Here is a 53,080-nt window from a genome sequence, read left to right as displayed (position 1 = left end):
CTCACCCATGTTCGTCGGGCCACTCCAGACCCCGGAACCGCTGTAGAGCACAATTGGCAACACTGGCGGCAACTTTCGGCCCCGGCGTAAAGGCTCATGCCGGATAATGTCCTGATACAACAGGCCCATGTAAGTCATGATCCGACAGGCCATAAAGTAGTCGTCGGACGACTGAAACTCGATCAGCAGGTACAGATACAACCAATCCGGCCCCATCTTGACCCGCCAGATACTGTCATCGTGACGCTCCCGTAAATCGTCCGTGGTAAAGCTTGCCTTGAAGGGCTCCAGCGTCTGGAAATCAATCTCGTCGATCCACTCCGGCCTGACGAAGCCCTCCAGCAGATCCTGAACGATCCTGGGGTTGCTGAACAGCAGCTTGTAGCCCGCGTCGTACGGTGTGGAATCCTTGTTGTTACGCATAACGGCTCCTGAATAACTGGTTGGATAAACAGTATTTCAGGCCGGGAATATTGTCAACGCTGTACAGCGTGCCATACGCGATAGGGGGTAACGAGGAGGAAACGGAGGGCGGGAGAATTCCGGCCCCCAACGGCATGTGGCGCTACCGCTTACATGCCCTACAGAACCTATGGGCGGCTTGTAGGGCAGGTGAGCCTAAGCGCCACCTGCCCGAAAGCAGACATGCACAACACCTGCCGGCTGTGAACCACCCCACAACGCAAACAGCAGGTACAAGTCCAGCTCATCAATCCTCTCGATGCTACAATTCGCAGAAAATTGCCCGCTCAGGAGGTGCCATGAAGCCCGTATCCCTCAACGCCATTGTTGATGCATTGGAATTCCAGTCAGATGATATTTCAGCTTTTCTGAACCTCGAAACCGGGGAGGTGGTAACAGTGACGACGCAGGACGAGATGATCGCGCGTGATGAGGCAGAGAACGGGCCGGAATGGATGGCCGAAGTGGCTGAACTGCTGCGGGACGTCCAGGAGTCCGGCAATTACCTACAACTACCGGACGCATTCGAAATTCACGAATATCGTTTGATTGAAGACTTCTGTTTTGAGCTCGAAGACCCGGATGTGCGAGAAACGATGCTCAGAGCCATCAAAGGCAGTGGTGCGTTCCGTCGCTTCAAAGACAAAGCCGCCGACTTTGAAATCATCGAAAGCTGGCACTCTTATCGAACGTCCCGGCTGGAATCGATGGCCAAAGACTGGTGCAACGCCAACGACATTCCATGGACCCGATAGAGGTCAAGAGCAGTAAGAACGTGCGCGGCAACCGGCAGGTACGATTCGCTCCGAAACGTCGGACTGACCGGCCCTACGACTCAAATACCTCCGCGAGCGTCTCGACATCCAACACCCGATCACTCCAGCCCGTAGGGTGGACTCCGCCCACCGCATCGAATATGTCACCTGCCAATGGTGGGCAAAGCCCACCCTACTATCTGCGACTCATCAATTGATCAAAAAAAATACCCTCCGTCCCCTTTTTTCAGCCGCCGCAACACATGCGGCGGCTGTGCTTCTATTACTGCACCGGCAGGGTAATAGTGCCCGTGTGCACCTCGCCCGCCTTGGTCTCATAGGCGTAGTCAAAGGTAATGGTGTTGTTATTCGTATCGGTGTCATCGGACATGTACTCCGATACAGGCAACCGATACCAGAGACCATCCTGAATGTTCATGCCATTGAAAACCTGATGGTTGGAATTATTGGTGACATTCTCGTTACCCGCCGTGCTGTAAGCGAAGACCTTGCTGCTCTGGTAAGAAAAGTCACCCTCGTCCACGATCGTATAGGAGGTGTTGAAATACTCCGTGTAAGAGTCGCTTTCTACCAACGTCTTGGTTAAGACAAAGTTTTCCAGGTTAGCAATTGCCAGGGGCAGCATCACATAAACGTTGCGGTTGTAGTCGGTCGGGCTGGCCGTTTCTCCGGCGCTGTTCTCGGTTTTGATCGCCGTGCCGTTATGAGTGTAGTTATCGTTGTCCAGCTGTACATCGGCAATGTCAAAGGGCGCCGTTGATACTGCCTCAAAGCTGGCAAAATCACCATAGGGATCGGACTGGGTATCACCCAGACGATCGAGCACGGTATCCACCTCATAGCGGTAGCGGTAACCCGCCGTCAGGGAACCGGCCGGAGTAAGCGACAGCAACGTGTCGTTAAGGCCGAGCGACGATTCCACCGCTACGTCAACATTGTCGGCCGTAATCAGGGTCGAGCCGGGCACGACCAGGTCGTCAGCACTCTCATTGCCTTGTATCACAGTAATGGCGTTTTGCTGCATCAGCGCCACCGAATCGTCTAGTAGCTCAATGGGGCTGGAGTAGAACACGCTGAACCCATAGTCCGGAGCGCTCACACGGGGAGAGGTAGTAACCACGGTCAGATCTGACTGGGGTGTACCCAGCCGCGGCTGAATCACCAGGTCGAGCACCTCGGTTGAAGTGGGCACATGGTAGTAGGAGTCGGCGTTGTTCTGTGACGAGCTGATGAAAAACCGACCATCGCCGTTGTCACTGATATGAATACTGGCACTGCGGTAGTGGTTGCCGTTCCACTCAAAAGCGGGAAGCATCACCGAAATGCCATGATCCAGCTCGACGTCGAGCCGATACTGCTGTGTCTGCTCATCGTAGGTGGCGCTCACTTCGCCGTTGATCTCATCCTGGATGCTCAATGTCAGGCTCTCGCCCATGGGGTTCAGGTCGTCATCCAGCACCGAAACTCTCAGTTCCAACGAGTGCCAATCCGCGCCCGGGCGCTGCAAATACAGACTGCCCTGTGACTTGACCTCGTCGGCGGCCAGTCTCAATCGCGTCTCGTGCAGGCTGCCGGCGGATACCGGAGCCCACTCAAGCGCGCCATCATTGTTCAGGTCCAACTGTGCAGACATGGTGGTGTAGATGTGAGAGGGCAGGGTAATGCTGTATTCGCCAGTCTCTTCGTCGACGCTGGACGAGTGGCGATAGGCATCGCTATTGGAACCCTCGCCATAGTGGGACGTGGCGGAAAACTGCAGATTGGTGATCGGCTCCTGATCCTCCTGATGGAGGACAAAGAAATTCAGGGTTTCTCCCTCTGATACCCCGATGGTGCCAAAATCCTGAAAGACGGTGCCGGCGGTGGCCGCACGGGTGCTACCAAAGGCGGTACGCTCGATAAACTCATCTCCCTCACTGTGCAGCAATAACACATAGTCTGAGGCTGCCGGCAGGCCTTCGATCTCAAAGCCACCATCGCTTATCGCGGCCGGCTCGCCCCATTGAGAACCGCCGATCATGACGGTGACAGAGCCGCCGCTGACTGGCTCATCCGTACCCAGATCGACCACTTCGCCGTGAAGCGTCACCGAGGGCGATGATTGTTCCTCGAGCTGCTGGCGCAGCAGATCATTCTGCTCGATCAGAGCATTGGCGACTTCGGCGTCGCCGTCATTGTCTTCAACTTCAAGGCAGGCGCTCAGCGAGAGCGCAATGAGGCTGGCGGAGAGGATAGAGAGGATCTTGATGGCTTGTTTCATCCTTTTGTCCCTTATGTTGGTTGCGTGTAAGTCCACTTACTCCTGGGCAAGTCGGCGCGAATGGTAATAATGAGCGACTCGTATGTCCATAGAAATGCCATCAAAAAGCGGAAAGTTACGCCAAATACCGCGATAAACCCCACTCATGCCCCCAAAGCGTGGTTATATTTTGAGCGGCACTCCCATTCCCCGACGAGTCCGGCTGACGGGGGCTGCCAGCGCACGCCGTCGCCAACTACGCTGCGGGCGCCCCAATAGTTTGAACACTGTCACACTTTTCCTTATGATGCGCGAGGCCGATTCGGCGCTATGGGTTTCAGTCGCCTGTTCAATTATTGACCAGCCTCCCAGAATCAGGGTGGTATTCTTGCATTTGCCCGTATCGCCACCTATTATCCGTTCACCAATTGAACAATGCGCCCAGGAAGGGCTCTCAGACCCAAACTCTGGTTATACCGTCATGACAAGGTAGGGCGGTAGCGTATCCAGAGCCAAAGCTGTAAAATCTTTAAAGCCAATCGCCCACTACAGGGTGGTTTTGGCAAAAAAATAGACGCTAACTTGCGAGGAAAAAGCTGGAAAATCCCGCAAAATCCTGAAATCTGTCAAGCAACTCCGCTTGCTCCGCCCGTGACGAATACCCGGATAATCACTCTATGCCCACGTTCCCCCAAAACCTGAGCACCATCCTTCATATAGGTGCTGGTCATGCTGATGAACTGCCTGAATACCTGAATACCAACACCAAGCGCATTGTGCTGGTCGAGCCGAACCCCAAACTGGCCGAGAACCTGCGTCGCCAAGCGGCGGAAGACGAACGAGTTGAGGTCCTTGAAGTTGCCGTATCCGATGACCCCCAGCGCAACCTCCTGTCGGAATACAACATCCCGGAAGCGGCTAGCGTCTACAAGCCCGACGGGCTTTACAAGCTATATCCCGGGCTGAGAAGCATTGCCCAACACTCGGTAGAGGTTCGCCAACCCGCTGCGCTGGTTGCAGACGTACTCCCCGCCGGTGAGTCCAACCTGTTGGTCGTTCAGGCCCCGGGCGCCGAGCAGGGCATCATAAAGGCCCTGGCGGCCGAGAACCTGCTGGAACGTATCAGCCATCTGTTGCTTACTTCTCCAGAGGAGCCTTGCTACACCTCCGGTAGCGCCGCGCCAGAGGTGCTTGATGCCTTAAAGGAGGGCGGCTTCGAGGTGGCGAAAGAAGATCACTCAAATCCCGACTGGCCACAGTGGCACCTGACGTTCGACGCACGGGCTCATACGATCAAAGTGCTACGCACGGAAAATGAACAGCAGAAGCAACGTATTCAGTCATTGGCCGCCAGTTTGGACGACGAAAGAAAAAAAGCAGAAGCCAACACCCAAAATCTTGCAAACGAATTGAAACAAGAAAAAGAACAAGCGGCAGCACTGAAAACTGAGCTGGAAAACCGCACCAACCAGTTAAAGCAGGAAGGGCAAAAGCTGCAAGAAGCTAACGCCAAACAGGCCAAGACCCAAGACCTCGCAAACGAATTGCAACAAGAAAAAGAACAAGTGGCAGCACTGAAAACTGAGCTGGAAAACCGCACCAACCAGTTAAAGCAAGGCGAGCAAAAGCTGCAAGAAGTTAACGCCAAACAAACCGAACTCACCGAGCGCTTTCAGCAACACGAGAAAACCGTCAACACTCAAAAAGAGCAGCTCGAACGCGCCCAAACCGCCCAGGCAACCGCTGAACAGAAAGCATCAGACCTGGTCAACAGAGTTCAATCATTGGAGCAGCAGCTTAGAGCCCAGCAAGCAACTCAACAGCAGTCCGACAAATTGCTCCAGCGTATGGAATACCTGTTCGAGCAGCAAAGCCTGCAGCTGGAGCAAGCCGCTAATGCGCTCGGTCGCCACGTCAGTGCCACCGCAAAGACCACCGCCAAAGAGCTGGAAGCCGGTATACAACTCCAGCAGCAATATGGCTCCCAACTGGTCGGGCTGGAAGAGCAGGGCAAGCGCCTGCCCGCCACCGTGGCGCTTCAGTTATCCCGCCAGCTTAAGGCCCAGCCCTACGACGTCATTATCGAAATGGGCAGCGGTGTCACCACCTCGTTTCTGGCCCACACCCTGCGCAACCAGCCTCACAACTCCGGAAGCAAAGAGTCCGGTAGCACCGATGTGGCCCACTACATTGACCCCAGTGATGAAGACCTGCCCAAGCGCATCGTATGCTTCGAGCACAATCGAGCCCGGTTCCACCACCTGCAAAGCACCCTGAAACAAAGCGGGCTGGCGCCGGTGGTCAATCTTCACTTCTCACCACTGGTTCCCTACCAGCACCAGGGCAGGGAATACCTGTATTACGATTGTGCCAACCGCTTGCAGCAACTGGCCAACCTGTTTGAAAACCGCCAGGCCAGAATCTTTATCCTGCTGAACGAAAGCGCCGGAGAACAGCAGCCGGACCGCTTCGCGGCACTGCCTCAATTATTGCAATACCTGTCCGCCCACACCCTGGACATTGTCGTTAACGACGTCGAAAAGGATGATGACATGATGAGCGAATGGCAGGTATTGCTCAGCAGCCGCGGCCTGGAACATCAGTCCGCCGTCGAGTTTGGTGCACCCAGTGCGCAGCGCCTGACCGTCAACCCCTAACCCGCGAAAGGATGCAGGAGTCAAAAGATGCCATTGGATAAACCCCTAAACCTCGACTTTGAACAAACCAGTCAGAGTCGCTCCGGGCTGGCCGATCAGCGCGAGCACACCTCAAATGGAACAAACCTCGCGGGCCAGGTAAGCGAGCTGAAAAAAGAACTGCAAGCCAAAAACAGAATACTGGACGCTAAAAACCAGGAAATCAGCGAACTCAAAATCAAAAACCGTCAGTTGAATGACACCAACAACGACCTCCAGGCCCGGCAAAAAATACTGGAAGAGGAGCTCGGCAAAGCCGAAGCTCAAATTGAACTGATTCAGGAGCTGCTCCTGGACGAAGATGACAGCGAGGAAAGCAGTACCCATGAGTAAAACCATACTGGTCACCGGCGGCGCCGGCTTTATTGGCTCCGCCGTCGTACGCGAGCTGATCAACCACAGTGAGCACACCGTCATCAACCTGGACAAGCTCACCTACGCCGGCAACCTGGATTCGCTCACCAACGTGGCCGACAACCCGCGCTACCAGTTTGTGCAGGCCGACATCACCAATGCCGAACAGATGGACCGCATTCTGGCCGACACCCAGCCGGACATTGTCATGCACCTGGCCGCCGAGAGCCACGTGGACCGGTCCATCGACGGCCCAGCGGACTTTATTCAGACCAATATTGTTGGCACCTATATCCTGCTGGAAGCGGCCCGCAAATACTGGGCCGGCCTGAAAACCAGCAATGCGGCCAAAGCCGAAGGCTTCCGCTTCCATCATATCTCCACAGACGAAGTCTATGGCGACCTGGAAGGCACAGACGACCTGTTTACCGAGGCCACCCCCTACGCCCCCAGCAGCCCCTATAGTGCCAGCAAGGCCAGCTCGGACCACCTGGTCCGCGCCTGGGGCCGCACCTTTGGCCTGCCGGTCGTCATCACCAATTGCAGCAACAACTACGGGCCTTACCACTTCCCGGAAAAGCTCATCCCGCTGATGATCCTCAACGCCCTCGCGGGCAAGCCGCTGCCCGTTTATGGCGACGGCCAACAAATTCGGGATTGGCTCTATGTTGAAGACCACGCCCGTGCCCTGATCCTGGTTGCCCAAAAAGGCGAGCTGGGAGAAACCTACAACATCGGTGGCCACAACGAAAAAGCCAACCTGGAAGTGGTAGAAACCCTCTGCGACTTGCTGCAAGAGCTGGTACCAAAAGACGCGAGCTACCGGGACCTGATCACCTTCGTCACCGACCGCCCCGGCCACGACCACCGTTACGCCATCGACGCCAGCAAAATCGAGAAAGAACTGGGCTGGACGCCGGCCGAGACCTTCGAAACCGGCCTACGCAAAACCGTCCAGTGGTACCTGGACAACAAACCCTGGTGGCAAAAAGTCCAAGACGGCACCTACCGCGGCGAACGCCTAGGCATAACCACCTAACTCCCCGTAGGGCGGATAAGCCTAAGGCGCATCCGCCGTAACCGAAACCGCAGGGCACCCATACGGTGCTAATCCAAACGCGAAAATGGCCGCAAAATATATGAAAATCCTCCTCCTAGGCCAAACCGGCCAGGTCGGCTTCGAACTAAAACGCACATTCGCGCCTCTAGGTAACATCGTCGCCCCCACCCGCGACCAACTCGACCTCCTCCACGAAGAGGCGGTACAGCGCTACCTGGACGAACACCAGCCGAATCTGATCCTCAACGCGGCGGCCTACACCGCCGTCGACAAAGCCGAAAGTGAACCAGAGCTTGCCGGTAAATTGAACGGCGCTTTGCCGAAGCAACTCGCAGACTACGCCCGGGAAACCGGTGCGGTTCTGATTCATTACTCATCCGACTATGTGTACCCAGGGCAGGGCGAGCAGCCCTTTGATGAGAGCGCACCCACCGGCCCTTTGAGCGCTTACGGCAAAACCAAACTGGAAGGCGACCAGGCCATTGTTGATAGCGGCTGCAAGCACTACATCTTCCGCACCAGCTGGGTTTACAGCGCCCGTGGCCACAACTTCATGAAAACCATGATTCGCCTGGGAAAAGACAAAACCGAACTCAAGGTCGTGTCCGACCAGATCGGCGCGCCAACGCCCGCCCGGCTGATCGCCCAGGTATCCCTGCTGGCTTACGCCCGCGATATAAAGACCGGCATCTACCACCTGGCCCCCGAGGGCGAAACCAGCTGGCAGGGCTTCGCGCAAGCTATCTTTGAGCAGTGCGCAACCCGAGGTAAAGACCTAACCATTACGTCGGAGGCCGTCAAGCCCATCCCTACCAAGGACTACCCCACACCGGCCGAGCGGCCGCTAAATTCGCGCCTGAATCTACAAAAGCTAGAGCAGGCACTGGACACCACCATGCCCCGCTGGGACGATCAACTGACACAAACCCTAGAAGAATTTCTTGAGTACCAGGAGCAATAATGAAAGGTATTGTACTGGCCGGCGGTTCCGGCACGCGGTTACACCCCATCACCATGGGCGTTTCCAAACAGCTGTTGCCCATTTACGACAAACCCATGGTGTATTACCCCATCTCGGTACTGATGCTGGCCGGCATTCGGGATATTCTGATCATCAGCACTCCAGACGATATGCCCCAGTATCAGAATCTGCTGGGCACTGGTGAACAGTTTGGTGTGACCTTTACCTATAAAGTGCAGCCCAAGCCCGAAGGCTTGGCTCAGGCCTTCATTATTGGCGAGGAGTTTATTGGGGACGATAGCGTCTGCCTGGTGCTGGGCGATAACATCTTCCACGGCCAGCACTTTAGCGAGCAGCTAAAACGCGCCGCTAGTAAAGAGAAAGGCGCCACCGTTTTCGGCTACTGGGTCAAAGACCCCGAGCGCTTCGGTGTCGTGGAGTACGACGAAACCGGCAAAGCCATCAGCATCGAAGAAAAGCCCAAAGAGCCCAAATCCAGCTATGCGGTAACCGGCCTTTACTTCTACGACAACGACGTGGTCGAAATCGCCAAGTCCGTTGAGCCCTCCGAGCGCGGCGAGCTGGAAATTACGTCCATCAACAATGCTTATCTTGAGCGCGGAGATTTGAGTGTCGAACGTTTGGGGCGCGGCTTTGCGTGGTTGGACACAGGTACTCATGACAGCCTGTTAGAGGCGGCTCAATATGTGCAAACTATCGAACATAGACAGGGGCTTAAGGTCGCTTGTTTGCCAGAAATTGGTTGGCATAACGACTGGATCAATGATGAGCAGCTGAAAAAGCAAGGTAATCAGTTAAAGAAGACTCAGTACGGAAGGTACTTGCTACGTTTGTTAAGTGAAAAATCACGAATCAAGTAAGTAAATCACCAAATCACGGGTTGGACAGCCAGCCAAAGTTGGGATTGGTAATAGGAATAAACTGGTAGTATGAAGTATTTATCGGCAGGAAATAGACTCTTTCTGAATAAGAGGTTTGCTCAGGCAGTGGAACGCTATCTTGAGGCAGCCGAGCAATATCCTTTCATGGTGGACAGTCTCAAGATGAATATCAGGCTCGCCATTCGATATAGTGATGTGGAGTATGACAATAGCAGGTTAGAGAGGACGTCACTTTCAGTGCTTGAGCCAGAACTTCGCGAAGCGTTTGGCTTGCCAAAGGCGCCCCAAGAGCCGCTGATTCGTCCAGAGAAGCTGGGGCAGTACCAATTTGATAAGATCGTAGAGTCTGGATTGTTTGATCCAGCCTATTATCGGAAGCAGTGCGCTGGTGAGCTAAAGGAGGGGAGCAACCCCTTGGCACACTACCTGGACGTCGGTATGTCGAAGGGCTACAACCCATCAGTAGAATTTAATACAAACTTCTACAAAAAGCATAACCCAGACGTTGTAAAGGCCGGCATGAACCCCTTTATTCACTACGTGTGTAATGGGCAGGCTGAAGGGCGCGAAGCGGTGCCTCAGCCCTATCAATCCCGTTACGAAGTGGCTCCTGTTGAATATATCCCTCGAGTACCTAAGGGAACACCGCCACCGCCGACGCTGGTTAAGCCGATCTGTTTCTACCTGCCGCAGTTTCACGCCATCCCTGAAAATGACGAATGGTGGGGTAAAGGATTCACCGAGTGGACAAACGTTAGACCCGCAAAGCCACAGTTTGAAGGCCATTATCAGCCTCATGTGCCCCATGAGGATATTGGTTACTACAACCTACTGGATCGTGAAACTCAGGCAAAGCAAATTGAGCTGGCAAAACAATATGGTATAGGTGGTTTTTGCTATTACCTTTACTGGTTTTCTGGTACGCGGTTGCTGGAGCAGCCTATCGACAATATGCTCGCCGATCCGACTCTGGATTTTCCATTCTGCGTCTGTTGGGCAAACGAAAATTGGAGTCGACGCTGGGACGGGTTGGATCATGATCTGCTCATGGTACAAGACTACTCTGCAGAAGATGATATTGCTTTTATCACTAATATCTCCAAGTACCTCAAGGATGATCGATATATCCGCGTTGATGGAAAACCGCTGTTAGTGATCTATCGGCCGAACCTGTTTCCTGACATGAAGTCAACTGTCAGACGCTGGCGCCGTTGGTGTCGGGATAATGGCGTTGGGGAAATCTACCTGGCTTATCCGCAATCTTTTGAGAAGGTTGATCCCACCGTTTATGACTTTGATGCCGCGCTGGAGTTTCCGCCAAACAACAGCAAACCGCCCAATATCACTGACGATGTTACCCCGCGTGTGGAGGACTATCAGGCAAAGGTATATGACTGGCGAATCTTTGTAGAGCGAAGCGAAGAATACGAAGATCCGGGTTACACTTTATTCAGAAGCGCCACGCCAGCATGGGACAATACCGCTAGAAAGAAGAGCAAAGGCACAATCTTTCATAATAGCTGCCCTAAACTGTTCACAAAATGGCTGGAGAATGCCTTTTCTGAGACCTTGGCTCAGCGAAACAACCCAGACGAACGTTTGGTATTTATTAATGCATGGAATGAATGGGCAGAAGGTGCGCACCTGGAGCCCGATCAAAAATATGGTTATGCATGGTTGCAAGCCGTAAGAGATGCACATGAAACAGTGTTTCAAAAAGATAGAAGGCATCCTTCTATCTACGAAATGCGGTGGAATAAACTGAATGCCCTCTTTAACGGAGAGCTAAATAAGGAGCAGTTTGCATTTCTGGCAGACTATGAGAGCCTTTTAAGGCAAGGTAGGAGCCACGGATTGAAGTATAGTGCCAGTCAAGGCGCTCCAAGATACACCGCATTGGACGGACAGATTACTAACATTGAGACACGCGAGGCAGTCTCAAATATTAGTGACGCCATTTACGGTTCTGGAACATACTGTTTCGTGGTTTTGCAATATAATAAATCTGAGTTAACAATTGAGTGTGTGAAATCCATACTCAGACTCAAGAAAAGCGGATTTGACGTTAAGGTTGTAGTTGTTGATAACAACTCAGAAAAGGAACATGTTGAGGCGATTGATAAAGAACTTGCAATCGATCCTGATGTAGTAATTTTGCACTCTGAAGTAAATAAGGGATTCTCAGGAGGCAACAATATTGGGTATCGCTATGCGAGAAACGAGCTTAAAGCAAAGTTCTGTGTTGTTATAAATAATGATACGGCAATTCATCAAAAGAACTTCATTGAGAAGTCGCTGATTCTATTCAAAAGTTACTCTTACTCTTTACTCGGGCCGGACGTTTGTATTGATGAGTCACGCCATGAAAATCCATGGAATGACTTCATCTTTAGTTCCACTGAGTTTAAACAATTACGTGATATCCGTGTTGCGGAGCGAAAGAATTACTTAGAGAGTCAGCAGGCATCATTTAAGAAAATCGGAAAATCAACCACGTCCAGCAAACTACTGTTGAATCCAGTGCTACAAGGAGCGGCTTTCGTTGTATCCCCGATTTATATCTCAGACCATGAAGATCTGTTTGACGAACGCCTCTTTTTGTATGGCGAAGAATTTTTGTTGGCTACAGATTGTCTTGTAAATGGAGATCTTTGCGTATACAGCAGCGAGCTGACTATTGAGCACCATGAGGGCGCCTCAACTGCAGCTCTGCCAGCACACGATAAGATGATGCTTGGATATGATTCAGCAATAAATTCGATTGAGTTCTGTTTAAATCGACTCGAAAGAAAGCATGACGCATCTACTGGGAAGACTGTACCGCATGGCAATAGGAGTTTAATCAAAGAGTTGGTTGCCGCTGGAGGGAGACACGTTTTGGTTGATTTATTGTTTTGTCAGCCAGGATATCATGGGGGAGGGGAGTACGGGAAGGCTGTCTTTAAGAAGTTGGCTGACGAGTACGCTACCCAAGGTGGCTTCGAGTTGTGGGTCGCAATGAATCCTGCATTGTTCATTGATCAATGGGTTTGGGATTTATGTAAAAAGTATGGCATTAATATTGTCGCTGTAGAAGCCTACGACGATATTATTCAGTTGGTCAATGAAGACATCTTCTACTCATTCTTTACTCCTGCTGCTGTTGTGTATACGGGTTACGAATATATGAAGAGGGCGGGGTCAAGCCTGCCATTCGTGTGTGAGTATACAAGGGTGATCGGCACGTTACATGACATAAGAGACTACGAGCTTGCCTCTGATCACGAGAAAATATTGATTGCCAGGAAAAATGCAGGCTGCAAATACGAAAACTCAGTATCAACTGACGAATGGAATAAGAGTATAAAAAGCAACTTTGAAATGGCCAGTCAGCTAAAGAAAATGTACTCGAATATTATCTCTGACCCCAAGATACAGCTAATAACTATCTCGCAGTATTGTGAAAAGTCAATAAAGAAAAACATTGGTTTGCCAGCCAATCCAATGAAAGTTTGGATGTCGCCTATGAAACAAAGGCCAGCGCCTGTTAAGCCAGATATGGCAGGTTTGGGGCTTGGTAAATCAGAGTTTGCTTTGATGCTTCACGCTAGCAGGTTTGAGAAGAATGCGGCTTCTGCAGTAAAAGCATTTGATCAGCTTTTTAGCGATGAATTGGCTGATATTGATTTCAAGGTTGTGTTAACAGGCATAAATAGCATCGAACAAGCTGGAGTAGAAACTATACAGAACAAGTCTCGGTTTATTCCTGTAGGAGAGCTGAAGCCCGAAGCGTTGGAGTATTTTTTTAAAGCGGCGAATTTATTGGTGTACCCTTCCTTTAACGAAGGTTTGGGTTACCCCCCGATTGAAGCCATGAGTTATAACACTAAATGTGCTGTTTCTTCGGTAACTGCAATTCCGGAAATATGCGGGTCTGTAGTCGATTATTTTGATCCATATAGTGTTCAGTCAATCAAGGATGCGATTGCCGACTCATTGAAAAAATATCAAGATAGCAATGAAAGTGTTCTGGAGAGATATAATCTAATAAAGAAAAAGCAGGAGCAAGATTTGGATTCTTTGTTTTTGTTTGTTGTAGGGCGACAATACGGGATGAATCCTGAATTTGTATGAGCAGTGAAATTCTATCGAGAGGCGAAAGCCGACTAAAGCACTGCTTGGACAGTAAATGGATTTGTTGGCTTCTTGGTTGGTTCCAAGTATTACTTGAATTCAAAGTTGATATATTTCTACAATCTTTATTTTATATATTTGTGTTTTGTAAGGTTAAAAATGAAAATTATTTTTCTTCACGTCGGTAAGTGTGCTGGTGGAACTGTGCTCGCCCAATTTCATAAAAAGGGCATTTTATATGAGGAGCTTCACTGTGGCGATGCGCCAGCTGAGTTGAAACGCTGTTTAGATGAGGATGATGGAACCAATCATTATGTGATCTCCGTCCGGGATCCCTTAAGTCGCTTTCTTTCTGCTTTTAACTTTGATAAGTATGAAAAAATATTGAAAGGCAAAGGGGTGAATAATTTATTGTGGAACCAGATATATAACACTTTTGATTCAGCTAATCATTTGTGTGAGTCTTATGTGGGTGAAGATGAAGAATTGAGACAATTGGCTCATAAAGCCTTTTTTAGAAGCCATCTTCATATTCATTTGACGCTGTCGTGGTATCTCCCGCATACATGTTTGGTTAAGCTTCCGACTAATAGAGCGACGGTTGTTCGGACTGAGTTTGTTGAAACTGATTTGAATACTCTTTTTAGTAGGCTTGGGCTTGGGCGGGTCGAGACGCTTGGGAAGGACAAAGATGCGAAGCAGTTTCTGGCAGACCTTGGTATTGACGACCCTTTGTATCTTTCGCATGTTTCAAGAATCGTTCTTGAAGGAGTTTTCGATGCTGATTATCGATTGCTCGACTATTTTTACGAAAGTGGATTGATGGATAATCGCTATGCTTCGCCTGCTTTTTGACGTTGGCTTTATACGATCTCAGTCGGTATAAAGCGCGATGTTCGGCTTTATGAGTTTGTGGAATGATTAAGAACAGCGAAGGTAAAATAATGGGTAGTAAAAATTGTATTTTGATAACTGGAATTCTAAGAAATGCATTTTTAAACGAGAATATATTTAAAGAAATTTCAAAAAGATACGATGTTTTTGTGGTTACTTCTACTGATTCCGCCGAAGACGTGAAATACTTGGGGCGTGTTAAAAATGTCTATTATGTTGAAGATGATCCTTTGCAGCTTAAGATACAAAATGATTTATTACAGCTTCGAGAGGGTTTTAAATACCTTCAGTGGCAAAAGTTATTGTTAGGATACTTTTTAATTGACGAATGGAAGAATAAGAACCATGTTGAGTATAACAAAGTCATCAAGCTGCGCACGGATTTATCATTCGATTCAGTAGAAAATGCGCTCGAAAGACTGGTGTCGATTGTTGAGGATGATGTTTGTTTAAATAAAGAAAAGTGTATTGCCATGAATACCGATCTTTACTTTTCCTTTGATTACAAGTTTTTCGATATAGTTTCCGCATTTTTTATTGCATCTTTGTCAAACTATTACGCTAGCTTCTCTTTTCAAAGCTTTAAGGGTTGTAGATCTTTTCATGAGATGGACTTTTCTGCGGCAAAATTTCTGTGGTTAAAGTTACCTAGAGTTGTGGTTGGTAACCTCTTTAAAGAAGCAGATGTTTATAATGCCCTTCTAAAACATGATGATCAGCTGAAAGGCTTTAATGGGCAGTCTGAGGTGTCGTGTATTCGATCAAACTATAAACATATACTTTTTCCCTCCGAAGTTGCTTTTTTGCATTATTTATTGGTAAGTGGATTTGTTGTTAAAAGTTTTAAACATAGATTTTCATTAAGCTCCCTTAGAAATTTGAGCAAGAAAGATATTCAGGCCCTACAGTTTTGTAAAAACAATTTGCATGATGAGAAGGTGTTGCAATCATTCTTATCTAGCGTGGACTTTTCATTGCTGCCCGATGATCAGGCAGATTTTTTTAGAGATACATCTATTACGGCCGAGCACTCTGGTACTATTAAAGTGGCTTATTTGTTGATGAAGATTGCAAATAAAATTAGGCCTCACGGCCCCTACATATTGGAGAAATTATCAGAATATCAAAAAAGGCTAGATTGTGAAAAAGATTGTAATTGACCTTGATGGAACCTTGACCATTGATTCGGAAGGAAGTTATTCAGAGAAGCCTTTGAATTTCGATGTTCTTGTGGCTTGCAGAAAATATAAGGAAATTGGGTTTGAAATTATTATTTCAACCAGTCGTAATATGCGTACTTATGAAGGCAATGTCGGCAAAATAAACGTCCATACGTTGCCGGGAATTATTAAATGGTTAGAAAAACATGAAGTGCCTTACGATGAAATTCACGTTGGTAAACCCTGGTGTGGATTTGAAGGGTTTTATGTTGACGATAAAGCTATTAGGCCATCTGAATTTTTAAGACTCTCATATGAAGAAATACAAGACTTGCTGGCAAAAGAAAACCCATATAAAGATGGTGGTAATAGATGATACTTATTGCTTCAGCCGCTTATGTTGATCAGGATCTTTCCGCAGAAGTAGGGCTTATTCCACCTAGTTTTTTACCAATCGGTAATCAGAGACTTTATGAGCATCAAATTGCGTCTTTATCAAGTTTAAAAGAAGATATATACCTCTCACTTCCAGCCTCTTTCAGTTTAGGCGATTCTGACGTCGCGTGCATTAAAAAGCTGGGCGTAAATATATTGTTTGTTCCTGATGGTGTCTCGTTGGGCGAGTCTGTTCTGTATAGCTGGAATGCAACCGGGAAAAACTATTCTCAACTCAAAATTTTGCATGGCGATACATTATTTCTTGACGAAATGAATTTTGAAGGCGACTTTGTTTCAGTTAGTGACAACCGCGGCGCTTATTATAGAGCTTTAGTTGAGTCCGATGAGTTGAACAATCTCATTGCTTTGAAACAGCGTTGGATAAACGACGGGAGCACTGTTTTGTCAGGGTTGTTTTGTTTTACTAATCCACAGCTTTTCATGAAGTGTATTATCGAGGCGAAAAACGATTTTATCTCTTCGATAGTACAATACTCAGAGAAGTTGAGTATTAAATGCGAAAATTTTGGTGAATGGTTGGATTTTGGCCACTTGAATAGCTTTTTTGCTTCCAGGACAACCATGACCACTCAAAGGGTGTTCAATGACTTAACGATAACCAGAAGAAGTGTCACTAAGAAAAGCCAAGATCTTGTGAAGATAAAGGCAGAGTCAAGCTGGTTTGAAAAATTACCTTATAGCCTTCGTATCTACACGCCGACCTTGCTTATTCCTTATTTTGAGAAAGGTTCAAAAGCCTCTTACACAATTGAATATCTCTATCTGCTCCCGTTGAGCGATTTGTTTGTTTTTGGTCGCCACTCTGTGGGTGCTTGGAAACAAATTTTCGCTTCTGCAAAAGATGTCTTGGATGATTTTAGGGCAACTACGAGCCAAGTTGATGCAACCGTTGATATACAGTCATTTGATCAGCTTTATTTAAAAAAAACGTTATCTCGATTGAATGACAATAAGCAGAAAATGGTATTAGATATTGATGAGCTAATAGCCATGGCTCATCAATCCTCTCATTACATTTCCAATCCAAAATATGCACACTGTTCGATTGTCCATGGAGATTTTTGTTTTAGTAATCTGCTATTTGATAGTCGGACGCAGTCATTAAAGTTGATTGACCCAAGAGGGCTGGATGGTCAACGCAACTTTACCTTGCTCGGTGACCAAAGATACGATTTGGCGAAATTTTTTCATTCGGTGGTAGGCTGTTATGATCTAATTATTGCTGGCCGCTATTCTTTTCAAAATGAATCAATTCAATTTTACGATGTAGAGCGACTTGATTTGATTGAGGAAGCCTTTGATGAAGTTTTTTGTCAGAATGATGCTTTAGTTTGTAAACAAGAGCTGCTGGCGATTAATGTTCATCTGTTTTTGTCAATGTTGCCTTTACATAGTGATCGACCAGATCGGCAAAGAGCGATGGTATTAAATGCTAAGCGTTTGTTTATTAAACTAATGGATTCTTTATGATTGTCATACCGATGGCGGGGTTGTCGTCCCGATTTAAAGATGCGGGTTATGAGCTACCAAAGTATATGCTAGAAGCGAAAGGAAAGACTCTATTTGAACTTTCTGTAGATAGTTTTAGTAAATACTTTAACTCGGAAACATTTTTATTTGTTGCGTTAGATGTTTATGACACAAGCGCATTTATTAATCAGAAATGCCAAAAACTTGGTATTTGTGATTACACTATAGTAATTTTGGATGCCCCAACTCGCGGGCAAGCCGAAACAGTTTATTTGGGATTGAATGCCTTAAGTCTACGGACGGATGTGAGCATCACTATCTTCAATATTGATACCTTTAGACCAGATTTCAGATACCCAAAAGAGTTTTCAATTGAGAATGTTGATGGATACTTAGAAACATTTGTCGGTTCGGGTGCGAACTGGAGTAATGTTCTGCCTGAGATCGAACATGGTAGCCGTGTTGTGAAGACTGCTGAAAAACAGGAAATTTCTAACTATTGTTGTACTGGTATTTATTATTGGAAATCAGCCAAGAAGTTTATGGCACTATTTGAGTCGTACCAGTCTCGGGCTTTGGATGATGTTGAGGCAGGCGAGTATTACATTGCACCGATGTACAATGATCTAATAGCTGACGGCGGTGAAGTGCATTTTTCTGTTATTGATTCAAGCGAAGTGATTTTTTGTGGTGTTCCCTCTGAGTATGTCTCGTTTAAGAAAAATTAGGTAGATACAGTTAAGATGCCTTCTTCTATCATTTCTGTTTACAACAGTATCTAATTTCGAGTGCATTTCTGAAATTGGGTTTTGGGATGAATGTAGTCGATAGTCAATATTTGGAGAAGCTTAGTGAATATTTTGCGTTACGCTAGTGACACAAATTCGCCGTTGCAGTCCAATCAGCGGCATCAATTCGCCCAGTCGCATGCGCTTAGCCTATATCGTTCACGAGCGATATATTCATTTATTCCTAAAAATGCCTGCTCTACACTTCGCTACTCTCTGGCGATACATAATGGCTGCTTAGAGCGAGGCGGAGATATAAATTGGATACATGCCAATAACGGCACTTTCAGAACTGACTTGGCGGCGGCAATAACCGCAGAGTATACGTTTGTAGTGTTACGCTGCCCTTTAAGGCGATTGGCAAGTGTTTTTTTGGATAAGTTTGTTGGCAAGGACGGACCGGCTTGGTTGTTTTACGAAATGACTGGTAGAGCAGTATCTTTGGACGACGTTACTTTTCGTTACTTTGTAGAGTCACTGAGTTCAAACAACGTGCTCGGGGGGGAGATTCATTGGAAGCCCCAGGTTGACTTCCTTTTGTACAAAGAGTACACGGATGTGTTTTCCGTTGAGCGTTTCTCGGAAGCGGTAAACATTCTTAACGAAAAGCTGAACTTCGAGGTTCATGATGCCAGACCGTTGACGAGGCACGGGCTTGATCAGTATACCTCTATTACTGAGGGCACTTGGGCAGATGTCCCAATTAAAGAGCTCTATCAGCTAAAGGTAAACGGTCAAATTCCCGCACCAGAATGTATGTACAGTGCTCGTCTATACAAATCAGTCTGTTCGATATATTCTCAAGATGTCGAGCTTTACAAAAAATGGTGTAATAGCGATTGCATGTTAAAAGTATAAAGGTGTAATGCTCATGATCACGCTTTCCGGTTCCGCTAGTGCCGCACTCGAGAACGCCCGGAAAAAGAGTCAATACGAAGAGTTTGTACGATTTCTCTGTAGTTGGCCAGACGGGGGGGTCGATTTTGCCGACGCACGCTTACTGCTACTCGACGCACTGAGTATACCGGATGTAGAGGTCGCTCGCCGGTGGGCGAAGCGTTTAATTCACATGGGTCAGACACGCAGAGACGTTGCACGGTTTATTGCTAGCCAATCTGTAGAATGGAAGCATCTGGAAGATCGCTCTGCTTGCGATGGGGAAGACGTTTCCGACGATGATCTTTATAGCATGTGTGAGGCAACCCTTTACTGGAGCGGGAGGATACACTGTGGCTTCTCCGAGGAGCGCACCGTTAAAGAGCGTTACTTGGCAAACGGACGCTTGGTCTACTTACAATTCGATATTGAGGCCTTATTATCTGGTTACTCGGCATTTAGGCTGGATATTTCCAACCAACAGGGAGCGTATGCTATTGAAAAACTGTGGTTAGTTGGGAATAAAGATGAAATTCTGTGGCGCTGGTCCGATGAAGAGAGTGACCTAGAGGGTGTGGCGGATATTCAGTTCGTCTGCTCGCAAGAAGTTGGCTCTGGAAGAATAGTAGGATTATCCGCCACCGGGCATGATCCCCAGTTTCGGATGAGGATTGACGAGGGTACACTTGCCCGACTGTCGGAAGCAGGCGGGTACTGTAAAGTTGTCTTTAGAGCCATTGTATAGGTTTAATATCACCGGTATTTGTCTTCGTTTCCTCAGTGGTAGTCTTATACTTACAACAAAGAAGATAATGAAATATTACTTATTCGAGTGCAGAGGAACCATAGTTCAGAAATTCGCCATGAGTTCGGAGGCCATCTCCGAATACTTTGGTTTGAGTTGGAGTCTGTTGGTCTCAGGCAGGGTGGCTGAGACTAAGGCTCCGTTGATCTTTGCTAATAACCGACTCCATGAAATTGCGATGGTGCTTAATTTCGTTTCGGCGGGTTTGACTTTTCGTGTAGTTCAAAAGTGGACCCGGGTATGCGTAACCCAAGCGTAAAATTTGCCATTGTTTTGCATATATATTATATGGAAGTGGCGGACAGGTTGTTACGCCAGCTTTCATGGGTGTCGGGTGGACAGTTTTCGCTTTGGGTAACGGTGCCTACTGAGCTGCGAGATCAGGCAGAGGCATCGATTGACCGTTACTCCCTGGTTGCTGAGATTCGGGATTTTGATAATACCGGCATGGATGTTTTGCCGTTCCTCCGACTGGTACCCGAACTAGTTAAGAACCAATATACAGCGGTCGTGAAGCTGCACACCAAACGTGGTCAGAATTCGTACGGTCAGGTTTGGGGGCAGGCCCTTACGGAAGGTATGTGCCGTGAGGCTGTGCTGAGGTGTATTCACCGAGCCTTTAATGAGCATCCTCACTTGGATTTCGTTGGTTTGGCGCCGTTCTACCTTTCGGTCCGACGTCTGACGCTGGATAATGAACCCTTTGTTGAGCAGCTTGTCGACGAAATCCCAGAGTTAGAAGCTCCACCAGTGGACGTGGACTGGGGGTTCTTCGCAGGTACCGTCTTTGCCGCGAGGCTTGAGCCGTTATTACCACTGGCTCGATGGGCCAAAGAGTATAGCCATCGGTTTAGTTCAGGCTATAAATCTGATGGGCTGTGGGAGCATGCCCTAGAACGCGCCTTTACATTGTTGGCTCGTCACAATGGGACGGCTATTGGGTTGATACATGATGGAGCAGATACAGATGCTATTGCTTTGCAGCGGGTTCGTATAAAAGAGGGGATTAGTCAGGCCTATACACGCGATATCGCCACTCAGTTTACATCGTTGGACGAGGATTACAGTTACCTATCTCAATGCGACCTGCTGGACAAAACGGGCTATGCCCTTGACGGTGAGCTGGAAGGGGAGATTGACCTTTATCGCCATTACTTGTTGGTAGGGCAGTTCGACCATCGCCGCTCTGCCTCTAGAGCCTGGGTGCTGAAGCAGCACAACGAGCGGACACTACCCTGGAGCCGTTGGGTGGTTGAGCCAAGGGACTCGGACTTGGTTTCTGTGATCATTCCGGTATTCAACCAACCCGAGCTGACGGAGCAGTGTATTCGTTCTTTGTTCGTTGTTAGAACGGACGTTCAATTTGAAGTGGTTTGCGTCGACAATGGCAGCGAACCTGACACCGGGACCTTATTGGCCCGGTTGGCCCGAGAGTTTTCGTCGGTTCAAGTCGTGCGCAATGAAACCAACCTGAATTTTGCCCTGGGCTGTAATGTTGGTTTTGGTCACAGCCGGGGTGAGCGTGTCGTTTTCCTGAATAATGATACGGAAGTGACAGATGGCTGGCTGGATCGTCTGGTGGCGAGGCTGGACGTCGGCGACTGTTTTGCGGCTCAGCCGCAGCTTCGTTATCCGGACGGTACACTGCAGTGTATGGGTGTGGTTTTTTCGGACAAAAGTTCTCTGGGATACCCCATTTACGCCAAGATGGCTCCCAGGGAATGCGAGGCGGGTAAACCGCGTCAGTTTAAGGCGCTCACTGCGGCTTGTTTGGCGGTGAATGCCTCTGATTTTGCCGAGATGAGGGGCTTTGATGCCCTTTACATCAACGGCCAAGAGGATGTGGACCTGTGCTTACGCCTGCATGACAAGACCGGTAAGTTAGGTGCTTATGTACCCGAGAGCATTGTGGTTCATCATGAGTCCAAAAGCGAGGGACGCGGACGGTGGATTGTTCAGAACCGAAAGGTATTTGTCCATCGGTGGAAAGGCAAGATTTCGGGTGACGACTGCCTGTATTACGAACAGGATGGCTTTACAGTGAGGGAGTGGATGGGAGACAACGAGCAGGACGATATTCGTGTGTTCAGGCCAGTTCTGAAGGTGAACTCAGATCAGGTTAGCCCGTTAAGCGCATCCTTAAAATGGGGGCACCGGTGTTTTGTCCAGGGCGATTACGCAAAGGCTTTAAAGAACTTCGTATATGCCTCCCCTGCCGGGGGAGACCTTCAATGGCTGTATGATCAATGCATAACACTCGTTAAGCGGGTCATTCTACGGAAAGAGGCTGGTCAGGCTGTGATTATTTGTACGGAATCTGATTTGAACGCGGCTCATGCTGCTTTGGCGGAGTTGCCTGAAGCTCAGCCGGCTTTGGTTTTGTGTTTAATACCGCGAGAAAGGGCCGGGGTTGAAGCGTTTGCGGAAGAGCAGGGCGAGAAGATGGTTATCGTTTCAATACACGATCGCTACTCTGTAAGCGATCAGATGCTTCCGGTGGTGCTTGACCGACCAGTACATGAAGTACAACTGCTAGGACAGAACTTACTGGTTAAGGAGGTTGGCAAGCTTTATCAGTCTATATGGGGCAGTCAGGTGCGTCAGATTTAAAAATGTTCGTCAATAGTTGCTTTTTGGTGTTGAGGTCAATACCATTTGTTCAACTGATGAACGATGGTTCTGGGCGCACTCTGTTTAGAAATTGTTGAATATGGTGGAATATCGTTATTTAAGGGGCAAACATGGAATATAAAAAGCTCGAAATTGCCGATGTGGTGCTGCTGACGCCTAAGGTTTTTGGTGACGAACGTGGATTTTTTATGGAGACCTTCCGTGAGTCAGAGTTCGTTGAGCATTGCGGTGATTATCGATTCGTTCAGGACAATCACTCAAGTTCAGGTAAAGGTATTTTGCGTGGGCTTCACTATCAGCATAAGCAGCCCCAGGGCAAGTTGGTCCGCGTGACCCGTGGTGAAGTGTTCGACGTCGCAGTGGATATGCGCAAAAGCTCCCCTACCTTTGGTCAGTGGGTGGGAGCCTTTCTCAGTGAGTCGAACAAGCAGATGTTGTGGGTGCCGCCAGGCTTTGCGCATGGTTTTTATGTGACCAGTCAAATGGCTGAGTTTCAGTACAAGTGTACGGATTACTATGCGCCGGGTGATGAGTATAGTCTCCGCTGGAATGATCCAGCGGTCGCAGTTCAGTGGCCGGTACAGGATGGAGATGTGAAGCTGTCGGACAAGGATGCCAAAGGGCTGGCGTTTGCGGATTGCCCTTATTTTGACTAGTGACGGTGCGCAAAGCTGATCATGGTGAATGACGAATACCGGTACAAGGTTCTCAAAATTCTGGAAGATCAGCCGGAGATTACCCAGCGTCAGTTGGCCAAATCCCTGGGTATCAGTCTGGGCAAGGTGAACTATTGCCTGAAGGCGCTGGCGGAGAAAGGAATGATCAAGGCGGCCAATTTCAGAAACAGTCAGAATAAAAAGGCGTACACCTACCTGTTGACGCCTCGCGGCATTGAGGAAAAGGCACGAATGACCGTTGATTTTTTGCGGATCAAACTGGCCGAACATGACGCCTTGACTCGTGAAATTGCCGAGCTCAAGAAAGATGTGTCCAATCTTCAGGAAAAGTAGCATCGTTTTTAATCTTTTGGAATCAATTTAAATTTTTGGAGCAACTTCTTCATGGCCCTGGTTGTTGGAGCTTTACCCCATAGTCAATGGCAGCGTCTGTCTCCGTTATTGGAGGCAATGGGCTGGGATGGTCAATCATCGGATGCCGAAAGCTGGTACGTAAGACAGCCTTCGGCGACGCATGGTCAGGATGCCAGTTATGTGCTGCTCCACGCTCGCCCGGAGCGTTGTATCGCGCAGTCGTTGGCGAACGGGGGCGATTTGAAGTCCGCCGTGTCTTCCTGGATAACGTCGGCTGAAGCGTTGTTGGCCTTTGTCCGGAAAAATCGGTTTCGAGCGGCGCTGCTGGATGTTGACGCGGTGTGTGCTGATCCGGAAGCGGCATTAACGTGGTTGGCACAGAACCACGCCGGTTTGAAGGCGTCGGCACGTTCGGCTCAAGAGCGCTCTGTTCGCTTGGGTCTGGTTCAGAACGGACAGGATCTTGACGGGAATATTCTCTTGCTGGTGGCGATTCAGGCGGTGGACCAGAGCTCTGGCATTCAGGCCTTGCTGCCGTATTTCGAAGCCGGCTCTGTCCCTGTGAAACAGGGAGCCTATGCCCGGCCTCTGGTCGATTTGATGTCTACTGTCGCCAGTTTTGATGCTGTCAAGCGCAGTATCGAGACTGCCGAGGAGAAAGCCAAGGCAAGCGAGAAGAAGCTCAATGTCAGCGAGGATAAGGTCACATCCTTGAAAGAAGAGAGCGATCTGGTTATCAAGGAGTTGTTCAAGGTTCAGGAGGAGCTTGAACGGTATTACCTGGACAATAAACACAAGGATGCTGATCTTGAACGGCTAGAAAAGGAGTTGTTCAAGGTTCGGGAGCAGCTTGAGCGTTATTACTCGGATGTTGAAGCCAAAGATGCTGAACTTGGACGGCTAAAGTCTGATAAGAGTGCTATCAATTCGGAGTTAAACTCTTTAAAGAGTAAGTTGGAATACGCTACTACCGAAATGGAAAAATTCAGCCGCGACAAGCAGAAGGAAATTGCTGTTATTCGTCGTCATTTAAACGACAAGGAGCGATCCTTGGTTAAAAAGGATCGTCAGCTCGCTACACTGGAGCGCAAATACAACGAAATCAACCATGCTTTTCTGACGGTACAGAACAGCATGTTCTGGCGTTCGACGTTTCCTTTGCGGTGGGTTCTTTCCAAGGTCAAGAAAGTAGGAGGCCTGTTTGGTCGCCGAGCGATTAAACGGCAGGCCAAACTGGTAAAAGAGTCTGATCTGTTCGACGCCGAGTGGTATATTGCGAAGTATCCGGATGTTGCAGAATCGGGCGCCAAGCCTGAGGTGCATTATATCCGCTTCGGTGGTACTGAAGGCAGAGACCCCGGCCCCTATTTTTCCAGTAAGAATTACCTTCAGGCCAACCCGGATGTAGCGAAGGCGGGCCTTAATCCCTTGGTGCACTACATGCAGCACGGTAAGAATGAAGGACGGCCACTTACATGAAGGAGCAGAACACGCGCAAAGTCGGTATTTGTGGTTGGGAACTGTCCCACAATGCGGCCGGAAGGGCAGTGACCCTGTTGGACCTGTATAACAGGGCACCTGACTGTGAGGCGCGCCTAATCGGCTGTATTTTTCCTGCCTGGGGGAATCAGCTATGGTCTCCCTTGCGTGGGCTTGATATCGATGCCGATGCGGTTCTGGTCGATGACCAGGCGGGTTTTTTGGGGCAAGCGGAGCAGTTGGTGCGCCGGAATCCTTTGGATGTCGTGCACTTGTCCAAGCCCAAGTTGCCCAATATCATCATAGGTTTGCTATACAAGCTTATTTGGCGAGCAAAAGTTCTTGTTGATATTGATGACGAAGAACTGGCGTTCGTTGGGGCGGACGGTCCGGTGGTGGCCCCCTCCGATCTGGATGCTGTCATGGAGAACTTGACGGCCAGGCCCGCCACCCAACTGGCCGTGGGTTTGTCCCGTTACTTTGATGGCGTTACCGTTTCCGGTCCCACTCTGCAGTCTGTGTATGGCGGTGAAGTGGTTCCCCATGCACGGGACGAAGGTGAATTCAGTCCCTCGTTAGCCCGTCGGCGGCTTAATCGCGGCCTGTTTGGCATACCGGATGACCAGAAGGTGGTTTTGTTTTGCGGTACACCCCGGAAACACAAGGGCATTTTTGATACGGCGGAAGCTCTTGCCGAGCTGGGCCGTGGTGACGTGCGGTTTGTTCTGGTGGGTGATTTTCCATTTGCAGATGTCAAGGAAGAGCTGCTGCATATCAAAGGCGTCAATTTCCAGTTCGTGGCGGGCCAGTCCTATCGTGATACCGCTGATGTTGTGTCCATCGGGGATGTAGTGGTGTTGCTTCAAGATGCCTCGTCGCGCGCAAGTCAGTTTCAAGTGCCAGCTAAACTGACGGATGCGATGGCCATGGGGCTCGCCGTGCTGGCGCAAGATCTGCCTGCTGTACACGATCTTGGTGCGGCGGGCGCCTTTACGCCTGTCACAAAGGACAACCTGACTCAGACACTGGCAAATACACTGGATACGTTGGGTGATCCTGCTACTTCGCGCGCCAGAAGCGTTTTTCTGGACCGGCTATCCATGAAATGCGTTGCACCCCGCTTGCAAGACTACTTGCACAGTTGTCCAAACAAGGCGTCCCCCAGAGAGCAGTATCATGCTGATCTGGCACCGTTTCTGAAAAATATTATGAGTGATGATGGAGCTCATAGGGCGAGAATATCTGACGACTTCCTTAAATATTTATGCGGTGCTTTGGCCGAATTGCGTTAATGTGATAATTACTTAAAGGTTCTTGTATTTTGGTTAATACAGCTAGTAATAGTGTGTCGGATTACTTCGACAATGTTTATGTTGTTAATCTGAAACACGAGGTTGATAACAGGCTGAAAGTTGCCAGACACTTGAATTCTCATGGCATCAGGTATGAATTTTTTGAAGCTGTGAATGGTTACCAGGGGGATGCCTATAAAAAGTGGTTAGAATATTCTTCCCGACCCCTGGGTAGCCTGGTTCGATTTCCGGAATTTAACGAAAAGGAGATCAAACGGGGGAAGCATTATATAGAGTCCGCCGGTGCCGTTGGCTATATATTGACCTATATCAGTATCCTGAAAGACGCGAAACGACGAGGCTTCAGGCGCGTTCTTATTCTTGAGGATGATGTAATACTCGCCAGGCAGTTTCAGAAAGAGGTTAGTCAGTTTCTGCAGGTGGTGAACAATGACTGGAAGATATTGCAGTTGGGTGCCTCTCAGTATCATTGGGATGAGGTTAACCTGGAGGCAGCCAAGGGTAATGGATATTACTACCCGAGGCGGTTTGCCACCTGTGGCTCTTTCGCCATAGCCGTTGATCACAGTATCTTTGACGAGCTGATTGAGATCGAGTCAAGCTTTGAGGCCCCTTTTGACAACATTCCTTTGGGGGAAATCTATGAGAAATACTTTGGCAAGTGCTATGTTGCTTACCCGAATTTGGTGATGCCCGACGTTGGAACCAGTAGTATCCGTGGAGGGAGAAACCAATTTGAGCACGGAAAGCGTATGAAGTGGAATGTGGACAGCTTTGATTATCCCCAGCACAAAGTCAGTGTGGCGCTGGTTGCTCGAAGTGCCCGACAAGCCAGAAATTTACTGGATGATGCCAAGCGTGATCAGTTGCCTATTACGTTGGCCGTCTTTGGGTTATCTTCCGACGGTCTCAGACCGATTCACAATCCGGAGTTGACAACCGTTGATGATTGGGGGCATGAATTTCCTGAGAGCTCCATTGGGCCGCTGCCCGATTTCGACTTTTATGCCTATGCAAAGTCAGATAAGGAAGTTCAGCTGGATGATGTCATCTCCTTCGTTGAGTCGGGACTCTCTCTATCCACCCGAAAACAGACATCTCTGGCATCCTTTATTCCCGAATCTCGGGTGCTTGTTGAGGGGCGGGTGAGTACCATCATCCCCTCTTACAAGCGCCCGGATAATCTTTTGGGTGCTCTGGTTTCAGTAGCCAGTCAATCCTGGCAGGACAAAGAAGTGATTGTTGTATCGGATAACGGGAAGGGTAGCTCATTTAATGACCAGACAAAGGCGGTCGTTAACCAGATCCAGAAGAAATATCCCGATGTGTCTATTCACTATATCGAGCATAATGTGAACCGAAACGGCGCAGCGGCCCGTAACACTGGGTTGCAGCATGCGACGGGAGAGTTTATTGCTTTTCTGGACGATGATGACGAGTATTTGGGTGGTCGTCTTGAGAAGTCTGTAAAGAAGCTTCAAGCCAGGCCCACAACTGTGGGGGCTGTTTATTGTGGCTTTCTTGGGTGGAACTCCCCGGCCAATAATAAAGCCAGATACCTCAAAGGTGACCTGAAAAAACATATTTTGATGCTCGATTACAAAAAACATTACTTGCACACCAATACGGCTACCTACAGAAGGGCCTACATTGAGAAGATTAACGGATTCGACGAAAGCTACCCGCGTCATCAAGACCTTGAATTCAATCTCCGTTACATGACGTTGTCTGGTTATGACGTGGTTCCCGAATGTCTTGTGCGTCTTACACCACAGGCTTCAAATGTCAATAATAAAATTTACGGCACTCGATTTTTGGCTATCAAGAACAAGTTTCTGGAAGAGTTTCGCTGGATGATCGATAGTTTCGATGAAAATACGCGGAGCGAGATCTACCATAGACACTGGGACGAGGTTCATCGCTATGTGGCAGACGCTAAGGAGATGCTGGACACGCTAAAAAGGTCGGTGACCAATGGCGAGCTTCAGCTATATATTAGACTATTGAAAGCGAATTGAACGGCCACGCAGAAAAACAGGGATTTTCATTTATTAAAATTGATGTTCTTTGCAGGGCGATAGGTTTGGAGAAAAGGTTATGTTCGTAGGAATTGTTTGTCCGAATTTTTCAGGCAGTACGGTAGTCGGATCTTTGCTTGAAAAATTTGAAGATGTTTGGCATGTCGGAGAAATATGGAAGGTCAGGTCGCCCAATCAGGAGGAAAAAGCCTTTTGTCGGGAGTGTGGGCGCCAATCAGAGTGCTCCGTGTTCACGGAAGAGTTCAAAAATGAGTTGCGGCAGTTAAAAAATGAAGAGATTGTTTCTGCTTTAAAGAAAAGAATGGGTGTCAAGCATATCGTATCCGGTGATAAGAATCCTAGACATTACCAGAAGTTTATGGTTGTTCCTGATAAGGCTCTGGTTCTTATCAAAAATATGTTTTCCGCGTCATTGAGCTATGCGATGCGCATGAAGGGATTTTCTGACGCTCCTGATGAAAGAGAAAGACTGAATTTTTTGATGGAGGCGGCTAGAGTCTACTTTCTGGATCTTCGGAATAGAATCAAATGGTGCATCCAGGAGGTGGGGCGTGAAAATACTGTTTTTGCCAGCCCTGAAGTTTTATGTGATATGAGCTCGGACGAGTTGACGGCGTTCGCCAGCGAATTGCTCTCGGAGAGTGTTTACATTGACGATTGTTTTGACCCCGACAATATTCATTATATAGGGGGTAATCACAGAGTCTCCAGAGGTAAAGATCCTGGCTATTTCAAGGGTCAAATAAAGTCAGATCGGCGTTATGAGTCTGTATTGACGGATTCTGAAAAGGCTGAAATTTCTAACTTGTACTATAGCAAGTTTTCATTGAGAGACCTGTTGAACGACTCCGATAGTCGATTTCTTGAAGAGTGGATACTGTCTGATTCGAGTGGTTAGCCGTCAATTAATGCGTTGCATTGAGGCAATGTTGGGTGATTTTATGAGTTGTATCAGTGTTTCAATGTTAGTTGGTTTGGTAAGAGTCGGGCGTAATAGGCAGATTCAGGTATAGGATTAAGGTGCCAGTATGACAGGACAATCATTCAGTTGTTTTTTTGAGGAAAAATACTTTTACATAACAAACGATACAGACTCTACTGGTCGTTTAAATGAATTGGAAGATCAATATTTTCTATATGGGCACTGTTTTACGGACAGCGATATTCTTAAGGATCAGGCGTTAACGAGAAGCGAATTCGAGTATATTCGAGACAACCACGATGAGTTGTCTGGTCTGTTTGTCTGTGTTGGTGTTGTCGACGGGAACGTTGAGTTATTGGTTGATCCGTTAGTTCAGTATCCCGTTTTTTATGTTGAAAATGATGGTGCTTTTGCCATATCAAACAAGTTGTCAGAGTTATCCCGGGATTATTACGATAAGCCAAACATGAAGTACTTGTTTGACTCATTAATTTACAGGGCACCGCTTAGAGGGCTGACTCCTGTAAATAGCATCAAAATGATTCAGTTTGATGATTTGCAGGAGGGTAGTCATTTTAAGGGTGACTATGGAGCGTTAAAAATATACAAAACCAATCTTCTGTTCAGAAAGGGGATCTCCTACGAAGAAGCCCTATCGACTTTGGCTGACAAAATCAGAAATAGGGCATCGATTATTGCCAAGAAGTTTGATTATATTGAGTGTCAGCTGTCTGGCGGGCTGGATTGTAGAATGGTGGCCAGCGCCTTTCTGGATTATGATCACGTTAGGTATTACAGTTTTGGAACAGATAGCCAGGACAGATTGTGCTTCGAAAGTCTTAGCAAGAAGTTTAATTTGAAAAAGGCTGATAAAATCAAGTTTTACGGGTCTGGAACTCATACTGCGGCTTATCGAGTCAAGATGCTGGATGATCTCAATGGTTTGAAGCTGCACACCTATGGTGGTTACATGAATTATGGCCAACCTGTAGCCCCCAATGGTTGTCGTCTGACGGGCTACTTCGGTGAGTATATAGGCCACAAGCTTCCCTCGGCAAATATTTCCCCGGCCGATGGCTCCATCGTGGATGCGCCTCACATTGACTTCTTGCCGAAGGAAGCTATTAAGGTCGCTGAGGAATACTCTCGTCCATTCTGGAAATATTACTCAACTCCAGATCGTTGCGGGAAGTCGAGCAGAGCTATTAATCAACTATTCTACTTGAATAACCGAGGCCCATCACATTTCGGGATGAATTCTGTAGCGGATAATCTGCACGATAGTAGCTTTAACGTGTTGTATGACCCTATGGCTATTACAGTTTCAGAGCTCTCTGGCTACAGTGACTATGAGAATAAAGAGGGTGCGACATGCCTGGATCTTATTTGCAAGCTGGGAGGTGTGGAGTTCGCGTTGTTTCCATACGAAAACAGAAGAATCCCCTACTACAGAAACTTTGATTATGTTCCCGAAGTCAATTGTTTTGAAAAGAATGTTTTTGACGTTCAAGACGTAGAGGCGTTTAAAAAGGAAAGGCATGCAATGCCAAGCCTTTCCGGTTTCGATATTTTGAGGGATTCACGTAAGCCAACCAGTAGTGTGGAGATTCTGAATGACAGTTCATTCGATGACTTTTTTGACGCATATCCAAAGTTAAGTCATTTGCGGAAACCTCAGCCACATCGACCGCTACAGATCCATCAGGAGATTCTATGTAACTTCCTGTTGGCAGATCGTTTTTTCGCTCAGAAAAAAGGCTTGGAGTTGAAGTCTTCTCAAGGCGATGCCAGATAGAAAGCTGGATCTGCTGGCCCCGGTTGGAGTCAGCACATTCCTCGGATTTAATTGAGCTTGACGGCGCGTTTGATCAGCGAGTTCAGAGGCTGAGCCAGGCTGTTATTGAAACGCTTTTGGACCAAGAATGAAAAATGCTTTGATGCGTCTGAAGGCGCTTTTAGGTCGGCGCCTTTACATTCTGTTTTCAGTTCGGCCTATATTGCGTAGTGGTTTCTTTGACCGTGCCTATTATATTGAACAGTTGCAAGCGCTCGGGTACAACGATTGGAAGATAAAATTCCCACTGTGTCATTTTTTGGTTTGGGGCGGCCCTGAGGGCTTAAACCCAGGCCCGCAATTTGATTCCCAGTGGTATTTGTCGGTTTATGTTGATGTTCGCTCCGCCGGGCTTAATCCTTTAGCCCATTATGTAAGGCAGGGGTGTGTGGAAGGGCGCTTGCCTTTTTTAGATGCGAAGCCGGCCTTTTTTACCCGGCTACCGAAGCTGGAGCCCAGTAGGTTGTTGAGCGCACGGCTGTGGGGCGGCTTTTCTCATATGGCCGTACCCGAACTCGAGCGGCGGGCCAGAGTGCTCTCTGAGGGGTGGTCTGCCTGGTATCTTGCTGCCTGGTATTACGCTCAAGGTGGTTTCGGTGTGGCCGAGGACTGGTTGTCCCATGTGGACGAAAATAAAATGAGTCTACGCGGTATTGACAAGCGTTTGGGGCTGGCCAAGTGCTATTGTCTCGCTCGTACGCCATCAGCTATCCAGACACTATTGTCGAAGGCGGGCTCAAGTCAGGCATTTGGCCCGAATTGGCCGTACGTTGAAGCTAACGCCATCACTCATGATGATGCTCAAAAGCTTGGATGTATCAACCCGGTTTTTGAGCGGGCGGGACTGAAAGGTTTAGCCCGACGAGATCCGGGTTTACCCCTGGCACTGAGCAATCTGCAGGCTGAAGATGCCTTGCCTCAACGGGAAGCTGGCGACTCGCTGCCTTTGATCAGTGTGGTCGTATCCGCCTATAACGCTGCCTCTAGCCTTTCCATTGCCCTCGACGGCTTGTTGGCACAGACCTGGCCGGCACTGGAGATTATCGTTGTGGATGACGCCAGTAGCGATGGCACCCGTGATCTGATAAAAGCCTACGCGGGCAGAGATGGCCGAATTCGTTATCTTTTCAACGAGCGAAACCTCGGTGCCTATCCCTCGCGTAACCGGGGTATGCGTGAGGCTCGCGGGGATTTTGTGACGGTGCACGACAGTGATGACTGGTCTCATCCACAAAAGCTGGAGTGCCAAATGCAGCCGTTACTGGAAGACGAGCGCAAGGTTGCGAGCTATAGTCGCTGGGTGCGAGTGAATGAGTCCTTTCAGTTTCTCGGTTCCTGGCAGTTGGGGGGCGGTTATCTCGAAGTAAACCAATCATCCTGGTTGATTCGCCGGGAAGTGCTGGAGACCACAGGCTACTGGGACAGCGTTAATGTTGAGGGGGACAGCGAGTTCGCCCTTCGGATGGAGCACCACTTTGGGCACGGGGCCCTGGTGGCAGTCTTGCCAAGCGTGCCGTTGGCGTTTGCACTGACGGGGCAGGATACCCTGACGCGAACCAAGGCGACCCATGTCAGAACCATTTTCTACGGTCTTCGGCGGCTTTATCGGGAATCCTCCCGTTGGTGGCATCGCCGCAGTGGCGGCAAACCCATCATGACAGAGCGCCCCTTCCCTATACCGCTGGGCAACCTCAAATCGCCGAATACAGAGTTTGACCGTCTGGTTGCTGCCAATCTGGCTCAAGAAGGACAACCCCTGGAGGCATTGTTGGACAGGCTGCGAGACCAGTTTGCCCAGAAAGACCGGGTTTGTCTGTTGCACTGGCCGGATTACCATGCCTGGCCCGGCAACCCCATTGCCGATGAGGTTTTTGAGCTCTGTCAGCGCGAGGGCGTTCATTTTGCACACGCAGGGTTGACGTTGTCTGTTCCTCGGGTGGTTCTGCTGGAGCCGCCGCTATGGCGATGTCCGCCCACTCAAACCGTCCAGATAGAGGGTTTGCAACGGGTGGAAACTGCCACTGGGGAAGAGTGTGAGGATGAGCAAGGCCTTATCAACTATTTCGCCCAGGGTGGCGTGGACAACGGCTCACAATGAAGCGGTTTGGTTGGAATCGGCTTAAGACGGTTTATTGGCGCTGGCGCTTGCGTCACGCGCCGGTTCCGCAGGGCTTTGATCCGGAGGCTTACCGGGCTCTTTACCGCGATGTGGCGGCGTCCGGTGTGGATCCGCTGGTTCACTACCTGCGTTTTGGGCGACCGGAAGGTCGCGACCCCAATCCGGATTTCAGCGTCTCCGGCTATTGTTTGGTCTGCCCCGAGGCGAGAGAGGCACAGGATCCGGTTGGGCACTATCAAGCGATAGGACGGAAAGCGGGGTTCTTGCCAAGGCCTGAACTGGAAGGGGGGCAGACGTTCCTGGCCGACCGACCGACCTTGATGGTGGTGGGCCATCAGGCGGGCTTGCAGCTCTACGGAGCCGAGCGCAGTCTCTTGGATATTTTGGCGGCTTTTCAAACGCTGGGTGTCAATCTTGTGGTGACTTTACCCAGTGCCGCCAACCCGGATTACGTGGCTCAGGTGCGTGCCCTGGCCTGGCGGCTGGTCATACTGCCCTATGGTTGGTGGCGGCAAGGCCATCCGCCCCTGGATGCCACTCAGGCGCACTTTGAGAGCTTGTTGCAGCGTTATCGGGTGGATGGGCTCTACGCCAATACGATGGTTCTGGATGAGCCGCTCCTGGCGGCGCGGGCGCGGGGTATTCCGGTAGCGGTGCATATCCGTGAGTTACCCGCCCATGACCGGGCGCTTTGCGAAACTCTGGGGGCCGGACCCGCCGATATTGTGGCCAGGCTCAAGGCGTTGGTGACCCTGGCGTTGACCAATTCCCGGTTTACGGCAAACAGCCTGGGGCTGGATAGGGTTCTGGTGGTGCCCAACAGTATTGATCCGGCTGGCTATCAGAATCTGGGCACACCCAGCGAGCGGGGGGAACCCCTGACGGTAGGCATGGTCAGTAGCAACCTTCCCAAAAAAGGGCTTTATGACTTTGTGCTGCTGGCAGAGGGGCTGAAATCCGTGGCTCCGGGGCTTAAGTGTCGGTTGATTGGCCCGGAAAATTGCTATGTCGAGGCTCTCAGGCGAAGAAAAAACAGGGGAAGAGTTCCGGCCAATCTCGATTTCTCCGACTACACTGACAACCCTCAATCGGCTCTGGAGCAGCTGGATATTTTGCTGAATTTGTCTCATTTTGAAGAGTCGTTTGGTCGGAGTGTACTCGAAGCGATGGCGGCTGGGCGCCCGGTTGTGGCCTATGAATGGGGTGCCCTGCCGGAGTTGGTGGAACATGGCGTGTCCGGCTATCTGGCGCCTCTGGGTCAAGTGGAACAGGTGGTTGAACACGTTATGGCTTTGGTTGGGGACCGCTCTTTGCGTTTGCAAATGGGGCAAGCCGGGCAAAGAAGAGCCGAAGAGAGTTTTGGTCCAAAGGCTACTCAGGATGCTCTGCGCCAATTTTTGCACTTATTACTGAAATCCGAGAAATATTGAATGTCAGCACTTTTTTTTGTACATATCCCCAAGACAGCGGGAACCAGTTTTCGGGCAGCGGCCATAGCGGCGTGGGGTAAGCGCAATGTGGTAAGGGATTACGGACCTGACGCGCCTGAGACCAGTGATGTGGTGCATCGATACATCTATGACGGACAGGACCACTGGTCACTCTATGAACGTATGCGTGCGACCGACACCAAATTGCTATGTGGACATGTTTTGGCAAAAAAATATGTACCGGGCATGGGTGTTCACAATACCATCACATTTTTTCGCGACCCGGTGCAGCGGCTCTACTCCGAATACCAGCACTTTGTTCGTCATCGGAAATACAAAGGCACGTTTCGCGATTTTTACAGCCAGCCGAGAATCATCAATGTACAACTCAGGCATGTTCGCGACCTGCCATTGAGGGCTATGGGGGCTATTGGCATTACGGAGCGTTATCAGGAATCCCTGGAGATTGTGAATCATAGCTATCGTTTGAATTTTCAGGCTCTGGTGAAAAATAACTACCGCGAGTTGCTGGACTGTGAGCACGAGATCTCACAAGAAGACCTGGAGCAAATTCAAACCCTCCATGCCAAAGATTTGGAGCTCTATCAGCAGGCATGCGATCTGTTCAACGAGCGCTGGGCTTTATACGAGCGAGGCCAGCCATACGCGCATGTAGGCCTAACCACAGCCAGCGTTCAGAAGGTGGCTGGCTGGGCCTGGTGGGAGGGCAGTGGTTCGGAGCCGGTAGCGTTGGACATCCGGTTGAACGGACAGGTTGTGGCACAGGTCCAGGCTCAGTCTTTTTGGCCCAACATGTGCAAATATTACCCGCCCCGCGGAAGCCATATTGGGTTTAGCACGCCCATACAGGCGAAGCCCGGCGACTCTGTCGATTGCGTCGTGCGAGAGACTGGGCAGGTGATTCCCTCGACTCCTTTGGTGGTTGAAGATAAAGGGGCCGAGCCCAAGAAAAGGTAATTTACAAAGCATAATGGATTCGATACGATGCTTCGTTCAGCACTTGAACGCAAAGTGATTTTCTATTTGATTGAGACGTAATCAATGGCCCCGCTTCAATTTATCAGTTTGCTGGACCTCAAGACCCGGATGGCTTTGAAGTCTGAAGCATCCAAACTGTACCTCAGTTATCTCTGGTGGGTGCTTGAGCCTATGCTTTGGGTGCTGGCGTTCTATTTTGTATTTACCGTCGTGTTGGAAATGGGGCGGGATATTGCTTTTTTGATGTGTGGTAAGATTCCCTTTTTGTGGTTCAGCAAGTCGGTGACGACGGGTTCCAACAGTATCGTATTTGGTAAAGGTTTGCTCACTCAGGTCAATATCCCTAAGGCGTTCTTCCCTTATCAATCGCTACAGGAAGCACTATATAAGCAGTGGCTGGTTTTTCTGGTCCTGTTCGTGTTTCTGGTGATGTGGGGCTATAGCGCCTCCTGGCACTGGTTGTGGGTCGTGCCGGTTATCATTGTGAACTACTTGCTGATTCTTTTGTGCGCTCTGGCCGGGGCTTTTTTGGTGAGCTATGTGCGCGATATCCGGATGCTGATTAGCATGGGGGTTATTTTTCTCATGTTTGCCTCGGGCATTTTCTGGGATGTGAACGATATTGCTGACCCGGCCAAACGGGAGGCCTTAATGAATTGGAACCCGCTATTGTTTTTGGTTGATTCTTACCGGGCCGTCCTTATGAGAGGTGAGATGTTTGATCAGCAGCATATGCTGCTGCTCACTGCCATTCTGTTAGGGGGTATCGGCTTTATGCACCTGCTTTACCGGATTTTTAACCAGTCAATTGCGTCAAGGGTGATCAACTCATGACCACTGGCGATATTCTGCTTGAAGCCAAGAACCTGAAATATGCCTACGCCAGCCGGCTTTGGGGCTTTAAGCGGTTTAATTTTGAAGTTCTGAAAGGGTTGGACTTCAATGTCTATCGCGGCGAAACGCTCGGTATTATGGGGCGGAATGGTTGTGGCAAGAGCTCTCTGCTTCGTATATTGAACGGTGTCGTTGCTCCCACGGGGGGTGAGCTGAAGCAAACGGGGAATCCAACGAGAATATTGTTGACGCTCGGGTTAGGCTTTGATAAAGACTTGACGGGCAGGGACAATGCAATGCTGAGTGCAATGCTGCAAGGCTATTCGCGCAGCCGGGCAAGAGAGGCTCTGGATGAGGTCAAGGCGTTTTCAGAGTTGGGTGATTTTTTTGAGCGACCGGTTAAGACCTATTCCTCAGGGATGCGAAGCCGACTTGGCTTTTCTACCGCACTGAAGACAGAGGTGGACTTGCTTTTGATTGATGAGACTTTGAGCGTTGGGGACCAGCACTTCAGCCACAAGGCCGAGAAAGCGATGATGGAGAAGATTAATAGTGAGCAGACTGTGATTTTTGTGAGTCACAGTGGCGGACAAGTCAACAAGGTTTGTAGTCGAGCGATTTGGCTGGAAGATGGTGTTATTCAGGCCCAGGGTGACACCAAAGAGGTGGCGGCGGAGTACAAGGACTTTATGGATGAGATGGATCGTAGTGGCGGAAAGTCGGCTTGGCAAACATAACTGGATAGGTTGTTTTTAATTGGATCGAGCTTAACTCAAGCTTTTGGGGTGCCGTATTATAACGCCTTCGCCCCAAATAATCTGGTTTTGGTGCGAACCCACGCAAATCGTACCGCACTGGTCAAGTGCCACCACAAATGCCGGTTGTTCAACGTATGACTGGCTCGCCTTCCTCGGTGAACCATTCTGGCCGCCGGAATATAATACGCTTTCTCTCCCAACAAATGCCGTGCCCGCCAGCAGAAATCCACGTCTTCATAATATAAATAATACCGCTCATCAAAACCGCCTAACGCCTCGAAGGTGCTGGCTTTGAACGCCAGACAGGCGCCGGATGCCCAGTCGACGGGGCACGCGCGCAGGGTACAGCGGTCCACGCCAGTCCGGTTTTTCCGAAACAGGTAGGAGGTGAGCAGTTCCCACAGGTAGGGGAAGCGGCGCACCGACTCCTCATGTTCCTGGAATTCCTTGTCTTTGAAGATGTTGGGTGCACCGATTTTGGCATTTTCCGCCCGCATGTCGTTGATGAGGGTATCAATGGCTTCCCGGTCGCATTCCAGATCGGGATTCAGGATGATGAACCAGTCTTCATCGATATTCATGCCGAGGTTGTCCCGGCAGTGGCGGAAGACTTTGTTGTGGTTGGCGCCGAATCCGTGGATGTTTTCGTTGGCCAGGTAGGTCAGGTCATGCTCTCTGGCGTAGGCTTCCAGTTCTGGGGCTGGGTGGTTGTCCAGAATGACAATGCAGTGGTTCTCAGCCTTCAGTGCGTGAGGCTGAAGGTCGTGGATGATTTCCACGGTGTCTTCGTGGGAAACGACGGAGATATAGACAGTCATTGCCGTCGCGCTCCTTTGACCAGCAAAACGCTCGCCCAGAGCTTGAACGTTCTATTCAAGTCCCGGTGTAGGGGCCAGTAGCGCAGAATGAAAGCAATACGATGGAATACGTTGCTTTTCATCGCTTCCTGGTAGGTTTTGAAGAACCCCTGGTGCTCGGTTGGCAGTGCTTCGTAATATTGATCGGTGAAAGCAACGGCTTGACGCAGGATCCTGTTCGCAATGGTTAGCGTATCGGCCAGTTTGCGTTTGCGTCGGTTGGTTTTGTTCTGACTGCCCACCTGATTGGAGTCGTGCTGTCGGTACAGCAGTGTCGCTTCGGTGATGAAGTCGATATGACCAGTTCCGCTGGCGATCAGTGCGAGCCACCAGTCGTGCATGACGATATCCGGGTGTTCGGCGGTGGGCTCCATCGCCGTGATCAGTGACCGGTTGACGCAGGCCGAGGCGCCCTGCACGGTGTTGTGAAAGGCCAGCCGTCGCGGGTCTTTGGCATTGCTCGGGCGCAGTTGGTCGAGCTCCCAGAAGGAGTGTTTTTCGTCCGTGTCCGGGCGCCAGACCCAGGCGTCGGAAAAGATCAGGTGCGGCGAGTGTTCGCTGTGCATTTTTTCAGCAAACAGGGCGGCTTTGTTGTCGAGCCAGATGTCGTCCTGGTCGGACAGGAACACGTAGTCGGCGGTGGTCTGGGGCAGGGCGGTGAGCACGTTGCGGATGACGCCCCGGCCCGGGCCGTCGATGATGGTGACCGGTATAGTCGCGGATTGTGCGATCTGGTTTACAATGGCGCGGGTATCGTCGGTGGAGCCGTCGTCGCTGACCAGCACGCGCTGGGGCGCCGGTTGCTGACGAAGGATGCTCTCGAGCTGCTCGGCGATATAGTCGGCGCCGTTGTAGGTGCAGACCAGTACTTCGTAGTCGATCCCTGAGGGGGACTGTGCCGGGGTGGGCGTGTTGGGCATAGCGGTATCGGTTTTATCCATAATTTTGTGGAGTATACCTGAAAAACGGACTGAAATAATGGCGATTTGGATTCCCGGAGCGGCCGGTTTTGTCGGCCGTGCATTGATGGCGCGGTTGCAGGCGGATGGACAATCCGTTGAACCTGTTTCCCGTCGAGCCAGGACGGTATCGGGCCTTCCGGCCCGGCGCATCTCGGCGCTGGGCTCACACCTGTCGGCGGGCGATGTGGTGGTGTATTGCGCGGGCCGGGCCCATGTGCAGGAGAAACCGGGCGAGGCTTCCCGGGCGGCTTTTCACCGCGCCAATTGCGACGAGCCTCTGGCGGCGGCCCGTCTGGCCTCGGCCCGGTGCGCCCGCCGATTTGTGTTTGTGAGTAGCATCAAGGTCAACGGTGAGCGCACCACTGGCATACCGTTCAGTGAGCGGGACACGCCCCAACCGGAAGACGATTACGGGCGCTCCAAGTGGGAGGGTGAGCAGGCGCTGTGGCAGCACGCGCGGCAGACCGGGATGGAGCTGGTCATCGTGCGGCCGCCGCTGGTGTATGGCCCGGGTGTGCGGGCCAATTTTGCGGCCATGATGCGGGCCTTGAAGCGCGGCGTGCCCCTGCCGCTGGCGTCGATCCGGAACCAACGTAGCCTGGTGTATCTGGAGAATCTGGTGGATTTTCTGGCGCTGTGTTGCACGGATCCCGCGGCCGCGAACGAGACGTTTCTGGTGTCCGACGGGCGGGATCTGCCCACCCCGGAATTGTTGCGCTTGATGGGGGAGGCCCAGGGGCAGCCGGCGCGTTTGTGGCCGTTCCCGGTACCTTTGTTGAAGTTCGGCGCTGGCGTACTCGGTCGGCGGGGTATGGCGGAGCGGCTGTGTGATTCCCTGCAGGTCAGTGACGACAAGGCCCGAAACCGCCTGGTCTGGCGGCCGCCGTTTTCGGTGGAGGAGGGGTTGAGGAGGACGGCGTCACAGTTTGGTGAGTTGTGAGAAAGCGTCCATGCGTTGGTGCAGAACACCCAGAATCTCTACGGCGTCGGATCTTTCGCGGTAGTAAATAATGTGATTGCCGCAAATGTAGCTTGAGCATTGCGGGAGCAGCTCCGGGCGGGCGCGCCCTTTCCCTGGTTCCAGGGCAAGCCCCTCCATGGCTTCGAACAAGGTATAGAAATACTTGTCGGCTTGGTCCTCTCCCCAGGTTTCCGTGCCATACAGCCAGATGTCACGAAGGTCGGTTTTGGCTCGCGGGGTAACGTTAACCGCTTTTACGTTCTTTGAACTCATTTAGCATACCTTCCTTGGTCTGAGTGACGAATTGTCCCGCATCCGCTTGGCGCATACCCTCGGCCAAGTGGGCTTTTAGCGCCATGAACGAACGCTCTTCCTCCATGTGTCGCAAGGCGTCCCGGATGACTTCGCTTGCAGAGCTATACCGGCCGCTGCTGACTTCTTCGCGGATAAATGTCTCCCAATGAGTGCCCAGGCTCAGACTTGTAGTCGCCATAATGTACACTTCCTCAGTATTCAGAATGAATAATATAGAATATAGCGCACGTAGAGCCATGGGGCAAATGGGGACTACAAAGCCTTTGGTCGCTGGTGTGACACTGCAGGATCGGCGTCGCATGGGCGCCCTACGGGGAAGAGGTCGGCGTATAATGCCGACGAACTGGCAGACTGGATTGGAGAAGACGTTGACGTTGATTGTGGGTGGATTGGTGGTTCTGGCGTTGACCTGGGCTTTGACCGGGTTGTTGCGCCGCTATGCGGTGCATAAGCAGCTGATGGATATTCCCAATGCCCGGAGCTCCCACAAGGTGCCCACGCCGCGCGGCGGTGGTGTGGCGATTGTGGTGGTGGCGCTGGCGGCCTTGCCGGTGCTGGTGTGGCTTGGGGCGCTAACAGAGGCGGCGGCCTATGGCCTGGGTGGTGCCGGTGCTCTGGTGGCGCTGGTCGGATGGCTGGATGATCACGGTCATGTGGCGGCCGGCTGGCGATTGTTGGTGCATTTTACGGCGGCCGCCTGGGGGCTGTATTGGCTGGGCGGCCCGGTGGACCTGACGTTCTGGGGTTGGACGCTGCCCGGTGTGTGGCTGTGGGCGCCGTTGCTGGTGTACCTGGTGTGGTTGCTGAACCTGTACAACTTTATGGACGGCATTGATGGTATTGCCGGGGTGGAGGCGCTCACGGTCTGTGTCGGTGGGGCACTGCTGGCTTATTGGGCGGTGCCCGGCGCGAATGTGATGCTGTATGTGTTGCTGGCCGTGGGGGCGCTGGGCTTTTTGCTCTGGAATTTTCCGCCGGCAAAGATTTTTATGGGTGATGCCGGCAGTGGCTTTGTCGGGCTGTGGCTGGGGCTTCTGTCGATTTATGCAGCCCATCAGGCACCGGTGTTGTTCTGGGGCTGGGTGATTTTGCTGGCGATGTTTGTGGCGGATGCGACGGTGACGTTGTTTTTCCGTTGGTTGCGAGGGGAGAAGCTCACCGAGGCTCACCGCAGCCATGCCTATCAGCACCGGGCGGAGAATTGGGGGCATAAGGGGACGACGTTGTTCTATGGGTTTGTCACCCTGATGTGGTTGTTGCCCATGGCGCGTTGGGTGGTTTTAGGCGGGGTTGAGCCGATTGTTGGCGTGGTGTTGGCGTATGCGCCGGTGGTGTTTTTGGTGTATCAATTTGGGGCCGGGATTCGGCATGTTGAGTGGGATGAGTATTAGGATTTAGTGCAGAATTTGGGGTTGGGGCGGGAAGGCGTTTATTTTTTGGTGGGGTAGGGTGGGGTTTCCCCACCATGGGTTTTCGGTGGGCGGAGCCCACCCTACGGTTGGTGGGGCGTCAACGGTAGAGTGGGGTTGCCCCACCAAGGGTTAATTGACGATCCGCAGCTTGCCGGTATTCTGCCTCTGGCGCCAGACGGCGTCGCTGATCATCACGCTGGCGTGGTAATCGGTGGGGGCTTCGACCAGCAGCTGCTTGACCCGATCGCACTGGTAGCTGTGGCAGGCCACGTCCAGCTCGTCGAGCAGTATTTTGGTTTCTTCCCAGCTCAGGTAATCCTCTTCCGCGCGCAGGATGCCGGGGTGTTGGGTGCCGGAGACGTTGTTGCCGATCAGCAGCTCTTCGTAGAGTTTTTCCCCGGGGCGGAGCCCGGTGTATTCGATCGAGATGTCGCCGTTGGGAGACTTGTCGCTTTTGATCTCCAGGCCGGAGAGGTGGATCATGCGTTTTGCCAGATCCACAATTTTGACTGGCTCGCCCATGTCGAGCACAAAGACATCGCCGCCGGTGGCAATGGAGCCGGCCTGCAGCACAAGCTTGGCCGCTTCGGGGATGGTCATGAAGTAGCGGACCATTTCCGGGTGGGTGACGGTCACCGGGCCGCCGCTTTTGATCTGGGAGCGGAACAGCGGCACGACTGAGCCGGAAGAGCCCAGCACGTTACCGAAGCGCACCATACTGAATGTGGTGCCAGTCTGGCGTTTGGCCAGGCCCTGGAGCACCAGTTCGGCCAGCCGCTTGGAGGCGCCCATGATGTTGGTAGGGCGCACGGCCTTGTCGGTAGAGACCAGTACAAAGGACTCCACTCCGGCGCGAATGGCCGCCTCGGCGCTATACCAGGTACCGTAGACGTTGTTACGGACGCCCTCGACGATGTTGTGTTCGACCAGCGGTACGTGCTTGTAGGCGGCGGCGTGGTACACCGTCTGAACGCCGAAGCTGCGCATGATGGTCTCGACCCGGTGCTCTTTCTGGACCGAGCCGAGAATGCTGTACAGATCAATGTGGTTTTTCTTGTAGTCCGGCGTATCGCGCAGTTCGCGCTCGATGTTATACAGGCTGAACTCGTTGAGCTCAAACAGGACAATGGCGCGGGGACGATGCTGGATGATCTGCCGGCATAGTTCACTGCCGATGGAGCCCCCGGCACCGGTGACCATGACCACCTTGTCGGTGATGCAGGCGCCCATCAGCTCTGGCTGGGAGGCGACCGGGTCACGACCGAGCAGGTCCTCAATTTCCACGTCTTTAATATGCTCAATACGGGCCTTGCCGCTGAGAATATCGGGGATTGCGGGCACGGTCTGTACCGAGACGGCCAGTGACTCCAGGCGTTGGATGACCTGGGCCCGACGGGAGTTGGGCGTGCTGCCCAGGGCCAGTAGGATCTTGTTGCAGCGATGGTTTCGGATCAGCGCTTCGATGTTCCGTGGCTTGTGAACCTTGATATTGGCAACCATGGTCCCGTGCAGGGCGGGGTTGTCGTCGACAAAGGCCACCGGCTTATACTGCGAACCCTGGAGGGCCAGGGTGAGCTGGTGACCGGTATACCCGGCACCATAGACGATGACCGGCTCTTTGCTGTCCTTACCCCGGCGGTTGATCATCATGATCACGCTGCGCACCAGCAGGCGCGGGGCGCCGACCAGTAATAGTGCAATGGTGAAATAGATGAAGGGCATTGAGCGGGGTAGCATGGACTGGGTCAGGAAGCTGGCGGTGGCCAGTACCAATGCCGAGATAACCACACAGCCTACTATGGTGAGCATGGCCGGGGTGCTCATATAGCGCAGAATGGCCCGGTACATGCCCATCCGGATAAAGACCCCCAGGCTCACGACCAGCGTGATGCTGACAACGAGGATGTCTTTATCGAGAAACTGGGAGTCGAAGGTACCAAGCCGCAGGAATGCCGCTAGATAGAAGGCTGAAACAATGGCGATAGTGTCGTAAATCAGGGAGATAATGCGTTTGGTGGTCCGGGAGGACTCAAACAGGGCTTCCAGCATATACCTCAACTCCATAGTGACCGAATGTAGACCAAACTGCCGATGGCGCTCCTTGATGGGGCAATAACGGGCGCAGTATAGCCGATTATTGACAGAAATGTGACCAGAAAGTGCCACTCAGCCCTGTCGAATCGCTATCTTTACACTTTCCTAATAGCAATACAGCAATTTCGGTGCCAGATCGGTCCGGGAGGCGCTCTGAGGGGGCTATCGCTGGTTTTGCTCGGCACCCGCTCTATTCAGTTGCTTTCTTGCTTGGCTTAGGGGCACGGTGCGGCCCTCTCTCGCGTCTACCAACCCCTGCGTAACGGCTTTGACGAAACGTCGCTCTTGGTGGCTTGGCGTGGGCGGTCGAGAGTTACCGGTCTTCATGTAGTCGGCCTTCCACATATTTATGGAGGATACTGGCAACGAGCGTTTGGTAGGGAATACCTTCCGCCAAGGCTCTCTTTTGGAGCCCCCTTAGGTCCTTGGAAGACAGCCTGATGTTAATTCGGGCGTCTTTCTTGAACATGGCCTCGGCGTACTGCTGATGCCGTACTTTCCTTGCCTCGAAGTCCGGTGCTCGCTGAAGTTCAGCGGCGTCGAACGCCTCCAGAATTTCTTGCTCTTCTTTATCCAGCTTGCTCATTTTGAACCTCCCAAATAAGATTTGGTCGCTTTACGGCTTGGGATAATCGTTTTCAGAAACATTTCGTCATCCGACTCTACAAAAGGCACCAAATAAGCATACCCCTCTATTTCAATCACATGTATTTGTTGGCCCGGATACCGCTCTTGGTTCGGGTGCTCGAACGTGTCTAGAATACCTCCTGCCAAAATGTGCAAAACCACATCCTCGAAGGCGATATTCCGTTCTTCTTGGAGAAGCTTGTTCTTCTCTGGGTTCCATGTGATTGACTTCATAACGAGATGATAGCACATTGTGTGCTTTTTGTACTCAGGTGCACTCTCGTGCGGCTTTATCCTTGCCGCACCAACCAACACTGATGGATTTTCGGGTTGCGCTGGAAGTCCTTGTCGATGGTCTGGGGGGTTATGTTCTCCAGCTGGTAGCCGGCGAGGGCGTCGGTGTCCAGGCTGAAGCTGCGCAGGTTGGTGGAGAAGATCAGGGTGCCGCCCTGGGCCAGGGCTTTCATGGCGTTCTGGATCAGCTCGACGTGGTCGCGCTGGACGTCGAGGACGTCCGGCATTTTTTTGGAGTTGGAGAAGCTGGGCGGGTCGAGCAGGATCAGGTCGAATTCCTGGTCGTTGTCTTTCAGCCACTGGACGCAGTCAGCCTGCTCGAGCCGGTTGCGGGATTCGCCCAGGTCGTTCAGGGCCAGGTTGTTGCGGGCCCAGTTGAGGTAGGTGTTGGACATGTCCACGCTCAGGGTGAAGCGGGCGCCGTTCATGGCGGCGTGGATGCTGGCGCTGGCGGTGTAGCAGAAGAGGTTGAGAAAGCGCTTGTTCGCCGCCATTTCGGCGATTTTCATCCGCACGGGCCGATGATCCAGAAACAGGCCGGTGTCCAGGTATTGCCAGAGGTTGACCTGCAGGCGGGCCTTGCCCTCGATCACGGTGAGCAGTTCGCCTTGCGGGCGCTCGCTCAGTTTCTCGTACTGGCTGCCCTGGGTGTGGCTGTGGCGCCGGCGCTGTTTGTAGCTGACACGGTCCGGGCTGATGCCCAGCGCTTGGGGCACGGCGGCCTGAATTTCGGCAAAGCGCTGTTCGGCGCGGGCTTCGTCCACGGATTTGGGCGCGGCGTATTCCTGCACGTGAGCGTAGAGCTCGCCTTTTTCGGTGTGGTAGAGGTCGACCGCCGCCGAGTATTCGGGCATGTCGGCGTCATACAGCCGGTAGCAGTGAATATCCTGCTTTTTCGCCCATTTTCCCAGTTGTTTCAGGTTCTTTTGCAGGCGATTGGCCATCATCTGGGCGCCGGAGGTGAGCTCGCGCTCGGCCGGGTGACGGGTGTCCAGGGGTTTCGGGCCCGAGGTGACGAAGGCTTCGGCCTGAATCGAGAACATCAGCAGTTCAGTCGGCAGGGGGCCGTTGAACAGTTTGTACTTTTTCTCGGCGCGCAGGCCCATCTGTTTGCCCAGCTCGGGGTTGCCGGTAAAGATGGCGGCGCGCCAGCCCTGGAATTCGGCCTTCAGTCGGTCGCCCAGGTGCTGATAGAGCAGTTTGAGTGATTCCACTTCGCCCAGGCGCTCGCCGTAGGGCGGGTTGCTGATCACCAGGCCCGGTTTCAGGGTGGTGTGCGTGGGCTGCTTGAGTGCGGCCAGCTCTTTGCGGCTGACGCGGATCCACTCATCCAGGCCGATTTTGGTGATGTTGTGCTCGGCGGCGCGGATGACGTTGAGGTCGGCGTCGTAGCCACGGATTTCCGGGTGCGGGCGGTTGATGCCCGCGCGCTTGCGCTCGATGGCTTCTTCGCGCAGCTCCAGCCAGATGTCGTTGCGATGGTTGAGCCAGTGCTCAAAACCGAAGCGCGCCCGGCCCAGGCCGGGGGCGATGTCGGCGGCCATCATGGCCGCTTCTATTAATAGTGTGCCGGCGCCGCACATGGGGTCGATCAGCGCGCCGCCGCGCTCGGCGATCTCGGGCCAGCCGGCGCGAATGAGCACGGCGGCGGCCAGGTTTTCTTTCATGGGGGCGCTGCCCTGTTTGAGGCGGTAGCCCCGGCGGTGCAGGCTGTCGCCGGACAGGTCCAGGCTAATAGTGACGCGGCCTTTGTGCAGGCGGGCGTTGACGCGCAGGTCCGGGTTCTGTTTGCTCACCGAGGGGCGCTCACCGGTAATGTCGCGCAGGCGGTCGACCAGGGCGTCCTTGATTTTGAGGGCGCCGAACTGGGTGTTGCGGATGGCGCCGCTGGAGCCGATAAAGTCCACCAACAGGGTGCTCTGGGGGCCGAGGTGCTGTTCCCAGGGGATGTCGCGCGCGCCGTTGTAGAGGCTGTTCTGGTCACCGACCGGGAATTCCGCCAGAGGCAGAAGGATTTTGTTGGCCAGGCGGGACCAGAGGCAGGCGCGGTAGGCGAGGGCGATGTCGCCGCTGAAGGCGACGCCGGCGACGGTTTCTTTGGTCTCGGTGGCACCAATCTCCGCCAATTCGGCCAAAAGCAGCCCTTCCAGCCCTTTGGGGCAGGTGGCGAAGAGTTCCAGATGTTCGTTCACTTGCGGTCCTCGATATATCGGCGTTCAAATCACCGATACGGGGTCGGTGTCGGGGGCGTTCGTCCGCTCAGCCCTTTAATGATCAGGGGGGCCTGTTTGTCAAATGGCTGGCTAGAGCGATGTGCCATATTAACGGGGGTGGCTATAAAAATAAAATCGTTCACAGGGGAGGGGCTTTTTGCTGTACTGAGCACTCGCCTCCCCGATCCATCGGTGCGATCACGCCGCGCCATCCCTCAGAGGGAAGCGATGCAGTACCTCCCGGCGCCACCCGCCAAGGGCTTTCACTCGCCCAGCGCGGCGCCATCTTAACCCGGCTGGACCCGGGACACGCAAGATTAACCGCGACAAAGAGGTGCATCACATCATGAAAAGTCAAAAACGTAACCACACAGAACGCGCATTTGGTAAGGGATATCAAGCCGGTATTGCTGGCCGCTCTCGCAGCTTGTGCCCGCATGAAACAGGCCAGGCCAGACAGGAGTGGCTCGCAGGCTGGCGCGAGGCCCGCACGGATCAGTGGGACGGTTACAACGTCATGGCTCAGGTGCAGAAACTCAGTAATTTACACCCTCATCCGTGACCCTCTCGGCCCTGATCTTTGACTGAGATCATTGTTGGCCAACTTCTCCTCAACTGCCCGCCCTGTGCGGGCATTTTTTTGGTGGTGTCGGTGGGCGGAGCCCACCCTACGCGTACGGCCATTTTTTGTTCGGGTGGTATCGGTGGGCGGAGCCCACCCTACGGGCTCCGCTGTCACCCATCTCGTAGGGTGGGCTCCGCCCACCAGAATGCAGTTCGCTGTACGTCCCTGTGCTCACTGCATATGACCGCCACGGACGGCGGAAATGCCGAATATGCAGGAGCAATTTTCGGCCCGTCCGTCCTGGACATAAAAAAACGGCTTGAGCCCGGGGGCGCAAGCCGTTTTTTGGTATTTGGTAGGACTACCCAGACTCGAACTGGGGACCTCTACCATGTCAAGGTAGCGCTCTAACCAACTGAGCTATAGTCCTATTTGTTGAGGCGCGAACTTTACCAAAACCGTCTGATTTTGCAACCCTTTTTTTTGGTGGGCGGAGCCCCGTAGGGTGGGCTCCGCCCACCGAAAAGGGGACGGAGGGATTTAATTTTGATCAACCTGGTTAAAAAATAGTCCCTCCGTCCCCTTTTTGGGGCTGTGTGCTATAGTCCTTGGAAAGACATCGTCCAAAAAGAGAGGAAAACTCTATGCGTATCAATCGTTTAAGCAAAGCCTTGGCTGTTGGTCTGTGTGCGGGTCTGATTCTGCAGACCACCGCCTGCGGCACGGTGTTGCATCCTGAGCGCAAGGGCCAGACCGGAGGGCGGCTTGATCCGGCCATTGTCGCGCTGAACGCGGTCGGGTTGCTCCTTTGGGTCATCCCCGGTGTGGTCGCCTTCGCCGTGGATTTCTCCAACGGCACCATCTACCTGCCCGGTGGCAGCGCCCAGTTGACTGACGAGCAGATGGAGCGGGTGACACGCGCCGATGGCCAAGTGGACCAGGAAGCGCTGGAGAAAGTGGTCAATGAAGAGCTTGGTATGAATGTCGACCTGCAGGCCAGCAATGTGCAGGTGCGCGCTATGGAGTCCAGGGAGCAGCTGCAGGCCCTGCTGGCCAAGCAGCCGACCACCCTGGCGCAGCTGTAACCCGCTAGCCGATGGAGTTGAAGAACCCCATAACCGCGATCTGGCGCAGCAAGTCGTCCCGGGGCCTGAAGATCATCGCCTACAGCCTGTTGCTCCTCTTTGTGACAGCGCTGCCCTTCATGGGCTATGTGACCTTCGGCCCCAGCGATAGCAACCCCATGGCGCTGAGCCTGATCTTCGCCGGCGGCGCCATGTTCGCCCACGTGGGGTTCTTCGTCGGCCTCCTCCTCCTGATCTGGGATCACTATAAAAAAGGGGACGGAGGGATTTAATTTTGATCAATTTGTTTGAATTTTAACCATTCTCTCGCCCGGTTCAATGTGAGCCCTTTCACAAAATAACCGCAAGACCCTCCGCTCCACTTGCACGCCTCCTGTTCGATTAATAGACTCAAGACTCAGTTTTGAGATCTGGACAAGGACGCTGCGTACATGGACGACGCTTCACGACTCTATCTCTCCGGCATGGGTATGATTAATGCCTTGGGTGGCTCGGCTCCCATGGTGTGGGCCGCGGCTGGCGCCGGCATCAACCGCTACACCCTCTCCCGATTTGTTGACGATAACGGTGACCCCATACGTCTGGCCCCCGTGCCCGATGCCGTCTTTGATCAGCCCGGCTGGGAGATTGATGAGGGTGACCAATACAGCGAACCCCAGGATCATGCCATCAAGATGGCGCTTCATGCGCTGGCGCAGATAACGGAGCAGGGCGCTCTTCCCGCACAGGCGCCTCTGGTTTTGGCGATGAATGAGCCGGAGCTGGAAGCCGACTGCCTTCCGCTGGACAAACTGAAAGCCAATCTGGCCCTGTCCGGTCATGCCTGGTTGAACCCCGAACTTTTGCGGAGCTTGCACTCAGGGCGCGCGGCCGGTATTGAGGCGATGGAATTTGCCTATGATTATCTGGCGGACGTTTATCCGGATGGCATGGTCATCGGCGCGAGCGACTCACCGAACAATTACACCCGCCTGCGTGTGCCTGAGCAGCAGAATCGGCTGATGACCCTGGGCCCGACCGACGGCTATGTGCCAGGGGAGGGCGCCGCCTTTATTGTGCTGACGGCCGAGCCGCGTAAGGCGATGGTAGAGGACGGAAAAGTTCTGGTGGTTCATCCGCCGGGGCTGGCTCAGGAGCCCGGCGATTGGTTTTCCGATGAGCCCTATCTGGGGGAGGGACTGGATGCGGCCTTTAAAGCGGTATTGGAGCACTACGCCGGGCCGCCCATCCACAGCATCTACAGCAGCATGAACGGCGAGCGCTACTGGGCCAAGGAGTATGGGGTCGCGATGATTCGTAGCCAGAAACGGCTGGGTGACGCGCACCTGGTTCATCCCGCCGAGTACTACGGTGACCTCGGTAGTGCCACGGCCCCGTCGTTGATGGCTCTGGCCGCGTTTGATCTGCTGAATAATCCGAACGCGGACGCGCACCTGGTGTACAGCTCTTCGGACACCGGCTTGCGCGGGGCGCTGATACTGGAAAAACGCGATTTGGCCAGGGAGAGGACTGAAGGAGGAGCGATATGACTGAGATAGGAGAAGGCGTGTTTGTGCCGGAGCCACCGAAGAGTAGTGGGGAAGAGGGTGAGGGCAAGAAGAAGCTCAAGGTCAGGCTGTTGCTGTTTTTTGATGGCACGGCGAATAACCGAACCAATGTTGAGGAGCGGGAGAATAACACCGAGGTGTATCGGGATCTGGCCGATCAGTGGGTGGAACTGAAGGCTTATCAAAGCTATAACAATGCCAAGTCCAATATTGCACTGCTCGAGGAGCAGCTCGACCCTGAAAAGCCGCCGAAATCTTTCGATCACGCCTTATCGGTTTACACGGAAGGGGCCGGCACGGAGGACCGTGAACATGATCGCCGGAGAGGGTTGACGCTGGGCACGGGATCTACCGGTATTGAGGAAAAAGTCAAGAAAGGTATCAACGTTGCAGTGACGGAGCTGGACACGCTATTTCAAAGCGCGGAAGAGGATGCCGTTCTGGAAAAGCTGGCCATTGATCTCTTTGGTTTTAGCCGAGGCGCGGCGAGTGCGCGTCATTGTGTTCACCGGCTGATGGATGAGGGTGGGGAGCCTATTGCTGAACAATTGGAAGTCGAGGGGTTTCCAGCGGAGAAAATCGAGATCAATTTTGTCGGGCTGTTTGAGACTGTATCGTCTCACGGCCTGTCTTTCAGTAACGATGTGGGTGCGCTCAAGCTGGATGCCATACGCCGAGCGAAGCGCGTGGTTCAACTCGAAGCTTCGGAGGAGTATCGGGAGAACTTCTCCCTGACGACCATCAAGAGTGCTGGGGGTAAGGGACGGAGAATCTGCCTTCCCGGGGCGCACAGCGATATCGGAGGCGGCTACCGGGACGGTGAAGAAGCCCAGATTGTATTCAAGGGGGCTCAGCGGGACCGGCATGCAGATCGGGACTGGCTGTTGGGGCAGGGCTGGTATCGGCCCGGTGAGCTGACCCTGCCTACCTCTCGCAATACCTTGAACTACGTGATTCATGCGAAGAGAGCGCTGGTGAAGGCCAGCTACAGCAAGATCCCCCTTGGTATGATGGCGGACTTTATTAAAGAGGAGGGGATGAAAATGAATTCAAAAGAATTTCCCAATATTGTCGATTTGAGAGAAGAGTCTGCGGAGCTTCGGGAGTTGGAGGGCCGAATAAAAGCTTATGTGGGATCGGTTTCGGACTCCAGGCCGGAGGACTGGCAGGTACGAGACCCATTGCTTTACATTATTCGCCACCAGTACCTACACTTATCGGCACACTACTCGGGGGTGGGCATGGCGCCCAGACTTAAAAGCGGACAACGCAGGCGGCAATACCATGAAGGTTAAGGCACGGCGCCGAACCACACTGATATCGGCTTTTTTACTGTTACTCGGTTGTGAGGACCCTATGACCAAAGCGGATTGGATGGCCTCGGAGTCGGCCCCCAAAGACTATCCGATGAAGGTTGTCTCAGGAACATTTTTATACCCCGGAAAAGATCACGGACTTTATGTGCCCAGCGGAAAAACCGTCTACGGTGGCTGGGGCAAGTCGATTTCCACCCATGTGGTGGGTCCGGACCAAAAGCCATTGCCGGATCGGCTGCACATCACCTACTATTCCTACCTTGAAGACCAGTTTTATCGGGGAGAGTTTGATTTACCCTATGAAACCATCGTCAAGATGTTTAATGAGGGCTTTCAAAGTCACAAGACTCCGCCAAAAACCAAGCGCTACCATAAGATTGCCGTGGGTATGGCCCCGGGAGGGTCTGTTGCCGTCTGGTTGATTGGTGCCGGTAAAACCACCGAAATCTTCTTTGGTCAAGCCGACCCCATCGACTATGACTGGAAGAAGTACTGGACTGATTCCTTCATGAATGACCACCCAAAGCCACGGGAAGACTACTATGAGGACTCGCTGGAGCAGTTCCTCACGCCAGAAGAGCGAAAGCGCCTGGAAGAAGAGGGCATTCCCTTCGATAAGTGGTCGCGAATGCGCACCCACTACCACTGGCGACCCAAGTTCTTTCGCATGACGGGCCCTGACAGTCCGGGGACGATCAACTACGTCAACGGTGAGCTCTATCACTTGCGCTACCCACTCAGCGAAGAAGATGCCGCCAAGCCCAGACCCTTGCCCAAGCGCATGAGTTTTCACAGTGGAAATTATTTATACATTATCCACTTCGACGAAGACGAAATGCTGGAAGTGTTCGAAAAGATGGCCGACGGCGACAACCCGCTCTACCTCGATATCGCCCCCGGCCTTCCCAGGTCCGAAACCGCCATTCGGGTGAGAAATAAAGACGACGAGCATATCGATCTCGAGAAGATCACGGTAGAGGAGATCAATTAACGTTCTTAAAAAGTAAAAAGGGGACGGAGGGATTAAAAATTGAACAAATTGGTCAAATTAAAATCCCTCCGCCCCCTTATTAGGTCTAGGCCAGCTTGGTTAACCGGTTGGGGGCATCCTCTACCGCGATCTCCTGGCTGTCAGGATCAATGGGCCACTTCAGCGGAGCGAAGTGTTCGGTTAACGACATGTCCGGACAATCTGCCGCGACTCGGTTCCATTCCGCTTGTGCTTCAGGGCCCAGTTCCAGCTGAATGGTATCGATAATAGCTTCCTGAAGATCTGCAATGGGAGTGGTGTCGAAGTGCGGGCCCGACTTGTTTTTGCTGTAGATTCTCGGGTCGAAGGTTACTTTTATAAAGTGTTTGTCGGTAACGGGAAAGAGCAGCAAGTCCACTGGGGCTGTTAAGTGATTGCCATACCCCACTTTATAAATC

The 53,080-nt window shown here is 51.7% G+C and carries 46 protein-coding genes and 1 tRNA gene (1 of these 47 only partly in view); 35 read left to right on the top strand and 12 right to left on the bottom strand.

The annotated features are described in order from the left end of the window. The coding region (locus AAE484_RS13150; RefSeq protein ID WP_341938866.1) for an Rpn family recombination-promoting nuclease/putative transposase at positions 1-423 on the bottom strand (423 nt) is incomplete at its 3' end. Positions 424-761: 338 nt separating this feature from the next. Between AAE484_RS13150 and AAE484_RS13145 the strand changes: the two genes are divergently transcribed. Next, the gene (locus AAE484_RS13145) at positions 762-1,217 is read left to right on the top strand and encodes a UPF0158 family protein (RefSeq protein WP_341938864.1); all 456 of its coding nucleotides are present in this window, start codon (positions 762-764) and stop codon (positions 1,215-1,217) included. Positions 1,218-1,500: 283 nt separating this feature from the next. On the opposite strand, the gene AAE484_RS13140 is transcribed toward AAE484_RS13145, so the two are convergent. Continuing rightward, entirely contained in the window at positions 1,501-3,498 is a 1,998-nt protein-coding gene (locus AAE484_RS13140; protein WP_341938863.1) for a hypothetical protein, read from the bottom strand. 656 nt (positions 3,499-4,154) lie between these two features. Between AAE484_RS13140 and AAE484_RS13135 the strand changes: the two genes are divergently transcribed. The 26 genes from AAE484_RS13135 to AAE484_RS13010 all read left to right on the top strand — a co-directional run bounded on the left by AAE484_RS13135 (position 4,155) and on the right by AAE484_RS13010 (position 37,383). Continuing rightward, positions 4,155-6,134, top strand: coding sequence for a hypothetical protein (locus AAE484_RS13135; RefSeq protein WP_341938862.1), 1,980 nt, complete (start codon positions 4,155-4,157; stop codon positions 6,132-6,134). Positions 6,135-6,161: 27 nt separating this feature from the next. Beyond that, positions 6,162-6,506: a hypothetical protein gene (locus AAE484_RS13130; protein ID WP_341938861.1), complete on the top strand. Its 345-nt coding sequence runs from the start codon at positions 6,162-6,164 to the stop codon at positions 6,504-6,506. Further along, positions 6,499-7,566, top strand: coding sequence for a dTDP-glucose 4,6-dehydratase (gene rfbB / locus AAE484_RS13125; protein ID WP_341938860.1), 1,068 nt, complete (start codon positions 6,499-6,501; stop codon positions 7,564-7,566). Before AAE484_RS13130 ends, rfbB begins: the two co-directional genes overlap by 8 nt. Before the next feature lie 100 nt (positions 7,567-7,666). After that, positions 7,667-8,548, top strand: coding sequence for a dTDP-4-dehydrorhamnose reductase (gene rfbD / locus AAE484_RS13120; RefSeq protein WP_341938859.1), 882 nt, complete (start codon positions 7,667-7,669; stop codon positions 8,546-8,548). After that, positions 8,548-9,429, top strand: a complete 882-nt coding sequence (gene rfbA, locus AAE484_RS13115; protein ID WP_341938858.1) for a glucose-1-phosphate thymidylyltransferase RfbA — start codon at positions 8,548-8,550, stop codon at positions 9,427-9,429. Before rfbD ends, rfbA begins: the two co-directional genes overlap by 1 nt. A 69-nt stretch (positions 9,430-9,498) precedes the next feature. Then, on the top strand, positions 9,499-13,563 hold the full coding sequence (locus AAE484_RS13110) for a glycoside hydrolase family 99-like domain-containing protein (RefSeq protein ID WP_341938857.1): 4,065 nt from the start codon (positions 9,499-9,501) through the stop codon (positions 13,561-13,563). A 159-nt stretch (positions 13,564-13,722) separates the two neighbouring features. Continuing rightward, on the top strand, positions 13,723-14,418 hold the full coding sequence (locus AAE484_RS13105) for a hypothetical protein (RefSeq protein ID WP_341938856.1): 696 nt from the start codon (positions 13,723-13,725) through the stop codon (positions 14,416-14,418). 62 nt (positions 14,419-14,480) lie between these two features. Then, on the top strand, positions 14,481-15,617 hold the full coding sequence (locus tag AAE484_RS13100) for a hypothetical protein (RefSeq protein WP_341938855.1): 1,137 nt from the start codon (positions 14,481-14,483) through the stop codon (positions 15,615-15,617). Then, a complete protein-coding gene (locus tag AAE484_RS13095; protein ID WP_341938854.1) occupies positions 15,598-15,993 on the top strand; it encodes an HAD hydrolase family protein in 396 nt (131 codons plus the stop codon). The genes AAE484_RS13100 and AAE484_RS13095 overlap by 20 nt, the downstream gene beginning before the upstream one ends. Continuing rightward, positions 15,990-17,546 (top strand): hypothetical protein, encoded by a 1,557-nt coding sequence (locus tag AAE484_RS13090; protein ID WP_341938852.1) that lies wholly within the window; start codon positions 15,990-15,992, stop codon positions 17,544-17,546. Before AAE484_RS13095 ends, AAE484_RS13090 begins: the two co-directional genes overlap by 4 nt. Beyond that, positions 17,543-18,274: a glycosyltransferase family 2 protein gene (locus AAE484_RS13085; protein WP_341938851.1), complete on the top strand. Its 732-nt coding sequence runs from the start codon at positions 17,543-17,545 to the stop codon at positions 18,272-18,274. Before AAE484_RS13090 ends, AAE484_RS13085 begins: the two co-directional genes overlap by 4 nt. Positions 18,275-18,397: 123 nt before the next feature. After that, the gene (locus AAE484_RS13080) at positions 18,398-19,192 is read left to right on the top strand and encodes a sulfotransferase family 2 domain-containing protein (protein ID WP_341938850.1); all 795 of its coding nucleotides are present in this window, start codon (positions 18,398-18,400) and stop codon (positions 19,190-19,192) included. A gap of 13 nt (positions 19,193-19,205) precedes the next feature. Continuing rightward, complete coding sequence (locus tag AAE484_RS13075; protein WP_341938848.1) at positions 19,206-19,955, top strand: hypothetical protein; 750 nt, start codon at positions 19,206-19,208, stop codon at positions 19,953-19,955. A gap of 300 nt (positions 19,956-20,255) precedes the next feature. Further along, entirely contained in the window at positions 20,256-22,625 is a 2,370-nt protein-coding gene (locus AAE484_RS13070; protein ID WP_341938847.1) for a glycosyltransferase, read from the top strand. Positions 22,626-22,756: 131 nt separating this feature from the next. Beyond that, positions 22,757-23,302, top strand: a complete 546-nt coding sequence (gene rfbC, locus AAE484_RS13065; RefSeq protein WP_341938846.1) for a dTDP-4-dehydrorhamnose 3,5-epimerase — start codon at positions 22,757-22,759, stop codon at positions 23,300-23,302. Between the two features lie 21 nt (positions 23,303-23,323). Continuing rightward, positions 23,324-23,656 carry a MarR family EPS-associated transcriptional regulator gene (locus AAE484_RS13060; RefSeq protein WP_341938845.1) on the top strand — a complete coding sequence of 111 codons (333 nt, stop codon included), beginning with the start codon at positions 23,324-23,326 and terminating at the stop codon, positions 23,654-23,656. Between the two features lie 51 nt (positions 23,657-23,707). Further along, entirely contained in the window at positions 23,708-25,156 is a 1,449-nt protein-coding gene (locus AAE484_RS13055) for a hypothetical protein (RefSeq protein WP_341938844.1), read from the top strand. Further along, positions 25,153-26,448, top strand: coding sequence for a glycosyltransferase (locus AAE484_RS13050; protein WP_341938843.1), 1,296 nt, complete (start codon positions 25,153-25,155; stop codon positions 26,446-26,448). The genes AAE484_RS13055 and AAE484_RS13050 overlap by 4 nt, the downstream gene beginning before the upstream one ends. A gap of 53 nt (positions 26,449-26,501) precedes the next feature. Next, a complete protein-coding gene (locus AAE484_RS13045) occupies positions 26,502-28,487 on the top strand; it encodes a glycosyltransferase (protein ID WP_341938842.1) in 1,986 nt (661 codons plus the stop codon). Positions 28,488-28,566: 79 nt separating this feature from the next. Next, the gene (locus tag AAE484_RS13040) at positions 28,567-29,406 is read left to right on the top strand and encodes a hypothetical protein (protein ID WP_341938841.1); all 840 of its coding nucleotides are present in this window, start codon (positions 28,567-28,569) and stop codon (positions 29,404-29,406) included. A gap of 130 nt (positions 29,407-29,536) precedes the next feature. After that, on the top strand, positions 29,537-31,225 hold the full coding sequence (locus AAE484_RS13035) for a hypothetical protein (RefSeq protein WP_341938840.1): 1,689 nt from the start codon (positions 29,537-29,539) through the stop codon (positions 31,223-31,225). Between the two features lie 127 nt (positions 31,226-31,352). Continuing rightward, positions 31,353-33,362 (top strand): glycosyltransferase family 2 protein, encoded by a 2,010-nt coding sequence (locus AAE484_RS13030; RefSeq protein WP_341938839.1) that lies wholly within the window; start codon positions 31,353-31,355, stop codon positions 33,360-33,362. Next, positions 33,359-34,813, top strand: coding sequence for a glycosyltransferase (locus AAE484_RS13025; protein WP_341938838.1), 1,455 nt, complete (start codon positions 33,359-33,361; stop codon positions 34,811-34,813). The genes AAE484_RS13030 and AAE484_RS13025 overlap by 4 nt, the downstream gene beginning before the upstream one ends. Then, positions 34,814-35,791, top strand: coding sequence for a sulfotransferase family 2 domain-containing protein (locus tag AAE484_RS13020; protein WP_341938837.1), 978 nt, complete (start codon positions 34,814-34,816; stop codon positions 35,789-35,791). It begins immediately after the preceding gene. A gap of 84 nt (positions 35,792-35,875) precedes the next feature. Beyond that, positions 35,876-36,646 carry an ABC transporter permease gene (locus AAE484_RS13015; protein ID WP_341938836.1) on the top strand — a complete coding sequence of 257 codons (771 nt, stop codon included), beginning with the start codon at positions 35,876-35,878 and terminating at the stop codon, positions 36,644-36,646. Further along, positions 36,643-37,383 (top strand): ABC transporter ATP-binding protein, encoded by a 741-nt coding sequence (locus AAE484_RS13010; RefSeq protein ID WP_341938835.1) that lies wholly within the window; start codon positions 36,643-36,645, stop codon positions 37,381-37,383. The genes AAE484_RS13015 and AAE484_RS13010 overlap by 4 nt, the downstream gene beginning before the upstream one ends. A 56-nt stretch (positions 37,384-37,439) precedes the next feature. On the opposite strand, the gene AAE484_RS13005 is transcribed toward AAE484_RS13010, so the two are convergent. Together AAE484_RS13005 and AAE484_RS13000 are read right to left on the bottom strand one after the other, a co-directional pair. Then, a complete protein-coding gene (locus AAE484_RS13005) occupies positions 37,440-38,222 on the bottom strand; it encodes a glycosyltransferase family 2 protein (protein ID WP_341938834.1) in 783 nt (260 codons plus the stop codon). Then, positions 38,219-39,202: a glycosyltransferase family 2 protein gene (locus tag AAE484_RS13000; RefSeq protein WP_341938833.1), complete on the bottom strand. Its 984-nt coding sequence runs from the start codon at positions 39,200-39,202 to the stop codon at positions 38,219-38,221. Before AAE484_RS13000 ends, AAE484_RS13005 begins: the two co-directional genes overlap by 4 nt. A 37-nt stretch (positions 39,203-39,239) precedes the next feature. On the opposite strand from AAE484_RS13000, the gene AAE484_RS12995 reads away from it, so the two are divergent. Next, the gene (locus AAE484_RS12995; RefSeq protein ID WP_341938832.1) at positions 39,240-40,163 is read left to right on the top strand and encodes an NAD-dependent epimerase/dehydratase family protein; all 924 of its coding nucleotides are present in this window, start codon (positions 39,240-39,242) and stop codon (positions 40,161-40,163) included. Here AAE484_RS12995 and AAE484_RS12990 read toward each other — a convergent pair. Further along, positions 40,143-40,457 (bottom strand): type II toxin-antitoxin system RelE/ParE family toxin, encoded by a 315-nt coding sequence (locus AAE484_RS12990; RefSeq protein WP_341938831.1) that lies wholly within the window; start codon positions 40,455-40,457, stop codon positions 40,143-40,145. The genes AAE484_RS12995 and AAE484_RS12990 overlap by 21 nt on opposite strands. After that, positions 40,429-40,677, bottom strand: a complete 249-nt coding sequence (locus AAE484_RS12985; protein ID WP_341938830.1) for a type II toxin-antitoxin system ParD family antitoxin — start codon at positions 40,675-40,677, stop codon at positions 40,429-40,431. The genes AAE484_RS12990 and AAE484_RS12985 overlap by 29 nt, the downstream gene beginning before the upstream one ends. Before the next feature lie 154 nt (positions 40,678-40,831). Here AAE484_RS12985 and AAE484_RS12980 point away from each other — a divergent pair, with 154 nt between their 5' ends. After that, positions 40,832-41,890, top strand: coding sequence for an MraY family glycosyltransferase (locus tag AAE484_RS12980; RefSeq protein ID WP_341938829.1), 1,059 nt, complete (start codon positions 40,832-40,834; stop codon positions 41,888-41,890). A gap of 150 nt (positions 41,891-42,040) precedes the next feature. Here the strand turns inward: AAE484_RS12980 and AAE484_RS12975 are convergent, their stop codons facing one another. The 4 genes from AAE484_RS12975 to rlmKL all read right to left on the bottom strand — a co-directional run bounded on the left by AAE484_RS12975 (position 42,041) and on the right by rlmKL (position 47,118). Further along, positions 42,041-43,960: a polysaccharide biosynthesis protein gene (locus AAE484_RS12975; protein ID WP_341938828.1), complete on the bottom strand. Its 1,920-nt coding sequence runs from the start codon at positions 43,958-43,960 to the stop codon at positions 42,041-42,043. 358 nt (positions 43,961-44,318) lie between these two features. Next, positions 44,319-44,591 carry a CopG family antitoxin gene (locus AAE484_RS12970; RefSeq protein ID WP_341938827.1) on the bottom strand — a complete coding sequence of 91 codons (273 nt, stop codon included), beginning with the start codon at positions 44,589-44,591 and terminating at the stop codon, positions 44,319-44,321. Further along, positions 44,588-44,866 carry a BrnT family toxin gene (locus AAE484_RS12965; RefSeq protein WP_341938826.1) on the bottom strand — a complete coding sequence of 93 codons (279 nt, stop codon included), beginning with the start codon at positions 44,864-44,866 and terminating at the stop codon, positions 44,588-44,590. The genes AAE484_RS12970 and AAE484_RS12965 overlap by 4 nt, the downstream gene beginning before the upstream one ends. A 56-nt stretch (positions 44,867-44,922) precedes the next feature. After that, positions 44,923-47,118: a bifunctional 23S rRNA (guanine(2069)-N(7))-methyltransferase RlmK/23S rRNA (guanine(2445)-N(2))-methyltransferase RlmL gene (gene rlmKL / locus AAE484_RS12960; protein ID WP_341938825.1), complete on the bottom strand. Its 2,196-nt coding sequence runs from the start codon at positions 47,116-47,118 to the stop codon at positions 44,923-44,925. Between the two features lie 367 nt (positions 47,119-47,485). Here rlmKL and rmf point away from each other — a divergent pair, with 367 nt between their 5' ends. After that, complete coding sequence (gene rmf / locus AAE484_RS12955) at positions 47,486-47,701, top strand: ribosome modulation factor (protein WP_341938824.1); 216 nt, start codon at positions 47,486-47,488, stop codon at positions 47,699-47,701. Between the two features lie 356 nt (positions 47,702-48,057). On the opposite strand, the gene AAE484_RS12950 is transcribed toward rmf, so the two are convergent. Beyond that, positions 48,058-48,134 (bottom strand) — tRNA-Val (locus tag AAE484_RS12950). Positions 48,135-48,348: 214 nt separating this feature from the next. On the opposite strand from AAE484_RS12950, the gene AAE484_RS12945 reads away from it, so the two are divergent. The 5 genes from AAE484_RS12945 (at position 48,349) to AAE484_RS12925 (ending at position 52,643) form a co-directional block, all read left to right on the top strand. Beyond that, positions 48,349-48,789 carry a hypothetical protein gene (locus tag AAE484_RS12945; RefSeq protein ID WP_341938823.1) on the top strand — a complete coding sequence of 147 codons (441 nt, stop codon included), beginning with the start codon at positions 48,349-48,351 and terminating at the stop codon, positions 48,787-48,789. A 17-nt stretch (positions 48,790-48,806) separates the two neighbouring features. Further along, positions 48,807-49,061 carry a hypothetical protein gene (locus tag AAE484_RS12940; protein WP_341938822.1) on the top strand — a complete coding sequence of 85 codons (255 nt, stop codon included), beginning with the start codon at positions 48,807-48,809 and terminating at the stop codon, positions 49,059-49,061. 159 nt (positions 49,062-49,220) lie between these two features. Further along, positions 49,221-50,318, top strand: a complete 1,098-nt coding sequence (locus AAE484_RS12935) for a hypothetical protein (RefSeq protein ID WP_341938821.1) — start codon at positions 49,221-49,223, stop codon at positions 50,316-50,318. Continuing rightward, the gene (locus tag AAE484_RS12930) at positions 50,315-51,631 is read left to right on the top strand and encodes a phospholipase effector Tle1 domain-containing protein (RefSeq protein ID WP_341938820.1); all 1,317 of its coding nucleotides are present in this window, start codon (positions 50,315-50,317) and stop codon (positions 51,629-51,631) included. Before AAE484_RS12935 ends, AAE484_RS12930 begins: the two co-directional genes overlap by 4 nt. A 61-nt stretch (positions 51,632-51,692) precedes the next feature. After that, positions 51,693-52,643: a DUF2931 family protein gene (locus tag AAE484_RS12925; RefSeq protein ID WP_341938819.1), complete on the top strand. Its 951-nt coding sequence runs from the start codon at positions 51,693-51,695 to the stop codon at positions 52,641-52,643. A gap of 85 nt (positions 52,644-52,728) precedes the next feature. Here AAE484_RS12925 and AAE484_RS12920 read toward each other — a convergent pair whose 3' ends face one another. Further along, positions 52,729-53,080, bottom strand: partial view of a hypothetical protein gene (locus AAE484_RS12920; protein ID WP_341938818.1) — the 3' portion only. 296 nt of this gene lie beyond the right edge of the window; only the last 352 of its 648 coding nucleotides appear in the window; its start codon lies beyond the right edge, outside the window — the gene reads right to left on this strand; the stop codon is at positions 52,729-52,731.

This window comes from Marinimicrobium sp. C2-29 (genome assembly GCF_038419845.1).
Taxonomy (GTDB): domain Bacteria; phylum Pseudomonadota; class Gammaproteobacteria; order Pseudomonadales; family Cellvibrionaceae; genus Marinimicrobium.
Note: the sequence above shows the minus strand (reverse complement) of the source record. Positions and strands in the feature narration are given on the sequence as shown.

Bases quoted from the DNA above. Each gene is read 5' to 3' on its own strand.
- AAE484_RS12965 (WP_341938826.1), bottom strand. From the start codon at position 44,866: ATGAAGTCAATCACATGGAACCCAGAGAAGAACAAGCTTCTCCAAGAA.
- AAE484_RS12985 (WP_341938830.1), bottom strand. From the start codon at position 40,677: ATGGCGACTACAAGTCTGAGCCTGGGCACTCATTGGGAGACATTTATC.
- AAE484_RS12930 (WP_341938820.1), top strand. From the start codon at position 50,315: ATGACTGAGATAGGAGAAGGCGTGTTTGTGCCGGAGCCACCGAAGAGT.
- AAE484_RS13040 (WP_341938841.1), top strand. From the start codon at position 28,567: ATGTTCGTAGGAATTGTTTGTCCGAATTTTTCAGGCAGTACGGTAGTC.
- rfbA (WP_341938858.1), top strand. From the start codon at position 8,548: ATGAAAGGTATTGTACTGGCCGGCGGTTCCGGCACGCGGTTACACCCC.
- AAE484_RS13140 (WP_341938863.1), bottom strand. From the start codon at position 3,498: ATGAAACAAGCCATCAAGATCCTCTCTATCCTCTCCGCCAGCCTCATT.
- AAE484_RS13110 (WP_341938857.1), top strand. From the start codon at position 9,499: ATGAAGTATTTATCGGCAGGAAATAGACTCTTTCTGAATAAGAGGTTT.
- AAE484_RS13030 (WP_341938839.1), top strand. From the start codon at position 31,353: ATGAAAAATGCTTTGATGCGTCTGAAGGCGCTTTTAGGTCGGCGCCTT.
- AAE484_RS13025 (WP_341938838.1), top strand. From the start codon at position 33,359: ATGAAGCGGTTTGGTTGGAATCGGCTTAAGACGGTTTATTGGCGCTGG.
- AAE484_RS13105 (WP_341938856.1), top strand. From the start codon at position 13,723: ATGAAAATTATTTTTCTTCACGTCGGTAAGTGTGCTGGTGGAACTGTG.
- AAE484_RS12970 (WP_341938827.1), bottom strand. From the start codon at position 44,591: ATGAGCAAGCTGGATAAAGAAGAGCAAGAAATTCTGGAGGCGTTCGAC.
- AAE484_RS12995 (WP_341938832.1), top strand. From the start codon at position 39,240: ATGGCGATTTGGATTCCCGGAGCGGCCGGTTTTGTCGGCCGTGCATTG.
- AAE484_RS12990 (WP_341938831.1), bottom strand. From the start codon at position 40,457: ATGAGTTCAAAGAACGTAAAAGCGGTTAACGTTACCCCGCGAGCCAAA.
- rfbD (WP_341938859.1), top strand. From the start codon at position 7,667: ATGAAAATCCTCCTCCTAGGCCAAACCGGCCAGGTCGGCTTCGAACTA.
- AAE484_RS13060 (WP_341938845.1), top strand. From the start codon at position 23,324: ATGGTGAATGACGAATACCGGTACAAGGTTCTCAAAATTCTGGAAGAT.
- AAE484_RS13055 (WP_341938844.1), top strand. From the start codon at position 23,708: ATGGCCCTGGTTGTTGGAGCTTTACCCCATAGTCAATGGCAGCGTCTG.
- AAE484_RS13015 (WP_341938836.1), top strand. From the start codon at position 35,876: ATGGCCCCGCTTCAATTTATCAGTTTGCTGGACCTCAAGACCCGGATG.
- AAE484_RS12945 (WP_341938823.1), top strand. From the start codon at position 48,349: ATGCGTATCAATCGTTTAAGCAAAGCCTTGGCTGTTGGTCTGTGTGCG.
- AAE484_RS13085 (WP_341938851.1), top strand. From the start codon at position 17,543: ATGATTGTCATACCGATGGCGGGGTTGTCGTCCCGATTTAAAGATGCG.
- AAE484_RS13100 (WP_341938855.1), top strand. From the start codon at position 14,481: ATGATTAAGAACAGCGAAGGTAAAATAATGGGTAGTAAAAATTGTATT.
- AAE484_RS12975 (WP_341938828.1), bottom strand. From the start codon at position 43,960: ATGCTGGAAGCCCTGTTTGAGTCCTCCCGGACCACCAAACGCATTATC.
- AAE484_RS13135 (WP_341938862.1), top strand. From the start codon at position 4,155: ATGCCCACGTTCCCCCAAAACCTGAGCACCATCCTTCATATAGGTGCT.
- rfbC (WP_341938846.1), top strand. From the start codon at position 22,757: ATGGAATATAAAAAGCTCGAAATTGCCGATGTGGTGCTGCTGACGCCT.
- AAE484_RS12925 (WP_341938819.1), top strand. From the start codon at position 51,693: ATGACCAAAGCGGATTGGATGGCCTCGGAGTCGGCCCCCAAAGACTAT.
- rmf (WP_341938824.1), top strand. From the start codon at position 47,486: ATGAAAAGTCAAAAACGTAACCACACAGAACGCGCATTTGGTAAGGGA.
- AAE484_RS13035 (WP_341938840.1), top strand. From the start codon at position 29,537: ATGACAGGACAATCATTCAGTTGTTTTTTTGAGGAAAAATACTTTTAC.
- AAE484_RS12980 (WP_341938829.1), top strand. From the start codon at position 40,832: ATGCCGACGAACTGGCAGACTGGATTGGAGAAGACGTTGACGTTGATT.
- AAE484_RS13010 (WP_341938835.1), top strand. From the start codon at position 36,643: ATGACCACTGGCGATATTCTGCTTGAAGCCAAGAACCTGAAATATGCC.
- AAE484_RS13070 (WP_341938847.1), top strand. From the start codon at position 20,256: ATGCGTAACCCAAGCGTAAAATTTGCCATTGTTTTGCATATATATTAT.
- AAE484_RS12935 (WP_341938821.1), top strand. From the start codon at position 49,221: ATGGACGACGCTTCACGACTCTATCTCTCCGGCATGGGTATGATTAAT.
- AAE484_RS13145 (WP_341938864.1), top strand. From the start codon at position 762: ATGAAGCCCGTATCCCTCAACGCCATTGTTGATGCATTGGAATTCCAG.
- AAE484_RS13050 (WP_341938843.1), top strand. From the start codon at position 25,153: ATGAAGGAGCAGAACACGCGCAAAGTCGGTATTTGTGGTTGGGAACTG.
- rfbB (WP_341938860.1), top strand. From the start codon at position 6,499: ATGAGTAAAACCATACTGGTCACCGGCGGCGCCGGCTTTATTGGCTCC.
- AAE484_RS13075 (WP_341938848.1), top strand. From the start codon at position 19,206: ATGATCACGCTTTCCGGTTCCGCTAGTGCCGCACTCGAGAACGCCCGG.
- AAE484_RS13005 (WP_341938834.1), bottom strand. From the start codon at position 38,222: ATGACTGTCTATATCTCCGTCGTTTCCCACGAAGACACCGTGGAAATC.
- AAE484_RS13000 (WP_341938833.1), bottom strand. From the start codon at position 39,202: ATGGATAAAACCGATACCGCTATGCCCAACACGCCCACCCCGGCACAG.
- AAE484_RS13020 (WP_341938837.1), top strand. From the start codon at position 34,814: ATGTCAGCACTTTTTTTTGTACATATCCCCAAGACAGCGGGAACCAGT.
- AAE484_RS13090 (WP_341938852.1), top strand. From the start codon at position 15,990: ATGATACTTATTGCTTCAGCCGCTTATGTTGATCAGGATCTTTCCGCA.
- AAE484_RS13130 (WP_341938861.1), top strand. From the start codon at position 6,162: ATGCCATTGGATAAACCCCTAAACCTCGACTTTGAACAAACCAGTCAG.